This is a genomic window from Shewanella sp. SP2S2-4 (assembly GCF_031932025.1).
Taxonomy (GTDB): domain Bacteria; phylum Pseudomonadota; class Gammaproteobacteria; order Enterobacterales; family Shewanellaceae; genus Shewanella; species Shewanella baltica.
The window spans coordinates 1-57,671 of sequence record NZ_JAUOER010000005.1; the positions used below are offsets into that span (position 1 = coordinate 1).

General features: G+C 46.0%; 56 protein-coding genes and 1 other annotated feature. Of the genes, 16 read left to right on the top strand and 40 right to left on the bottom strand.

What is annotated here, in order from left to right:
- Nucleotides 1–417: hypothetical protein (locus Q4Q54_RS05690; RefSeq protein WP_311987950.1), on the bottom strand; the 417-nt coding region annotated here is incomplete at its 3' end.
- 63 nt (nt 418–480) lie between these two features.
- On the opposite strand from Q4Q54_RS05690, the gene Q4Q54_RS05695 reads away from it, so the two are divergent.
- The 5 genes from Q4Q54_RS05695 (at nt 481) to Q4Q54_RS05715 (ending at nt 3,860) form a co-directional block, all read left to right on the top strand.
- Nucleotides 481–1,986, top strand: a complete 1,506-nt coding sequence (locus Q4Q54_RS05695; protein WP_226059014.1) for a carboxypeptidase M32 — start codon at nt 481–483, stop codon at nt 1,984–1,986.
- 180 nt (nt 1,987–2,166) lie between these two features.
- Entirely contained in the window at nt 2,167–2,664 is a 498-nt protein-coding gene (locus Q4Q54_RS05700; RefSeq protein ID WP_006082591.1) for a GNAT family N-acetyltransferase, read from the top strand.
- A complete protein-coding gene (locus Q4Q54_RS05705; protein WP_006082592.1) occupies nt 2,661–3,011 on the top strand; it encodes a DMT family protein in 351 nt (116 codons plus the stop codon). Before Q4Q54_RS05700 ends, Q4Q54_RS05705 begins: the two co-directional genes overlap by 4 nt.
- A gap of 28 nt (nt 3,012–3,039) precedes the next feature.
- Nucleotides 3,040–3,297 (top strand): DUF2960 domain-containing protein, encoded by a 258-nt coding sequence (locus tag Q4Q54_RS05710; RefSeq protein ID WP_071938330.1) that lies wholly within the window; start codon nt 3,040–3,042, stop codon nt 3,295–3,297.
- 53 nt (nt 3,298–3,350) lie between these two features.
- On the top strand, nt 3,351–3,860 hold the full coding sequence (locus tag Q4Q54_RS05715; protein ID WP_311987951.1) for an RDD family protein: 510 nt from the start codon (nt 3,351–3,353) through the stop codon (nt 3,858–3,860).
- A gap of 126 nt (nt 3,861–3,986) precedes the next feature.
- On the opposite strand, the gene lptG is transcribed toward Q4Q54_RS05715, so the two are convergent.
- Both lptG and lptF read right to left on the bottom strand, forming a co-directional pair.
- Nucleotides 3,987–5,045, bottom strand: a complete 1,059-nt coding sequence (gene lptG / locus Q4Q54_RS05720) for an LPS export ABC transporter permease LptG (RefSeq protein ID WP_006085768.1) — start codon at nt 5,043–5,045, stop codon at nt 3,987–3,989.
- Complete coding sequence (gene lptF, locus Q4Q54_RS05725) at nt 5,042–6,154, bottom strand: LPS export ABC transporter permease LptF (protein ID WP_011847425.1); 1,113 nt, start codon at nt 6,152–6,154, stop codon at nt 5,042–5,044. Before lptF ends, lptG begins: the two co-directional genes overlap by 4 nt.
- A 243-nt stretch (nt 6,155–6,397) precedes the next feature.
- Between lptF and pepA the strand changes: the two genes are divergently transcribed.
- The 4 genes from pepA to Q4Q54_RS05745 all read left to right on the top strand — a co-directional run bounded on the left by pepA (nt 6,398) and on the right by Q4Q54_RS05745 (nt 12,437).
- On the top strand, nt 6,398–7,906 hold the full coding sequence (gene pepA, locus Q4Q54_RS05730; protein WP_106649869.1) for a leucyl aminopeptidase: 1,509 nt from the start codon (nt 6,398–6,400) through the stop codon (nt 7,904–7,906).
- Between the two features lie 342 nt (nt 7,907–8,248).
- Nucleotides 8,249–8,752: a DNA polymerase III subunit chi gene (locus tag Q4Q54_RS05735; protein WP_071938331.1), complete on the top strand. Its 504-nt coding sequence runs from the start codon at nt 8,249–8,251 to the stop codon at nt 8,750–8,752.
- Between the two features lie 20 nt (nt 8,753–8,772).
- The gene (locus Q4Q54_RS05740; RefSeq protein ID WP_012587112.1) at nt 8,773–11,649 is read left to right on the top strand and encodes a valine--tRNA ligase; all 2,877 of its coding nucleotides are present in this window, start codon (nt 8,773–8,775) and stop codon (nt 11,647–11,649) included.
- 338 nt (nt 11,650–11,987) lie between these two features.
- Nucleotides 11,988–12,437 carry a c-type cytochrome gene (locus Q4Q54_RS05745; protein WP_006080801.1) on the top strand — a complete coding sequence of 150 codons (450 nt, stop codon included), beginning with the start codon at nt 11,988–11,990 and terminating at the stop codon, nt 12,435–12,437.
- Between the two features lie 75 nt (nt 12,438–12,512).
- Here Q4Q54_RS05745 and Q4Q54_RS05750 read toward each other — a convergent pair whose 3' ends face one another.
- Nucleotides 12,513–13,205 (bottom strand): cytochrome b/b6 domain-containing protein, encoded by a 693-nt coding sequence (locus Q4Q54_RS05750; protein WP_012588256.1) that lies wholly within the window; start codon nt 13,203–13,205, stop codon nt 12,513–12,515.
- A 299-nt stretch (nt 13,206–13,504) separates the two neighbouring features.
- Between Q4Q54_RS05750 and hpf the strand changes: the two genes are divergently transcribed.
- Together hpf and Q4Q54_RS05760 are read left to right on the top strand one after the other, a co-directional pair.
- Nucleotides 13,505–13,861, top strand: coding sequence for a ribosome hibernation-promoting factor, HPF/YfiA family (hpf, locus tag Q4Q54_RS05755; RefSeq protein WP_006080799.1), 357 nt, complete (start codon nt 13,505–13,507; stop codon nt 13,859–13,861).
- 1,631 nt (nt 13,862–15,492) lie between these two features.
- Nucleotides 15,493–15,609: a sequence feature (Phe leader region), on the top strand.
- 41 nt (nt 15,610–15,650) lie between these two features.
- Nucleotides 15,651–17,645 (top strand): chorismate mutase, encoded by a 1,995-nt coding sequence (locus Q4Q54_RS05760; RefSeq protein WP_311987952.1) that lies wholly within the window; start codon nt 15,651–15,653, stop codon nt 17,643–17,645.
- Nucleotides 17,646–17,810: 165 nt separating this feature from the next.
- Here Q4Q54_RS05760 and Q4Q54_RS05765 read toward each other — a convergent pair whose 3' ends face one another.
- From Q4Q54_RS05765 to ffh, 11 genes are all read right to left on the bottom strand, one after another.
- A complete protein-coding gene (locus Q4Q54_RS05765) occupies nt 17,811–19,115 on the bottom strand; it encodes a sodium:proton antiporter (RefSeq protein ID WP_311987953.1) in 1,305 nt (434 codons plus the stop codon).
- Between the two features lie 43 nt (nt 19,116–19,158).
- Nucleotides 19,159–19,494 (bottom strand): hypothetical protein, encoded by a 336-nt coding sequence (locus Q4Q54_RS05770; RefSeq protein ID WP_311987954.1) that lies wholly within the window; start codon nt 19,492–19,494, stop codon nt 19,159–19,161.
- 166 nt (nt 19,495–19,660) lie between these two features.
- A complete protein-coding gene (locus Q4Q54_RS05775) occupies nt 19,661–20,839 on the bottom strand; it encodes a hybrid-cluster NAD(P)-dependent oxidoreductase (protein ID WP_311987955.1) in 1,179 nt (392 codons plus the stop codon).
- Nucleotides 20,840–20,969: 130 nt separating this feature from the next.
- Nucleotides 20,970–22,634 carry a hydroxylamine reductase gene (gene hcp, locus Q4Q54_RS05780; protein WP_311987956.1) on the bottom strand — a complete coding sequence of 555 codons (1,665 nt, stop codon included), beginning with the start codon at nt 22,632–22,634 and terminating at the stop codon, nt 20,970–20,972.
- A gap of 216 nt (nt 22,635–22,850) precedes the next feature.
- A complete protein-coding gene (gene tyrA / locus Q4Q54_RS05785) occupies nt 22,851–23,990 on the bottom strand; it encodes a bifunctional chorismate mutase/prephenate dehydrogenase (protein ID WP_012588257.1) in 1,140 nt (379 codons plus the stop codon).
- Between the two features lie 27 nt (nt 23,991–24,017).
- Nucleotides 24,018–25,109, bottom strand: a complete 1,092-nt coding sequence (locus Q4Q54_RS05790) for a 3-deoxy-7-phosphoheptulonate synthase (RefSeq protein ID WP_006085074.1) — start codon at nt 25,107–25,109, stop codon at nt 24,018–24,020.
- A gap of 260 nt (nt 25,110–25,369) precedes the next feature.
- The gene (gene rplS, locus Q4Q54_RS05795; RefSeq protein WP_006080791.1) at nt 25,370–25,723 is read right to left on the bottom strand and encodes a 50S ribosomal protein L19; all 354 of its coding nucleotides are present in this window, start codon (nt 25,721–25,723) and stop codon (nt 25,370–25,372) included.
- A gap of 34 nt (nt 25,724–25,757) precedes the next feature.
- The gene (trmD, locus tag Q4Q54_RS05800) at nt 25,758–26,504 is read right to left on the bottom strand and encodes a tRNA (guanosine(37)-N1)-methyltransferase TrmD (RefSeq protein ID WP_006080790.1); all 747 of its coding nucleotides are present in this window, start codon (nt 26,502–26,504) and stop codon (nt 25,758–25,760) included.
- A gap of 15 nt (nt 26,505–26,519) precedes the next feature.
- A complete protein-coding gene (rimM, locus tag Q4Q54_RS05805; protein ID WP_006080789.1) occupies nt 26,520–27,050 on the bottom strand; it encodes a ribosome maturation factor RimM in 531 nt (176 codons plus the stop codon).
- A 20-nt stretch (nt 27,051–27,070) separates the two neighbouring features.
- Nucleotides 27,071–27,322: a 30S ribosomal protein S16 gene (rpsP, locus tag Q4Q54_RS05810; RefSeq protein ID WP_006080788.1), complete on the bottom strand. Its 252-nt coding sequence runs from the start codon at nt 27,320–27,322 to the stop codon at nt 27,071–27,073.
- Nucleotides 27,323–27,540: 218 nt separating this feature from the next.
- Nucleotides 27,541–28,914 carry a signal recognition particle protein gene (ffh, locus tag Q4Q54_RS05815; protein ID WP_006080787.1) on the bottom strand — a complete coding sequence of 458 codons (1,374 nt, stop codon included), beginning with the start codon at nt 28,912–28,914 and terminating at the stop codon, nt 27,541–27,543.
- Nucleotides 28,915–29,203: 289 nt separating this feature from the next.
- Here ffh and Q4Q54_RS05820 point away from each other — a divergent pair, with 289 nt between their 5' ends.
- Together Q4Q54_RS05820 and Q4Q54_RS05825 are read left to right on the top strand one after the other, a co-directional pair.
- Nucleotides 29,204–29,992 (top strand): inner membrane protein YpjD, encoded by a 789-nt coding sequence (locus Q4Q54_RS05820; RefSeq protein WP_006080786.1) that lies wholly within the window; start codon nt 29,204–29,206, stop codon nt 29,990–29,992.
- A 99-nt stretch (nt 29,993–30,091) separates the two neighbouring features.
- Entirely contained in the window at nt 30,092–31,366 is a 1,275-nt protein-coding gene (locus Q4Q54_RS05825) for an HlyC/CorC family transporter (protein WP_006080785.1), read from the top strand.
- 100 nt (nt 31,367–31,466) lie between these two features.
- Here Q4Q54_RS05825 and Q4Q54_RS05830 read toward each other — a convergent pair whose 3' ends face one another.
- The 12 genes from Q4Q54_RS05830 to rpoE form a co-directional block, all read right to left on the bottom strand.
- Entirely contained in the window at nt 31,467–31,988 is a 522-nt protein-coding gene (locus Q4Q54_RS05830; RefSeq protein WP_311987958.1) for an Mpo1-like protein, read from the bottom strand.
- A 209-nt stretch (nt 31,989–32,197) separates the two neighbouring features.
- Nucleotides 32,198–32,581: a holo-ACP synthase gene (acpS, locus tag Q4Q54_RS05835; protein WP_071939194.1), complete on the bottom strand. Its 384-nt coding sequence runs from the start codon at nt 32,579–32,581 to the stop codon at nt 32,198–32,200.
- Nucleotides 32,581–33,318, bottom strand: coding sequence for a pyridoxine 5'-phosphate synthase (pdxJ, locus tag Q4Q54_RS05840; RefSeq protein ID WP_012588260.1), 738 nt, complete (start codon nt 33,316–33,318; stop codon nt 32,581–32,583). Before pdxJ ends, acpS begins: the two co-directional genes overlap by 1 nt.
- 70 nt (nt 33,319–33,388) lie before the next feature.
- Complete coding sequence (gene recO / locus Q4Q54_RS05845) at nt 33,389–34,099, bottom strand: DNA repair protein RecO (protein WP_311987959.1); 711 nt, start codon at nt 34,097–34,099, stop codon at nt 33,389–33,391.
- A gap of 28 nt (nt 34,100–34,127) precedes the next feature.
- Nucleotides 34,128–35,144 carry a GTPase Era gene (gene era / locus Q4Q54_RS05850; RefSeq protein ID WP_259527064.1) on the bottom strand — a complete coding sequence of 339 codons (1,017 nt, stop codon included), beginning with the start codon at nt 35,142–35,144 and terminating at the stop codon, nt 34,128–34,130.
- On the bottom strand, nt 35,141–35,821 hold the full coding sequence (gene rnc, locus Q4Q54_RS05855) for a ribonuclease III (RefSeq protein ID WP_300478021.1): 681 nt from the start codon (nt 35,819–35,821) through the stop codon (nt 35,141–35,143). The genes era and rnc overlap by 4 nt, the downstream gene beginning before the upstream one ends.
- A gap of 1 nt (nt 35,822) precedes the next feature.
- On the bottom strand, nt 35,823–36,740 hold the full coding sequence (gene lepB, locus Q4Q54_RS05860; RefSeq protein WP_220592335.1) for a signal peptidase I: 918 nt from the start codon (nt 36,738–36,740) through the stop codon (nt 35,823–35,825).
- Nucleotides 36,741–36,922: 182 nt separating this feature from the next.
- The gene (gene lepA, locus Q4Q54_RS05865) at nt 36,923–38,713 is read right to left on the bottom strand and encodes a translation elongation factor 4 (RefSeq protein WP_311889438.1); all 1,791 of its coding nucleotides are present in this window, start codon (nt 38,711–38,713) and stop codon (nt 36,923–36,925) included.
- 169 nt (nt 38,714–38,882) lie between these two features.
- Nucleotides 38,883–39,353 (bottom strand): SoxR reducing system RseC family protein, encoded by a 471-nt coding sequence (locus tag Q4Q54_RS05870; RefSeq protein WP_220776558.1) that lies wholly within the window; start codon nt 39,351–39,353, stop codon nt 38,883–38,885.
- A gap of 10 nt (nt 39,354–39,363) precedes the next feature.
- Nucleotides 39,364–40,296, bottom strand: coding sequence for a MucB/RseB C-terminal domain-containing protein (locus tag Q4Q54_RS05875; protein ID WP_107946834.1), 933 nt, complete (start codon nt 40,294–40,296; stop codon nt 39,364–39,366).
- Between the two features lie 12 nt (nt 40,297–40,308).
- On the bottom strand, nt 40,309–40,935 hold the full coding sequence (locus Q4Q54_RS05880) for a sigma-E factor negative regulatory protein (protein ID WP_006080774.1): 627 nt from the start codon (nt 40,933–40,935) through the stop codon (nt 40,309–40,311).
- A gap of 41 nt (nt 40,936–40,976) precedes the next feature.
- Nucleotides 40,977–41,555, bottom strand: coding sequence for an RNA polymerase sigma factor RpoE (gene rpoE, locus Q4Q54_RS05885; protein ID WP_006080773.1), 579 nt, complete (start codon nt 41,553–41,555; stop codon nt 40,977–40,979).
- A 189-nt stretch (nt 41,556–41,744) separates the two neighbouring features.
- On the opposite strand from rpoE, the gene nadB reads away from it, so the two are divergent.
- Entirely contained in the window at nt 41,745–43,358 is a 1,614-nt protein-coding gene (nadB, locus tag Q4Q54_RS05890; protein WP_006080772.1) for an L-aspartate oxidase, read from the top strand.
- A gap of 36 nt (nt 43,359–43,394) precedes the next feature.
- Here the strand turns inward: nadB and Q4Q54_RS05895 are convergent, their stop codons facing one another.
- The 10 genes from Q4Q54_RS05895 to rppH all read right to left on the bottom strand — a co-directional run bounded on the left by Q4Q54_RS05895 (nt 43,395) and on the right by rppH (nt 52,092).
- The gene (locus Q4Q54_RS05895; protein ID WP_311987960.1) at nt 43,395–43,835 is read right to left on the bottom strand and encodes a protein YgfX; all 441 of its coding nucleotides are present in this window, start codon (nt 43,833–43,835) and stop codon (nt 43,395–43,397) included.
- Entirely contained in the window at nt 43,816–44,064 is a 249-nt protein-coding gene (locus Q4Q54_RS05900; RefSeq protein WP_126492496.1) for a succinate dehydrogenase assembly factor 2, read from the bottom strand. Before Q4Q54_RS05900 ends, Q4Q54_RS05895 begins: the two co-directional genes overlap by 20 nt.
- Before the next feature lie 85 nt (nt 44,065–44,149).
- The gene (nhaR, locus tag Q4Q54_RS05905) at nt 44,150–45,058 is read right to left on the bottom strand and encodes a transcriptional activator NhaR (protein ID WP_006085064.1); all 909 of its coding nucleotides are present in this window, start codon (nt 45,056–45,058) and stop codon (nt 44,150–44,152) included.
- Between the two features lie 72 nt (nt 45,059–45,130).
- The gene (locus Q4Q54_RS05910; protein WP_220592329.1) at nt 45,131–45,517 is read right to left on the bottom strand and encodes a hypothetical protein; all 387 of its coding nucleotides are present in this window, start codon (nt 45,515–45,517) and stop codon (nt 45,131–45,133) included.
- Between the two features lie 2 nt (nt 45,518–45,519).
- Nucleotides 45,520–46,689 carry a Na+/H+ antiporter NhaA gene (nhaA, locus tag Q4Q54_RS05915; RefSeq protein WP_106649846.1) on the bottom strand — a complete coding sequence of 390 codons (1,170 nt, stop codon included), beginning with the start codon at nt 46,687–46,689 and terminating at the stop codon, nt 45,520–45,522.
- 117 nt (nt 46,690–46,806) lie between these two features.
- Nucleotides 46,807–47,601: a thymidylate synthase gene (thyA, locus tag Q4Q54_RS05920; RefSeq protein WP_006080766.1), complete on the bottom strand. Its 795-nt coding sequence runs from the start codon at nt 47,599–47,601 to the stop codon at nt 46,807–46,809.
- A complete protein-coding gene (lgt, locus tag Q4Q54_RS05925) occupies nt 47,598–48,407 on the bottom strand; it encodes a prolipoprotein diacylglyceryl transferase (protein WP_311987961.1) in 810 nt (269 codons plus the stop codon). Before lgt ends, thyA begins: the two co-directional genes overlap by 4 nt.
- A 42-nt stretch (nt 48,408–48,449) precedes the next feature.
- On the bottom strand, nt 48,450–49,250 hold the full coding sequence (locus Q4Q54_RS05930) for a sulfite exporter TauE/SafE family protein (protein WP_106649843.1): 801 nt from the start codon (nt 49,248–49,250) through the stop codon (nt 48,450–48,452).
- 59 nt (nt 49,251–49,309) lie between these two features.
- Complete coding sequence (ptsP, locus tag Q4Q54_RS05935; RefSeq protein WP_311987962.1) at nt 49,310–51,544, bottom strand: phosphoenolpyruvate--protein phosphotransferase; 2,235 nt, start codon at nt 51,542–51,544, stop codon at nt 49,310–49,312.
- Between the two features lie 23 nt (nt 51,545–51,567).
- Entirely contained in the window at nt 51,568–52,092 is a 525-nt protein-coding gene (gene rppH, locus Q4Q54_RS05940) for an RNA pyrophosphohydrolase (protein ID WP_311987963.1), read from the bottom strand.
- A gap of 690 nt (nt 52,093–52,782) precedes the next feature.
- Here rppH and mutH point away from each other — a divergent pair.
- Both mutH and Q4Q54_RS05950 read left to right on the top strand, forming a co-directional pair.
- On the top strand, nt 52,783–53,454 hold the full coding sequence (gene mutH, locus Q4Q54_RS05945; protein ID WP_006080761.1) for a DNA mismatch repair endonuclease MutH: 672 nt from the start codon (nt 52,783–52,785) through the stop codon (nt 53,452–53,454).
- Nucleotides 53,455–53,576: 122 nt separating this feature from the next.
- A complete protein-coding gene (locus tag Q4Q54_RS05950) occupies nt 53,577–54,644 on the top strand; it encodes an adenylate/guanylate cyclase domain-containing protein (RefSeq protein ID WP_006080760.1) in 1,068 nt (355 codons plus the stop codon).
- 72 nt (nt 54,645–54,716) lie between these two features.
- Here the strand turns inward: Q4Q54_RS05950 and oxyR are convergent, their stop codons facing one another.
- From oxyR to Q4Q54_RS05965, 3 genes are all read right to left on the bottom strand, one after another.
- Nucleotides 54,717–55,628, bottom strand: coding sequence for a hydrogen peroxide-inducible genes transcriptional activator OxyR (gene oxyR, locus Q4Q54_RS05955; RefSeq protein WP_086010628.1), 912 nt, complete (start codon nt 55,626–55,628; stop codon nt 54,717–54,719).
- Nucleotides 55,629–55,927: 299 nt separating this feature from the next.
- On the bottom strand, nt 55,928–56,293 hold the full coding sequence (locus Q4Q54_RS05960; protein ID WP_006080758.1) for an Hpt domain-containing protein: 366 nt from the start codon (nt 56,291–56,293) through the stop codon (nt 55,928–55,930).
- A 204-nt stretch (nt 56,294–56,497) separates the two neighbouring features.
- Complete coding sequence (locus Q4Q54_RS05965; protein WP_311889460.1) at nt 56,498–57,427, bottom strand: TIGR01212 family radical SAM protein; 930 nt, start codon at nt 57,425–57,427, stop codon at nt 56,498–56,500.
- Nucleotides 57,428–57,671 lie beyond the last annotated feature (244 nt).

The following is a 57,671-nucleotide window of genomic DNA, read 5'->3' on the forward strand; positions in this document are numbered from 1 at the left end:
ATCAACCAGAGCCTTAACCAAAGCGCGATTGGCGTTTACGGCACCTGAATGCTGCTTGGCATAAAAAACATCATCAGCTAAATCGCTGATGCCGCCACCGTGCACCACCATAGCCAGTTCGATATCCGTTTCTTTAACGCCTGCCGCCACATGCATATTGATAAAACGCGCTAAACTTTCGAGCTGACGATTCGTCTTGCCCACATCGGCCGCCTTACTCATATCAAAAGCCACTTTAAACTTCATGCCCTTAGGAATGGGCATCATGCTGTCGACTTTGGCAATCTGACCAAACTCAGGAATAGCAGGCCCTGCGACAAATTTATCGGCACCCGCCTGCGCCGTCGAAGCGATAGCAGCGAGGGTCAGGCACAGCGCGGCCTTTAGCATTTTAGTGCTATAAGATTTTGACTTCATTGTATTATCATCCTGTTATTGTTATTTATTCGCGCAGGTTTTATGCGCCAGAAGGGAAATCCCATGGGCACACCTAAGACTAAAGTACCAACGCCAAGTTACGACAAACTGACGGCACATTTCCAGAAAATTTCTCACTTTGAACATTTCAGCGCTTTGGGTGACTGGGATCAAGCGGCCATGATGCCGATGGGCGGTGGTCAAGATCGCGGCGATGCAATGGCAGAACTGGCGCTGCATATCCACGGTCTCAAAACCTCAGCCGCCTTAGCCGAGCACTTACACGGCGCGGCGGACGAATCTCTCTCAACAGAGCAAGAAGCCAATCTGCGGGAAATACTGTACCAGTATCAACAGGCCAACTTAGTGCCAGGCGACCTAGTACAAGCCAAAACCAAGATGGCTTATCAATGCGAGAATGCGTGGCGCGAGCAGCGTAAAAATAATGATTGGCTGGGCTTTAAGCCCAATCTAAAAGCGGTCATCGACCTTGCCAAGGAAGAAGCGCAGATCCGCGGCGAAGCGCAAAATATCACGCCCTATGACGCCCTGCTCAATAAATTTGAACCGGGAATGACCACGGCAAAGCTAGAACAAACCTTTGGCGGCCTGAAAGATTGGCTACCGACACTCATCCAAGAAGTGCTGGCTAAGCAGGCAAACGAACCAAAGCTTGTGCTCAATGGCCCCTTCGATATCAGCGCGCAGCAAGCGCTTGGCCGTGACGTCATGGCGTTTTTGGGGTTTGACTTTAATCACGGCAGGCTGGATATGAGTAGCCATCCATTTTGTGGCGGCGTGCCAAGCGATGTGCGGATAACAACCCGCTACAATGAGGCCGATTTCAGTAGTGCAATCATGGGCATAGTTCATGAAACAGGCCATGCCAGATACGAGCAAGGTTTACCTCAAGCGTGGCGCGGTCAACCCGCTGGGCTTGCACGTTCTATGGGCGTCCACGAAAGCCAAAGTCTATTTTGCGAAATGCAGCTTGGGGCAAATCCGGCATTTCTACGTCAGTTGCAGCCCAAAATCGCGCAGCATCTTAACTGTCATTTCAGTGCCCAAGAATTAGCGCAACATTATACCCGCGTAAATCCCGGACTTATCCGCGTCGATGCCGATGAAGTCACTTACCCCTGCCACATTTTACTGCGGTTTGAGGCAGAAAAAGCCTTTGTCGACGGCAGCTTAACCGTCGATGATTTACCTGATTTTTGGTCGACGCAGATGCAACAATTACTGGGGATCAATACTGATGGCAATTACCGCGACGGTTGCATGCAGGACATCCATTGGGCTGTCGGTGAGCTAGGGTATTTCCCAAGTTACACCTTAGGTGCCATGTATGCCGCTCAATGTCGTTTTGCGATGGAAAAAGCCTTAGGACCGATTGAAGCCCTAATCGATGCAGGCAAGTTGGACTCGGTATTCCAATGGCTGCGCGAGCACATTTGGTCTAAGGGATCCTTACTCACCACCGATGAACTGATCCGCCAAGCAACGGGCGAAACCCTAAATGGTCAATATCTTGAGCGTCACCTGCGCCAACGATATCTGGGCATTTAACCGCTGCGGATACTTAAAAGCGCTGAAAGCTCAGTTTATACGGGTTTTAAAGCGCTTTATATTGCCGCTGATGCCTGCATTTTAAAGCCGCTTGAGGTTATAATGCCGAGCTTATTTGAATCAGGACTCTTTCAACGGAGTTCCTTCAACAGGACTTTTGAAACAGGATAATTGTCGGCCATGTTACTGCGAGCAATCACCCCACAGGATTGGGATGCCATTTTAGCAATCCAAGATGAGTGTTACTCACAACTGGATCCTGAGCCCTTGCACGTGCTGCAAAGTAAATGGCAGGTATCACCACAGTCCTGTTTTGTGTTCGAAGTAAATGGCTCAGTTGTCGGTTATTGCTTGGCCCACCCTTGGACCACTAATATGCCGCCAGCGCTCTATCAGCCCATCACCCATTTACCTAAGGCTGATACTTTATACCTGCACGATATTGCTCTTTCAGCCAAAGCCCAAGGTTTAGGCGCAGGTGCTAAGGCACTCACCCGCTTAACACTACTGGCAGATCGATATAATCTCAATTCCTTGTCCCTCGTTGCCGTTCAAGGCGCCGACAGTTATTGGCTAAAAATGGGCTTTAAGCCTCAGGCCATAGACAAGTGCCTTGGCAGCTATACCGACGATGCCATGTATATGATTTATAAATTTAATCATAGAGATGAAAGATGAATCCAACCCTAACGACTATTGGTTTACTCTGCTTGAGCAATATCTTTATGACCTTTGCTTGGTATGGGCATTTGAAAACCTTAGGCTCAAAGCCTTGGATTATCGCCGCCTTAGTGAGTTGGGGCATCGCCCTATTTGAATACTTGCTGCAAGTACCCGCTAACCGAATCGGTTACACGGTTATGAACGTCGGCCAGTTAAAGATTTTACAAGAAGTCATCACCTTAAGTCTGTTCGTCCCCTTTGCCTATTTCTATATGAAAGAACCATTGAAGCTCGATTATCTGTGGGCAGGATTGTGCATATTAGGTGCTGTGTATTTTATTTTTAGAAGTGAATTTAATTAATTTCAGACTTATTTCAGGAGAGCTCCCCATGGCCCGTCAAGTCACTTACACCTTCAAAGGTACGACTAAAACCATCGCCTTTAGCTACGACAAACACCATGATTTATATGAAGCAGTGGCCGAAGCCGAAGGTATCGATCTGACCAAATTTTTAGCCATGGAGCAACAAGTCGCCATGACGTCGCGCAAGGGGGCTAAGGCTGAAAAAGAATTCAGAAAAGTAGAATTTGCCCGCTTTGGCTTTAGCAATATCCATTTTGTTAGAGACGAAGAACCAGAAGCCTAGGCAGGTATCCATATTTGTATTCGCTTTAAGCACTTTAAAAACAGGACACTGTGATGCTCAATACCGAACATGCTAACTTTCCCCGTGCGGGATTCTTTCGCCGCTTAGGTGCTGCCGTTTACGATTCGATGTTAGCCGTGGCCGTGTATATGGTTGCTGGCGCTGTGGGCTTTGGCATTTTCTACGGCCTTACCGCTTCAGGATTGGCTGGCATGAATGGCTTTGAGCATGTCTCTGACGCGCTCAATGGCACGCCGATTTACCATGGTATTTATCAACTCTGGCTCGTCTTGTGTGTTGGCACTTTCTACGCCTTGTTCTGGAGTAAGGGCGGTCAAACCTTAGGGATGCGCGCTTGGCGGCTTAAGATCCAACATCCAAACGGCCAAAACTTAAGCATGATCACGGCCTACGCTCGCATCGTTTGGTCACTGCTCGGCATTGGTAATCTGTGGATCCTCATCAATGGCAATAAGCTTGCCCTACAAGATAGTATGACCCGCTCAGAAGTGGTTGTATTGTCTAAAGAAGCCAATCAAATGCGTAACTGGCACGGGGCATAAGTTTATTCTTAAGTAAATCCGAAATACAAAAAACGACGCAAAAGCGTCGTTTTTTATGGGCTATTTTTTAGGAACTGTTCTTATAAACTATTCTTATAAACTAAACGGGGAGTAATAAGATGAGTATCATCGCCGGATAAAGTAGAAGGCAACGCCGGTAAACAGCAAGCTTGGTGCCACAGCCCCCACATAGGCAGGTAACTCATACACTATGCTCATAGGACCAAAAATCTCATTACTGATATAAAAGCTGAAACCCGCCACAACCCCTAGCAATACCCGCGCGCCCATAGTCACAGTTCGCAGCGGCCCAAATACAAACGACAGTGCCACTAACATCATCACAGCAACCGTCACCGGCTGCATCACCTTGCGCCACAGTGCCAATTCATAGCGGCTAGGATCTTGGCTGTTGGTTTTTAGGTAATCGAGATAACCGACCAGACCGCGGATAGATAACGCTTCAGGTTTAATCGAAACCACACTGAGCTTATCCGGCGTTAAACTCGACTGCCATTGGTCTTCTTCCAGATACTCAAGCACAACTTTCTCATAGCTTAAATCGGTACGTTTGACGTCGAATAAACGCCAACGGTCTTGGGAAAACACCGCGCGGTCCGCATGTACAACGTTGGTGAGCTTGAGTTCGCTATTGAACTTATAAAGCGTAATGTTGTTGAGTTTATTGATGTTTTCAACTTCACCAATGTTCACGAACAAATCACCGTCTTTTGCCCAAATACCGCGGTGGGACTTAATTAAACTCCCGCCTGAGAGTTTAATAGCTTGCAACTCATTAGCCTTTTGCTCGGCAATCGGTGCGCCCCATTCCCCTAACACCATCACCAGCAACATCAAGGGCACAGCGGTTTTCATCGCAGACATAGTGATCTGCAAACGTGACATGCCAGAAGCTTGCATTACTACAAGTTCAGAGTTCGATGCCAGCATTCCCATGCCAATCAACGCGCCCAGCAGCACGGCCATAGGGAAAAACATTTCGATATCCCGTGGCACTAAAAACAACACATAGATGCCCGCATCCATCATGCTATAGGTGCCACGACCGACTAAGCGCAGCTGGTCAACCCATTTAATGATGCCCGACAAGCCAGTCAACACCAGCAAACACAGCGCTGAAGTGCTTAACAATACTCTGGCGATATAAAGGTCTAATATCTTCATGCCGCCACCTTCTTATGGGCAAACAGGGTCGAGATACGACTAAATATAGGCCTATCTTTGCCGAGCAAGAACAGCCCCATCAAGAGCGCTGAAATATGGATCCACCACATGCCTAAATACAATGGAATAATCCCATCTTGCAATGCCTTACGTCCGGCGACCATGAGGCCAAAATAGCCAAGGTACAAGAGTACTGCAGGGAACATTTTAGCGAACTTACCTTGACGCACATTCACCCGCGCCAGTGGCACCGCAATCAAGGTCATGATCGGAATCGCCAGCGGAATGGCAAGACGCCAATGGAATTCGGCAACGGCTTCCGCCCCTTCGATTTTGACGAGTTCATCGACAGGCAGCGCAGATAACTTACGCCGACGCTCGTCGACTTGCTGCTCTTTAATTTGCATTTTATAACCACCAAATTCGATCATTTGGTAGTCCTTCGCCTTCGGGCTGCCTTGATAACGCACGCCATCATTCAGGTTCAATTGCTGGGCGCCTGAACTATCTTCCTGCACTCGACCACCCTTGGCCACCACCACATTGGTGACACCGGTTTCGTCATCTGGGTCTGGCAACTGGGCCACAAACACTTTATCTAACTCGTTATCTTTACCGATACGTTCTACAAATAATACCGCGCGACCATTAGGGCTCGCCTGAAAACGCCCTTGTACTAAGGCCGCAAGCCCGGCTTCGGACTGGGCTTTTTCGAGCACTTGGTTTTGCTGCTCTTCTGCCCAAGGGGCGACATAAAGGGATAAATAGCCGGTAAACAACATATTGATCACGGCAAGAATCAGCGTCACGCGGGTGACATACCACTCACTGACCCCAACACCATGGAGAACGACCATTTCATTTTCGGAATACATACGGCCGTGGGCCAGTAAAATCCCCAAGAACAAACTTAACGGCAGGACTAAGATCACTAGATATGGCAAGTTAAGCCCAATCAGAGTCATGATTAAAGAGGCGGGAAAATCGCCGTCGGAGGCATCGGCCAGTATACGCACGAAATGCTGGCTAATAAAAATAGTTAACAGCACTAAAAGTACCGCAATTTGTGCCTTTAAAACTTCTCGAATAAGGTATTTAAATACAATCACAGGCAGGATCCGGTCTCTAAACTTATCTTTTTGCTGGTAACAGACTAACTTTCATGTAAACTGTTTACTTTTGATAGTTTTCTGACCAGCTTCAGGGGTTCTAGGTAAACTTAACGTCACGAAATGCGTGACTCAAGCGCCGAGAATAAATCACCTTTGGAGTAATAACTTAGGCCCTTTTCGGGACAAGCAGACATTATCCAATAAATATAAAAATTTGTCTTTAAGAATCTAGGAGTGCTCATGGAGTTTAGCGTAAAGAGCGGTAGCCCCGAAAAACAACGCTCAGCCTGTATCGTGGTCGGTGTTTATGAACCCCGTCGTCTGTCTGGTATCGCGGAGCAATTAGATAAAATTAGCGAAGGTTATATCAGTAACCTACTGCGTCGCGGCGATCTGGAAGGTAAACCTGGCCAGATGTTGTTGCTGCACCATGTTCCTAACGTATTGAGTGAACGTGTTTTATTAGTGGGTTGTGGCAAAGAACGAGAACTAGACGAACGCCAATACAAACAAATCATCACTAAGACAATCAACACCCTTAACGAAACAGGTTCAATGGAAGCAGTTTGCTTCTTGACTGAACTGCACGTGAAAGGACGCGATACGTATTGGAAAGTGCGCCAAGCGGTTGAAACCACCAATAGCAGTCTTTATAGCTTTGATGCCCTAAAGACCCGCAAAGGTGAAACCCGCCGTCCACTGCGTAAATTAGTGTTCAATGTACCCACTCGCCGTGAATTAACCTTAGGTGAGCGCGCCATCGAGCATGGTATGGCAGTGTCTGCCGGCATGCACTTATGTCGCGATGTGGCCAACATGCCACCTAATATCTGTAATCCAGCCTATTTGGCCTCGCAAGCGCGCCAAATGGCTGAAATGCACGACACCCTGCATGTCACCACTATCGGTGAAGAGCAAATGGCCAAACTGGGCATGAACTCATACCTTGCAGTCGGTCGCGCCAGTGCTAACGAATCCATCATGACAGTGATGGAATACAAGGGCGCTGTCGATAGCACAGAAAAACCCATCGTATTAGTCGGTAAAGGGTTAACCTTCGACTCGGGTGGTATTTCATTGAAACCTGGCGAAGCCATGGACGAAATGAAATATGACATGGGCGGCGCAGCGGGTGTTATCGGCACCATGAAAGCCATCTGTGATATGAAGTTACCTATCAACGTTGTGGGTATTCTGGCTGGCTGTGAAAACATGCCATCGGGTAATGCTTACCGTCCAGGTGACATTCTGACCACTATGTCAGGCCAAACCGTTGAAGTGTTAAATACCGATGCTGAAGGCCGTCTAGTCCTGTGTGACGTATTGACCTATGTTGAGCGTTTCGATCCTGAATTGGTTATCGATACAGCGACTCTGACTGGCGCATGCGTGATTGCCCTTGGTAAACACGCATCGGGTCTGTTCTCATCGCATAACCCACTGGCACACGAGCTATTAAGTGCCGGTGAGCAAAGTGGTGACCGCGCATGGCGCATGCCATTGTGGGATGAGTATCAAGATATGCTCGACAGTCCATTTGCTGACATGACCAACTTAGGTGGTCGTCCAGCAGGTGCTATCACAGCAGCATGTTTCCTCTCGCGCTTTGCTAAAAAGTACAACTGGGCTCACTTAGACGTTGCGGGTACAGCTTGGAATAGCGGTGCTAACAAAGGTTCTACGGGTCGTCCTGTGCCACTATTGACTCAGTTCCTGATCAATCGTGCAGGCGTTGAACTCGGCGAATAACCGACTATCAGATCTTAGCTTTTTTAAGATCAGATAAATCAAAGGCGAAGATGAAAATCTTCGCCTTTTTTATTCGCTATTTTATTCTGAAAATCAATTTCCTGGATAAGGGCTTGAGTTAGAAACCTAGAAGACAGAAGGTATTAAAATAATATTTTCAACAGATAACAATAAAACCTAAGTCATCAAAAGCGGCTTGAAAGCATTCCATTAAGCTCCGCTAGACAGCGATAGATAAAAGCTCAGCGCAAGGTTTGCCCCAAGCATTAACCCATACTGACTTTTAGTGTAAACTGCTCCTTTCGTTCGCCACTAAAACAAGTGAAGCAAGGCATTGAAATCATGACTCAAGTGCTGTTTTATCTCATGCCGCCAGTGGCATCACCTGCCAAGGCCAAGGTTGATTCACCTGTTGCAACCGCGAATGCAAACCCTGCACTTTGCGAGATGCATCTTCTGGCATGCCAACTGGCGCAGCAGGCTTTTGTGAAGCAACAATGGGTCTATATCCATTGCCAAGATAAGCAGCAAGCCCATGCGATTGATGAACTTTTATGGCAGTTTGAGCCAAGTGCCTTTGTACCTCATAACCTTAAAGGTGAAGGCCCGATGACGGGATCGCCGGTAGAAATTGGTTTTGATCGCCTCGGCGCCAACAAAAGTCGCCAAGTTCTGATTAATCTTGCAGACCAAGCGCCCCCATTTGCGGTAAACTTTGGCCACATTATCGATTTTGTTGCCAATGACGATCAGCATAAAGCGGTCGCTCGCGAACGTTATCGACAGTATCGCGGCTTAGGGGTCAATTTACAGACCCAAGACTTAGCAACACATCCACTTAATTAGTTTGAGACAGACACGTTCCCATGGAAAAAACATACGATCCGCAGTCCATCGAGCAAACTCTTTACCAAAACTGGGAAGAGCAAGGTTACTTCAAGCCACACGGCGATGAATCCCAAGGCAATTATTGCATCATGATCCCGCCACCAAACGTGACGGGCAGCTTGCACATGGGCCACGCCTTCCAAGACACCATTATGGATACCTTAACCCGTTACCAACGGATGAAAGGCAAAAATACCCTATGGCAAGTCGGTACTGACCATGCGGGTATCGCCACCCAAATGTTGGTTGAGCGTAAGCTTGAAGCCGAAGAAGGCAAAAATCGCCATGACCTAGGTCGCGATGCCTTTATGGATAAAGTGTGGGAATGGAAAGCGCAATCGGGCGGCACTATCACTAAGCAGCTACGTCGTATGGGCGCTTCTGTTGATTGGGACCGCGAGCGTTTCACTATGGACGAAGGCTTATCTAAGGCAGTGCAAGAAGTGTTTGTACGTCTGTACGAAGACGAGTTGATTTATCGCGGTAAGCGTTTGGTCAACTGGGATCCAAAGCTGCACACGGCTATCTCTGATTTAGAAGTGGAAAGCAAAGAAAAACAGGGCCACATGTGGCATCTGCGTTATCCACTGGCCGACGGTGAACTGACGGCCGATGGTAAAGACTATTTAGAAGTCGCTACCACGCGTCCAGAAACCATGCTCGGCGATAGTGCAGTTGCAGTGCATCCCGATGATGAACGCTATCAAGCGCTAGTCGGTAAGTTTATTCTATTGCCGATTGTTAACCGCCGCATTCCTATCGTGGCCGACGATTACGTCGACATGGCCTTTGGTACAGGGTGTGTGAAGATCACCCCTGCCCATGACTTTAACGACTATGAAGTCGGTAAACGTCACAACCTGCCAATGTTCAACGTACTGACCTTAGATGCCGCCATTCGTGCAAGTGCCGAAGTGGTGAACTCTGACGGTACTTTCAACAAAACGCTCGATGGCAGCCTGCCTGAACGTTTTGCCGGACTTGACCGTTTTAAAGCGCGCGATGCTATCGTCGCTGAATTTGACACTTTAGGTCTGCTCGAAAAAATCGCACCTCATGCCTTGAAAGTGCCTTACGGCGATCGCTCAGGTGTGGTTATCGAGCCAATGCTAACCGACCAATGGTATGTGGCTGTTGCGCCAATGGCGAAAACCGCTATCGAAGCCGTTGAAAATGGCAGCATTAAATTTGTGCCGCAACAATACGAGAACATGTACTTCTCGTGGATGCGTGACATTCAAGACTGGTGTATTTCGCGCCAATTGTGGTGGGGTCACCGCATCCCTGCATGGTACGACGAAAACGGTAAAGTCTATGTCGGCCGCAACGAAGCCGACGTCCGTGCTAAGCACAATATCGCCGACTCAATGACACTACGCCAAGACGAAGACGTACTGGACACTTGGTTCAGCTCAGCCCTGTGGACGTTCTCAACCTTAGGTTGGCCTGACAATTTAGAAGATTTAAAAACCTTCCACCCAACCGACGTGTTGGTGACAGGTTTTGACATCATCTTCTTCTGGGTTGCCCGTATGATCATGATGACCATGCACTTCATCAAAGATGAAGACGGCAAGCCACAAGTCCCGTTCAAAACTGTCTATGTAACCGGCCTTATCCGCGATGAAGCGGGTAACAAGATGTCAAAATCTAAGGGTAACGTACTCGATCCATTAGATATGATCGACGGTATCGGACTTGAAGATTTAGTTGAAAAACGTACCGGCAACATGATGCAGCCACAACTGGCAGCCAAGATTGAAAAGAGCACTCGCAAAGAATTTGCCGACGGTATCGAAGCCCACGGCACAGATGCACTGCGTTTTACGCTTGCGGCAATGGCATCAACGGGTCGTGACATCAACTGGGACATGAAGCGCTTGGACGGTTACCGTAGCTTCTGTAACAAGTTATGGAACGCCTCACGCTACGTGCTGATGAACACAGAAGATCAAGATTGCGGCCCAGGCTCACCAGAGCACAAAGGCGGCGAAATGGAACTGTCGTTGGCCGATCGCTGGATTATTGGCTTGTTCAATCAAACCGTTAAGACCTTTGACGATCACATGACAGCCTATCGTTTCGACTTAGCAGCCAATACCCTGTATGAGTTCACTTGGAACCAGTTCTGTGACTGGTACTTAGAATTGACTAAACCGGTATTACAAAACGGCAGCGAAGCGCAAATGCGCGGCACCCGTCACACCTTAGTGACAGTGCTCGAAGCGATGCAACGCCTGATGCACCCTATGATGCCGTATATCACTGAAACCATCTGGCAGCGCGTTAAACCGTTAGCGGGTGTCGCTGGTGATACCATCATGCTGGCACCGTTCCCAACATTTGATGCCGCTAAAGTCGATAGCGCAGCAATGGCCGATTTAGAATGGGTTAAGCAAGTGATTGTCGCCGTGCGTAACATTCGCGCCGAACTGAACATTGCCCCATCTAAGCCGCTAAATGCCCTACTTCGTGGTGTTAGCGCACAAGATAAAGCCCGTGTTGAAGCCAACCAAACCTTCTTCACCACACTTGCCCGCTTAGAAAGCATGACCATTTTAGCCGATGGCGAAACTGCGCCTATGTCGACCACAGGTTTGATTGGCGAAATGGAGCTGCTGATCCCTATGGCAGGCTTGATCGATGTCGCCGCCGAAATGGCCCGTATCGATAAACAGCTTGAAAAGCTCGGCCAAGAGATCGCTCGCATCGAAGGCAAATTGTCGAACCAAGGTTTCGTTGCAAAAGCTCCAGCCGAGGTTATCGACAAAGAGCGCGCTAAGATGACCGATCTCAAGCGTGACATGGACAAGCTCAACGAACAAAAATCAGAGTTCGCTAAGTTAGAAGCTTAAGCTTCTCATTTACTCTGATTCACTTGTTATGATTGGTTCTAACTGAATGAAGGGCAGCCACTAGGCTGCCCTTCTTGTATCTATGTTAAATACAAAAATTAGTCGCTTACAGTTAAATTCATATAAGCCAGATCTTTCTTAGGCAATGACTGGCTTAACACTAAAACCATCTAGAGTAGCGTTGTTGTTAAACCGACATCAATTTTCATACAAATAACTTGTTACGTTTAGTCATCTTATCCAGACAAAAACTGACAAAAATGCTTCTAGTACATCAAGTTAATTTGTGTACAATAGAAGCGCAATGTCACACTTCGACGCTAATTTGTGAGAATACGATGAAAAAATTACTACTTACTCTCGTTGCCAGTACTCTATTGGCTTCAGCTGCACAGGCACACAATTTCGAAGATTCTAAAGATGCGATTGAATACCGCCAATCTGCATTTGGTCTTATTGCTTATAACTTCGGCGATATGGCTGCCATGATGAAAGGCAAAAAACCTTTCGAAGCGGAAACCTTCGCAATGCGCGCAACGAATGTTGCTGCATTATCAAAAATTCCTTTCGAAGGTTTTATTGATGGCTCAGACAAAGGCGACACTGAAGCTTTAGCCAAAGTTTGGCAAGACAGAGCTGATTTCGATGCAAAAATGAAAACTTTCCAAGAGAATGCCGCCATTCTTGCTACTGTTGCTCAAAAAGGTGATCAAGCTGAAATCAAGCAAGCCTTTATGAATACAGGAAAAAGCTGTAAAGGTTGTCACGACGTTTATAAGAAAGACTAGTTCTATTTAGTTTTTCGTCCATCAAAAAGCCTGCTAATTAGCAGGCTTTTTGTTACTCAAACACTCTGCGTAAAACTATAGCACTTGCACTATCGGCCACATTAAATACACAAAGACCACAGCCGCTAATACAGCCAGCAGCACTAAGGCAAGCCACTCTGACTTGAATGTAAGATCACGATTCACGCTTGATGACAGTGCCACCTTAGAGACCTTCTTGTAGCCACTGAGCATAGCACCAACTAACTTATCGCCCTTGATGGCATGGATAACCACTGCCAGTACATGAATGGCACTCAGCGCTAGGATAAGGTTAAAGTTCATCTTATGTAGCCAAGTCAAAAATCCACTGGTATCTGAACTGACATAGCTATAGAGCGGACCTTCGGTAAAAATATCATCGGTCGCAAAAAGGCCTGTGACTAATTGCAGGCTAATGATCCCAATCAGTGCGACAACCATGTAGCCACCAATAGGATTGTGCCCCAGCACAACGGACATTCCCTTGGTTTTGATTGCTTTCAAGTAGTCGAGCACAACCTTAGGGTGATGAACAAAGTGGCTAAACCTTGCCGTATCGCTACCAATGATCCCCCAGAAGATCCTAAATCCAATGAGGATCAGCAAACTATAAGCAAAAATTTGATGCCACTGCATTTCGCCAGCGTCAGCACTCCACCATAGAAGCGCCAACAGACACACCATGCCCCAATGGAAAATTCGCGTGGGTAAATCCCAGACCTTAATCTTAACGTGTTCAGTATTCATAAAATGGGCAAACTCAAAGTGAACGAATGAAATAAGTTGAGGTATTTTATCGGGATTTGGGATGAAACTTAAAGTAAATATAAGTAAATAAGGGCAAAGACTGCGGAGTTATCCCATCGAATATGACCCGATTTAGCAGGCAATACAAGGCTTTTTGGCCAGGAATTATTGATATTTGTCTAAGTGATCAAATATCCAACGAACAGTAACTAACTGGCACAAAAATGCGATCTAGATCTCGTTTTATAGTACAGACCTTGGTAATCTGAAATCCAAGGAAACAACAGAAGGTTCGAAATATGCTAAAGATTACTAGCAAGCAACTTGAAGTCACATCTCCTATTCGCGAACGTATTGAAAGCCGTTTCGAAAAACTTTCAAGGCATGATGTGCAAATGATAAATCCCCATGTAATCATTACGGAGGAGAAACCTGGTTTCAAAATTGAAGCATCGGTTGGCATCCCAAATGGAGAACTCTTCGCTCAAGCAAAACATGAAAATTTATATACTGCGATTAACGCTATGGGCCAAAAATTAGAGAAGCAGCTCAATCGCATAACACACAAACCGGAAGCACAACGTTCCACATCATTAACACCGACTAATAATATTGTTGAAGTTGACGACGAGTACGAGGAGGAAGATGCGGCATAATTTAAGTTTAGTGAGTGCGAGAAACGCATCACTTTGAGAGCAATAAAGTAGAAATATTTAATCAGATCACAGTTTTTACAAAAGCTTAGTGCAATCATTTTAATGATGAAAAAAAACAGTTCGTTTGACTAAATACCTACTACACTTTACAAAGTGACAGCAAGAATCGAAGTGGTGCGAATTTAAATCGTTTCAAATTTTGATTTACATATATTGATTAACAGATATTAAGTTATAAATAACGTTACTGGATATAACTAAGGAGAACGACCAATCTAAGCTATATAGTTTTAAGCACTAAGGGTTTTAAGTTCTAAGATTTACTGTTAATGATTAATTTTACTTATAATTTCCACGTTCAAAAGCTCAACGTTATACTTTCAACTAGGTTCCACTTTCAATAGTAAGTTTGGAAAGGAGGCAACACAAAAGCTAACAATTTGATAATATTGATATTGTTGATATTAGGTACAATCAAGTATGTTGGCATTCACTAAAGTAGTGCCCAATTTTGACCGAATAACAGGATGACCACCAGAAACAGGCGGCATGGCTGAATACCAGAATAAACATAAGGAGCCGAGTACAGCGCAACGAGTACATTAGCGAAACCTTTAACTATCGAATTTTTTATACCCACAATGGAGGCACAAGTAAACATAAACAAAAGCCACATGATAAAAAGCTAAATTACCAAAAGTGCTTATTGTAAAACGGGTCGGCACCAATTCGTGCTAAACACTGAGATAAATGAGGTATAAACTGTCACATTTAGTTAGAAGTAGATTAGTGATTTGAAGTGAGTCATATTTACACTGATATACAAGTTAGCGTTTTTAGCATGAGATTTAATGTAAGTGTTTAATGTAAGTGCAATACGTTGGTTTTATTGAAAGTTATTAGTTTACTTAGTGTTATTTGTATAGTAAAAACTGTAAATCGTATAAATATTTATTTATGTAATGCGTTAACTTTTACCGTTAGTTGAGTTTTGATACTTTATAGACACCTTAAATAACGTTTAATTATCAACTAAAAAGGAGGGCATCTAGACTTGACGAAAAATGTAATAACAGTAAATGAGAATTTGTTATACGCTCCATGTATTAACACGTTAGGTTTTAAAGTGAAAAGTAACAATGTAAGTAGCAAGACCTAAACGCATGACAAGGCTAAGCTGTTTTTACAGCAATATGTACCTAGTACAACTAATGAGCCGTAAATCGTTTATTTTAAATGTTCGTTTTGTTAGTTTTAGTTTTTAATGTTATAGATCCATGTAAGTGTTAATTGTTAAAATATAAGTGCAAGACATGTCAACGTAAGTTCGCTGGTACTGCAAAACTGCATAGTTTCAATGTTATACGCTATGCCGCATAAAGTACTTGTTAATGTTCATTGTAAATGCAAGTCGTTATCTAGTGAGTTGTTAACGTTTTACTGTTACACGTAAATGTAAGATAAACGAGTGTTTTACCTTGTCCCACACTGACCATAAGGAGGATAAACTCGCTTGACCATATATTCATACTCAAACCAGCGCACCCTCGGGTGCGCTTTCTTTTTAGGCCGTCTGTGAGAAAGTTTTGATTGACAGCTAAGCCCTAGCCCTTTAGTTTTAAGACCATGAAAATGATAACAGCAGCTTTTTTTACTTTCTTTTTTACACCCCCACTCTAGGAGGCGGATTTACTGTGTAAAAACGAAAGTAAAAATCCAAAGCCTCCCAACTGGGAGGCTTTTTTGTCTTAAACGATTGATAAAATACATGGCGGCAATTGAGGTCAGAATGCATACACCACAGCCTTTAAATCAAACCCGAGAGCAGATCACCAATCTGGATAATGAACTGCTGGCATTACTCGCAGAGCGCCGTCGCTTAAGTCTAGAAGTGGCCCGTAGTAAAGAAGTGGATGTCAGACCCATCAGAGATACTCAAAGGGAGAAAGAACTGCTCGCTAGACTGGTGAAAGAAGGCAGAGAAAAGGGATTAGATGCCCACTATGTTATCTCCCTTTATCAAAGCATCATTGAAGATTCAGTATTGAATCAACAAGCTTACCTTCACGGCCGTGCCAACCCAGAAACACAAAAACAGCAGTATTGTATCGCCTACCTCGGTGCACGAGGCTCTTACTCTTATCTCGCAGCAACCCGCTATTGCCAACGCCGCCAAGTTGAAATGCTGGACTTAGGTTGCCAAAGTTTCGATGAAATAGTGCAAGCCGTTGAGTCTGGGCATGCTGATTATGGTTTCCTGCCGATTGAGAACACTTCCTCGGGTTCAATCAACGAAGTCTACGATGTACTGCAGCACACCAGTCTATCGATCGTGGGTGAAACGACGATTGAAGTCAGCCATTGCCTACTAGGAAAAGCTGGCAGTAAATTAGCTGACATCAAAACTGTCTATGCCCACCCTCAGCCTATTAGCCAATGCAGCAGATATTTAAGTCAGCACAAAGACTTGAGACTGGAGTACTGCTCAAGCAGCGCAGAAGCAATGGACAAGGTAAACCAAAGTCCAGATAACAGTGCAGCAGCCATTGGTAGCGCCGAAGGTGGTGCACTCTATCAACTAGAGTCGATAGAAGCGGGCTTAGCGAATCAGAAGATCAATCAAAGCCGCTTTATCGTTGTTGCCCGCAAAGCGGTTGCCGTGCCAGAGCAGTTACCCGCTAAGACCACGTTGATCATGGCGACGGGCCAAAAAGCTGGGGCTTTAGTGGAAGCTCTGCTGGTTCTGAAGGCGCATCAGTTAAACATGAGCAAATTAGAGTCACGCCCGATCCCAGGAACACCTTGGGAAGAGATGTTCTATTTAGATATCGACGCGAATATCTCCAGTGAATCTATGCAGGCGGGTTTAAAGCAACTCGAGCGGCTCACCCGTTTCATCAAAGTATTAGGCTGTTATCCTTGTGAAACAGTCAAGCCCACGCAGCTAAGCAACAGCCAGTTACTGATTGAACCTAGCACCTCTAAGGACCAAGTCATCAGCGAGAATGGAGTAAATACCAGCCCTGTTCGATATAGCAAAGCCTATAAAGAGCAAGCTAGTGAGATCAACTGCGGTGCAATGACAATCGGTGCAGGGCATGTCGGTGCCATAGCGCAAATCACGCTGAATAATGACATTTCACACTTAGCGTTATCGGCTTTCGAGCAGCAAGTGAAACAGCTTAAAGAAGCGGGATTCCAAGCGGTTCTACTTAATGCTGTTAATCAAATGGCTATGGCGGAATTGACCCTCGCTAAACTGCGCCAAATCCTGCATCAATATGGTCTAGTGTGCATTATTGCCATAGAGCAAGAAGCCGATATGCCATTAGCCGTTCAGCACGCCGATATGCTGTTTCTAGCGGGTAAGCAGATGTTTAATCAAACCTTACTCACTCAAGCGGGTACGTTGCCAATACCTTTGATACTTGAACGTAACGATATGGCAAGTTTTGAAGAATTACTCACGGCAACAGAAGTGATCTTAAGCCAAGGTAATCAGCAACTGATCCTGTGTGACTCTGGCATTAGAACCTTAAATAACGCCAATCTACCTTCACTCGATTTAACGAGCCTGATCCAGATTAAAGCCACGAGTCATTTGCCCATTTTGATCAACCCTAGCTATGCCGTATCAGACGATGCCCTACTGGTTCAAACCCAAGGTATTAAGCAGCTTAAAGTGGATGGATTGATACTCAATTGCCCACTCGACAGCAATAATGACTCTGAGTCGCTTAACTTAATTAGCGCTGTAGTGCGGGAATTATATCGGGCGGTTTAAAACTTTGATCTTGAGTGATTTAATTTAAAGTGAAATGGTGTTAGTTCGAAGTGTATTCAGGGATAAAAGGCACTTATTTTATCCCTGATTGACTGAATTAAGCCTGCAAGTCAGCGTGATGACTAGCAGGCTTAATATTGTTTACTATCGCTGCCCAATCATCCTTTATGCATTTTCAGAAGAGCCAACAGCCCTCGATGGTTCGGTAACCGCATTACTCCTGCGGATAAGCCCTGTCATAGTAGAGCCCTGCACTAGAATCGAAAATACGACGACGGCATAGGTCATCACTAACAATAATTCCCTCAACTCCACACCACCAATAGCATCGATGACAATCCCCTCAGGTAAACTCATCGCCATCGCGAGTGCTAATCCTCCCCTTAAACCACCCCAAATCAGAATCGTCTCTGCATAGGGGTTGTAAGACTTAAACAACCTAAAGCCCAAATAAGGTAATAACACACTCACGGCACGCGCCAATAATACCAATGGAATCGCCACAAACATAAACCACCACAACGGCGCTTTAAAAGTGACTAACAAAAGCAGTAAGCCGAGCAGTAGGAAGAGTAATGCATTGAAGAAAGATTCAATCAGCGACCAAAATGTCAGTAGTTTCACTCGCTCGTGGCGGGCAAAAAACTTAGGCACACTGAAATTACCTATGATGATACCTGCACTCACCATAGCTAAAGGCCCAGAAACCCCAAACACTTCAGCCATCACATATCCCGCGGTTGGGATCAGCAAAGTGACCAACATCAATTGCGTTTCTTCCTCGCAATAGCGGAAAAAATGATGCAGCAGAAAACCAAGAACGCCACCATAAATAACCCCGCCTAACGCCTCACGAATAAATAACTCAGAGATATGGATAAACGTCAGCGGTTCAGTAGAGAAGGCTAGTTGCGATATCGCCACAAAAATCACTAACCCTATGCCATCGTTAAATAAAGATTCACCTTCAACTTGGATAGCAATATCTTCCGGCGCGCCCATTTTCTTTAAAATAGCCAAAACGGCGATGGGGTCGGTTGGCGAAATCAAGGCGCCAAACAGCAAGCAGTGGCTGAGTTGTAGCGGTAGACCCAACATAGGCGCGACCCAAAATAACAGTCCTCCTATGATAAAGGTCGATAATAAAGTGCTGACAAAGGCGAGGATTAAAATCTCCCACTTCTGATGCCTCAGTATTTTTAAACGGATCTGCAATGCGCCGGCAAAGAGTAAAAAACCTAACATGCCATTGAGCAGCAAGGCTTGAAAATCGAGCTTCTCTAAGCCTGAGACAAAATACAGATAAACATGCCCGCCTAAGGCCTTTCCCCCTAGGAGTAATAACAAACTCATGCCTAGGGCGATAGCCGTAATGGCCACAGTTTCCTGCAGTTTATGGACGCGTGAAGAGATAACTGAAATGACTAGCGCCAAGGCGCAGAGGATACACAGAATTTGGTAACTGGACATAAGAGCCTCTAAAAATCATCAATTTAGAGACTCTAGCACAAGTTTAGATTTCTAAACCATCCAATAGACTTAACCACCCTTTAATGATCCTGTGGCAAAACCAAATGATCCCAAAGAGATAAATCGAAAGACTGAGCCAAGTTAACGGCACGCAATAGCCCAGCACTAACAAGCCAAGAAAGGCGACATTAGAATGCCGTTGCCAACGCAAATGCGACGCTAATAATGGATTACCATGGGATTGACGTTGGGAAACATTAATCAACAAACTTAGCAGCACGGGGAGTAATAATAAGGGAAAGCCCGACATCAAGGCGTACAACAAATGCCCAAGAGAACGGTCTTCAATTTTTGCGGCATAAGTGGTTGTCATTGTCATTGAGAGACTCCAGCCAGACTAATAGACTGGGCGCAAACATCATACGCCCTTGTCATTAACCTTACGTTCTCACTGAGATAAGCGCAACTAAGGATTAGAAATATTTCCATCCATTTAAGAATAAGCCTGATAAGCCCTGTGTAACTGTCACTAATTAATCAGCGCGCTAGAGTTTAAGTGTCACATCGGATGTTAGCGTTGTAGAGCACGCCAGTACAAAACCCGCGTCAATTTCCGCGGCGTTGAGCGTCATCACACTCGTCGATACGGTTTCTCCCTCCAATACTTGGCATTTACAGGCGCCGCACACGCCCGAACGACAGGCAGCAATAATCGGTAATCCTTCAGACTCTATTCCCTCAAGTAAACTCTGCCCTTGTGTTAGCCTTGTGCTGCGATCGCCAATGGTTAAGTTAAAAGTAGGCAAAGTAAAAGCCCCTGCTTGCGAATTTTCATCTGCTTCTGTAGGCGACTTTGCTTGCATGAGCTTATTACGTGCGGCTTTCTCGGCCGTGGCAAAACTCTCATGGTGCAACCGATTCATATCAAAGTTGAATTCGGCCAATAACGCTTTTACCGCCTGCATATAAGGCTCGGGCCCGCAGAGATAAACCGTTCGCTCAGCAACATCAGGCACTAAGGTTTGCAGCATCTGCGCAGTTAATCGCCCTATATCAAAACTTATCTTTGGAGAGAATAAAAGTGATGCTGCCGCCGACTCCAGCGCATAACTGAGCTTAAACGCATTAAAGCGGTTCGCCATCGTCTCCAATGACGATTTAAAAATAATATCAGCGTCTGAACGCGCACTGTGCACAAAGGCAATATCGGCATCAATTTGAGTGTCAGTTAAATAACGCGACATCGAATACATGGGCGTAATGCCGCAACCGGCACTCAAAAACAAGTATTTCGTCGCGGGGATATCAACTAAGTTAAATTGACCCATAGGTGGCAGCACTCGCACACGCTGGCCTGGCTGCAAGTGGTCAATAAGATAATTAGACACCAGTCCACCCGCAACACGCTTAATCGTCACCATCAAGGAATAGGGTCTCGATGGCGATGAGGACAAGGTATAACTGCGGCACACTTGCTCGCCGCTAATCTCGAGCACAAAGGTCATAAACTGGCCGGGTTTATAGTCAAACTTCATCGGCTCTCCCGCTTGAAAACGAAAACTCACTACATCGACGGTTTCATTCCAGCGCTCAATGCACACCAGTTCGCTAAGCACTGGTCCGTTTCGCGCTGGCTCGGCGTGCACCAATGGACTAACACTCTCATGTTTATGGGGCAAAGCTGATATTGCCTCTGTCATCACACTCAAATTTATCGCATTCATAGCATTCTTACCTGCAACACACTGCGGTTTAACCCTCGGCAAAACCGAAAAAAAACCGCAGTTAAACAACGACTCATTGCTGATTTAAGCCACGATGTCCAGCGGACTTCAGCAATGAGCACCGACTAATTTACGCCACGTTCAACATGGTCTTTAAATCGGCCTCAACTGTGGTGGTATTGCGTAAGCCAAACTTTTCTTCCAAAATTTTAGCGAGATTAGCGGTTAAGAATGCAGGCGGCGTCGGGCCTGTGCGAATATTTTTCACGCCGAGTGATAACAGTGTCAGTAACACCACAATGGCTTTTTGTTCGAACCAAGAGAGCACTAAACTCAATGGTAATTCATTGATATCACATTCGAATACTTCAGCTAATGCAATCGCTAACTGAATTGCAGAATAGGCATCGTTACACTGGCCCACATCGAGTAAACGTGGAATACCGTTAATGTCACCAAATTCGAGTTTATTGAATTTGTACTTGCCGCAGCCTAAGGTCAGGATTAATGAATCCTTCGGCGTCGATTTAGCAAGTTCAGTAAAGTAGCTTCTGTCGGCCTTGTCACCATCGCAGCCGCCAACGAGGAAGAAGTGTTTAATCGCGCCACTTTTTACATTTTCAACCACTGCTGGCGCCGCCGCCATCAAGGCATTATGGGCAAAACCAATGGTGATAGTGTGGGGGATTTCATCATAGATAAAACCTTCTAGTGCTAACGCCTTATCAATCACAGCAGAGAAATCATCGCCTTCGATATGCACCACACCAGGCCAACCAACAATGCTACGGGTAAAAATACGATCGCTATAACTGCCCACATTGGGGTCGATAATGCAGTTGGACGTCATCACCACAGCACCGGGGAAATTGGCAAACTCTTGCTGCTGATTCTGCCAAGCACTGCCGTAATTTCCGACAAGGTGCGGGTATTTTTTAAAGGCAGGATACGCCAGTGCGGGCAACATTTCGCCGTGGGTAAACACATTAATACCCTTACCGACGGTCTGCTCAAGGATAAGCTCTAAATCCTTCATATCATGACCAGAGACCAGGATTGCCTTGCCCTTAACTGACTTAGTATTGACCACTGTAGGTTCAGGGTGACCAAAGGCCTGAGTTTCACCCGCATCAAGCATCGCCATAATGCGGTAGTTCAACTGACCAATATCCATCGCCGTGGTAAATAGTTTATCGCCATCGACACTCGGCTCACCTAAGAAAGACATGATTTCATGGAAGCGCCCTGCTACATCGGCATCAGTCTGCCCCAACACGCGGGCATGCTCCATATACGCAGCAGCACCTTTAAGGCCATATAAACACAATAGTCTTAACCCCATGATGTCCTCATGAACGTCATGCTTATCTTTATTCAGCAGCGCAATCGGTGCCTGCGCTAGCATTTCAACCTTACTGGTCCCCAGCACTAACTGAGCGACTTGCGGCACTTGCTCAGCAACAATGCCTGTTTGTTCACAAGCCGCTTCGTAGGATGCCTTTAGCTGAGTTCGATACTTAGCCGCCCGCTGCGCATAGGCCATAATGCGCTCGTCATCAAAGTTGACGTTGGTAAGGGTAGAGAAAAAGGCTTTAGGCACGAAGCTGTCAATTTCAGCATCGATAATGCCTTGCTCGCGGGCTTTAACGGCATAAACAGACACGCCTTGCAGCATATAGATCAGCAAGTCTTGTAGATCTGACGTTGCCGCCAACTTGCCACACATACCTTGGGAATAACTACAACCATTGCCAGCGGGTGTACGAATGGTTTGCTCACATTGAATACAGAACATGGATAGACTCCTAATTTAAATTCATGCTTTATTTTTGCATGTTTAAAATTAGTCTACCTAAACACGCCATAAGCGACAGTCATTTTTAAAATGGGATGCTAAATATTAGAGAACGATCACCTTAAGTAATCACTAATAAAGGCAATAAAACCTGCCAAAAATCCATAAAAAAACGCCCGTCAATGATGAGCGTTTTTAAGAGTAACTTACTCTTTATTAATTGGTTTTCATATCATTGACCGATTGCAGCATAATACGGCTTTCGCGCTGGAATTGAGGGGCAAAATCCCCAAACCATTTAGCGACGCTTTGGAACTGCTTAATAAACTCGTTCCTGTCACCGCGTTTTAGCAGTTCTAACGCTTCACGGTAGTTATCTAAATAATCACCGATTGCATGTTGGCTATCTTGCTGGGCAAAAATAATATCGGCGTAAAGCTCTGGGCTTTGGGCGAATAAGCGCCCTACCATAGCCAATTCTAAGCGATAAATTGGCGAGCTAAATTGCAGTAAAGTATCAATATCTGCTTCTTCCTTGCACAGATTCAAACCATACACAAAGGTCGAGAAGTGGCGCATCGCTTGCACTAACTGCATTGCACTGTCGTGACGTTCAGGCTCTGCTTCGACAATCCGCGCGCCCCAAATGGCAATCTGCTCGAGTAGCCATTGGTATTTTTCCGGCGAGCGACCGTGGCACACCACCACAACTTGTTTCGCCAGACTGCCCACATCGGGACCAAACATAGGATGGAAACCGACGACAGGACCAGAATGCGCCTCAAGCATGGCTTTAACCGGCTCTGTCTTGATGGAGGTCAAATCCGCCAGAATGCAGTCGGCTGGTAATTGGGTCAGCTTTTCGCGAATAAGCTCGCAAGTAATCGCTATCGGCACTGTCACTAACACCATGCCCGCATCGGCAAATAGGCTATCTGCTTGCTGCCAATCATCTTTATCGAGCAGATTCACTTGGTAGCCAGATAAGGTCAGCATTTGTGAAAACAGTCCACCGAGTTGCCCTTTACCGCCGACAATCACCACTGAGCCGAGATCTTTTTTAACTTGCTTAAAGCCTACATCTTTTTCATTGAGATAAGACTCGCGCATCAAGCGGCGTAAAATATCCTCAATTAATTGCGGCGCAATCCCCATGTTTTTCGCTTCTTCGCGGCGTTTAGCGAGCATGGCGGCTTCACGCTGCGGTGCATAGATCGGTAAACCGGCGCCGTGTTTCACTGTGCCCACTTGCGCCACGAGATCCAAGCGCTTACGCAGTAAATGCAGTAATTGCTGATCGACACCATCAATCAGGCCACGAAGATGCTCTAATTCGGCCGTTGTTTTTTCATTCATACCTGAGTCCATTAAGCTATAGCCAATTTAAGCGTTAGCTACTTTAAGCATATCGAAGCGTGCCGGGAGTATTGAAGATAACTTCACCGCGCCGTCACGTAAAATGGTTTCTGTTTTTTCCCAGTTAATACAGGAATCTGTCACAGATACACCGTAAGCTAACTCGCTTAATGGCTTATCACAGCTTTGATTGCCTTCATTTAAATGGCTTTCAAGCATAACGCCGATGATCGATTTATTGCCGTTATAAATCTGCTCAAACACATCTTCACACACAGGCTTTTGGCGGCTGTAGTCTTTGGATGAATTGCCGTGGCTGCAATCGATGATCAAACGTGCATTGAGTTTGGCTTTATGAAGCTGCGCCTCACATTCAGCCACGCTTGCGGCATCGTAGTTGGGTGTTGCACCGCCACGTAAAATCACATGACCATCGGGATTGCCCGCAGTTTGTAATAAGGCGACTTGGCCCTGTTGGTTAATGCCCATAAATCTGTGACTGCTGGCCGCCGACTTTAGCGCATTAATCGCGACATCGAGCTTACCATCGGTGCCATTTTTAAAGCCAACTGGCATAGAAAGACCCGATGCCATTTCCCTATGGGTTTGCGATTCAGTGGTGCGGGCACCGATGGCCGACCAAGTCACTAGCTCAGAAATGTACTGAGGGCTGATAGGATCAAGCGCTTCAGTGGCGACTGGTAGCCCTAATTCGGCCAACCAAATCATCAGCTCACGGGCCATTTTCAGGCCTTTTTCGACATCGAAGGATTCATCCATATCAGGATCGTTGATCATGCCTTTCCAACCTACCGTGGTACGCGGCTTTTCAAAGTACACTCGCATTAAGATGTAAAACTCATCACTGAGTTCATCGTGCAAGGTTTTAAGCCTTAAAGCGTATTCCTTAGCGGCGGCGATATCATGGATGGAGCAAGGACCAGTGACGATCAATACTCGATTGTCACGTTTATGGACGATATCAGCCACGGTTTTGCGGGCATTGAGGATATAACGATAAGCATGCTCAGAAAGTGGCAAGGCATTTTTAAGCTCTTGCGGCGTGATTAAAACTTTCTCTGAACTAATGTGTACGTTGTTAATCGTATCTTGTTGCATGCTTACCACCTAAGACTTAGTGTTTAACCCAGTTATCGAAGCAGGACTTCAAGTCAGCTTGGGCATTCATTTCGGAAGAAAAATAGCGTAAATCCATCGCAATGTACTTTTGTAATGCTACACCATTACAATTAGGCGACCACTATGCCTGTTCATTCTCTTTAGATCAAGTATAAATACTCAAAAAACAGCAACAAAAAACCGCCACTAGGGCGGTTTTCTGTGCGAACACTACGTCTTGTTTTCTGTAGCGGTAACTATTACTTAGTTGCCAGCTTCTCACGGATACGTGCAGATTTACCTGAACGATCACGCAGATAGTACAGTTTGGCGCGACGAACGCGACCACGACGCTTAACTTCAATGCTAGCGATCAGTGGGCTGTGCGTTTGGAAAGCACGCTCAACACCTTCGCCATTAGAGATTTTACGTACTGTGAATGCAGAGTGCAGACCACGGTTACGCTTAGCAATTACAACGCCTTCAAAAGCCTGTAAACGCTCTTTATCGCCTTCTTTAACACGAACCTGAACTACTACTGTATCACCAGCACCAAACGCAGGTACGTCTTGTTTCATTTGCTCATCGTTGAGCATTTTAATGATGTTGTTCATAACTTACTCCGTTCTAGAATTAACTGAGCTACGACTAAGCATGCTTGTTCATTGCTTCAACGAACTGCGCTAATAGAGTCGTTTGTTCGTCAGTCAGAGCTAGATTTTGCAATAATTCTGGCCGTCTCAGTAAAGTCCTACCAAGGCTTTGCTGTAAACGCCAGAGTCTAATTTGTTCGTGGTTGCCACTTAGCAGCACTGCCGGTACGTCAACACCATCAAGGCTTTCAGGGCGAGTGTAATGTGGACAATCCAGTAAACCGTCGGAGAAAGAATCTTGCTCCGCCGAAGCTTGTTTTCCTAGCACGCCAGGAACCAATCTCGATACTGAATCTATCAGAGTCATCGCCGGTAATTCGCCGCCCGAAAGCACGTAATCCCCTATCGACCACTCTTCATCCACTTCCGTTTGAATGATGCGTTCATCAATACCTTCGTATCGACCACAGACCAAAATCAAACGTGATGATTGAGCCAACTCAGTGACGCCTTGCTGATCCAGCTTGCGTCCTTGAGGTGACAAGTAAATCACCTTCGCACCTTCACCCGCTGCAGCTTTCGCTGCATGGATGGCATCGCGCAAGGGTTGCACCATCATCAACATTCCGGGACCACCGCCGTAAGGCCTGTCATCTACCGTATTATGTCTATCATGGGTGAAATCACGGGGATTCCACGTGTGCAACTCGAGCAGGCCGTTTTTCACGGCTCGACCCGTAACTCCAAAGTCTGTCACGGCACGGAACATCTCTGGGAACAGGGTTATTACCCCTAACCACATCTGTTGTACCTCGACTTAGAAGTCAGGATCCCAATCCACTAAAATCTGTTTACCTTGCAGGTCCACCGTTTTGATGAACTGCTCAGGGACAAAGGGGATCATACGTTCCACTTTGCCGAAACTATCTTTAGCGTTGGCTTTAACGAGTAATACGTCGTTCGATCCTGTTTCCACGATCTGATCGACAATTCCCATGTTATAGCCAGTTGTATTGACCACTTCGCAACCGATGAGATCACGCCAGTAGAATTCATCTGCTGGCAAATCGTTCATCTGTTCCGGCAAAATCGCAATCTCACAATTTGTGAGCATTTGCGCTTGCTCCCGTGTTTCTACGCCATCAAGTAAGGCAACAACGGCCTTGCCTTGATAACGCCACTGGGTGACCTTTATTTCGCGCCACTCACCATTTTCTTTAATAAGCCAAGGCGAATAGTCAAAGATACCTTCAACAGAATCGGTATAGGCGGTGATTTTCAGCCAACCTTTAATGCCATGACAGGAGCCTAATTTCCCCAGTACGACTGGCTGTTGGTTACTGCTCATCAATCTATACCTTAACGCTATTAAGCAGTTGCTTTACGAGCGTCTTTGATCAATTTTGCTACGCGTTCTGTAGCAGCTGCACCGTTAGAAACCCAGTGCTCAACGCGAGCTAGGTCTAAACGTAATGTTTCTTCTTGGCCACGGGCCAATGGGTTGAAGAAACCTACACGCTCAATGAAACGACCGTCACGAGCGTTACGGCTATCAGCAACAACGATGTTGTAAAATGGACGCTTTTTTGCGCCGCCACGAGCTAAACGAATGGTAACCATGCGTTTTCAATCCTCTAATGATTTGCTTTGAAGCAAAAATAAAAACTGGAACCCCGTGTTCGCGAAGAGTCCCAGATAGAAAGCCGGAAGATTTTACCTGAGTTTCCAACTAATGCAACCAAAGATGGCGATTATTACGCCTGCGTCCTTCGTTAGCGGTTCATTGTTACCAGAGTCAACCGACTGATAAAGTGCTAGGTTTAACTAAAAATGTCCGATTAACGGCCTGGAAATTTCATTCCAGGCGGCATCATGCCACGCATTCCGCGCATCATTTTTTGCATGCCGCCCTTAGCAGACATTTTTTTCATCATCTTTTGCATTTGCGTAAACTGTTTCAATAAACGGTTTACGTCTTGGATTTGCGTGCCAGAACCCGCAGCAATACGACGCTTGCGTGAGCCCTTGATTAAATCAGGGTTCTTACGCTCTTTGGACGTCATCGAATTAATGATGGCTTCCATTTGGCCTGTCATCTTGCCGTCTTGGATTTGCGCTAAGGCTTCTGGGGGCAATTGACCTACACCGGGCAGTTTTTCCAGCATGTTCATCATGCCGCCCATGTTTTTCATTTGCTGTAACTGCTCACGGAAATCTTCTAAATCAAAACTGCCACCCTGCTTCACTTTCGAAGCCAGTTTCATGGCCTTTTCTTTATCGACGCCGCGCTCAACTTCTTCGATAAGCGATAACACATCGCCCATACCTAAAATACGCGAGGCAATACGATCGGGATGGAACGGTTCTAACGCGTCGGTCTTTTCACCGACACCGAGGAATTTAATCGGCTTGCCGGTAATATGGCGAATCGATAACGCTGCACCACCACGTGCATCACCATCGACTTTGGTTAAGATAACCCCTGTCAGTGGCAAAGCTTCGTTAAACGCCTTAGCCGTATTCGCCGCATCTTGACCTGTCATAGCATCCACAACGAACAAGGTCTCAATAGGCTTGACCGCAGCGTGTAAGCCTTTGATCTCGTCCATCATGGCTTCGTCGACGTGCAGACGACCCGCGGTATCGAGGATCACCACATCGATGAACTTTAATTTAGCGTGGGCAATCGCCGCTTTCGCAATGTCGATTGGCTTTTGGCTGACGTCCGATGGGAAAAACTCCACCGCCACTTCTTGCGCTAACGTCTCAAGCTGTTTAATCGCCGCTGGGCGGTAAACGTCGGCACTGACCACCAATACCGATTTTTTATGGCGTTCGCGTAAAAATTTACCCAGTTTGGCCACACTGGTGGTTTTACCCGCACCTTGCAGACCCGCCATCATGATCACGGCTGGCGGCTGAGTGGCTAAATCTAAGGCTTCATTCGCCTCGCCCATGGATTTTTCAAGTTCACTTTGAACTATCTTAATGAAGGCTTGACCAGGGCTTAAGCTTTTAGAGACTTCTTGGCCAACGGCACGTTCTTTTACATTATTAACGAATTCGCGCACCACAGGCAGGGCAACATCGGCCTCCAGCAGTGCCATACGCACTTCGCGCAGGGTTTCCTTAACATTTTCTTCAGTTAAGCGACCACGGCCACTGATATTTTTCAGTGTGCGTGACAGTCTGTCGGTTAGGTTCTCAAACATCGTCCTGTTCTATACCTTTAAGAATCTCGATTGATGGGCTGTATTATAACGATGCATGCGCATTATGCTACTGCTGCACCCATCTTGATTGTGGTTAAGTGTTTTACTTGCGCTGAGTCATGTTTTATTGTCGTTAACACACTATTTAACCCTAACAATAAGAATCTGCTAAATTTTGCAACTCATGTCACTGCCCATTTGCCGACAGCTCATGTTATTCTAGGGAAAATATTGATCTGTATGCCCCGTTTATAAGGCACCTTTAACTACACAAATAGGTTAATTACCCATGGTCATCTTTTCTGCCTCAGCCATGTTTTTTTATTGCATTGCATTGGTACTAGTGACGAGTCGATTGTTCCACCCCGACGGTCCGAATCGCCGCGCCGTCGCAGGCATAGCGGCCATTGCGGTCATTCTGCATGCTGCTGCATTATCCCAAGTGATTTTCACCACTGATGGGCAAAACTTTAGCCTGACGAACGTGATTTCCTTAGTGAACTGGATTATCGCCTTTACTTTTACAGTGTTGATGTTCAGGCTGAAGGTGATCGTCGTAGTGCCCGTGGTTTACGCCTGCTCTGTGCTCTCGGTCGCCCTACTCTGGTTATTACCGCCTAAGTTCATCACGCATTTTGAGCTTTATCCTGAAGTATTAGCCCACGTAGTATTGTCACTCATGGCCTACAGTGCCCTGATGATTGCCGCCCTTTATGCGATACAACTGGCGATGATCCAAAATAAGCTGAAGAAAAAACAATTTATGCTGAGCCCAGGCATTCCGCCACTGATGACAGTTGAGAAACAACTTTATCATTTAGTGATTATCGGCGTTATCTTGCTCAGTTTGTCACTCGCAACCGGCTTTATCTTCCTTGAAGACATGTTTGCAGATGGCAAAGGTCATAAGGCAATCCTGTCGATAATGGCTTGGTTTGTATACATAACTATGTTGTGGCAACAGTATTGGGTCGGCTGTAAAATTCGTACCGCAGTCATTTACACTTTGACTGGCGCCACCTTACTTTCGCTCGCTTATTTTGGCGCGCGCATTGTCAAAGAGTTAATCCTCAACTAAACATTTAAGTCGGCAAAGGCAGTTAATGCCGCTGCCGACTTGACACTTTTTTTAAATGTCGGTATTTACTTAAGTTTACTGGCCATATTGGAGCCTTTTTTGGACGCTATATCGACAAGCGCACTCCTGATCGTTTTACTAGTGCTTATCCTATTCTCTGCCTATTTCTCAGGCTCAGAAACCGCCATGATGACACTCAACCGTTACCGTCTACGCCACTTAGCCAGCAATGGCCATAAAGGGGCGATTAGAGCTTTGAAGTTGCTTGAGCGTCCTGACCGTTTGATTGGTTTGATCTTAATCGGCAATAACTTAGTCAATATTTTAGCATCGGCTATCGCCACTATTATTGGTATGCGCCTCTGGGGGGACTTAGGTGTCGCCATCGCTACCGGTGTGCTGACACTCGTTGTATTGGTATTTGCTGAAGTCACCCCCAAAACCATCGCCGCACTAAATCCCGAACGTATTGCCTTCCCCTCCAGCATACTGCTGCGCTGGTTGTTGATCCTATTAGCGCCCTTCGTGAAAGGCGTTAACCTCATCACGTCAGGCTTTTTACGTTTGATGGGAATTAAAACCGTCAATAGTAGCGATGCGTTAAGCCAAGAAGAGTTGCGCACTGTCGTACATGAAGCTGGGGCACTTATCCCCCAACGCCACCAAGAAATGCTGTTATCTATCCTAGATTTAGAGAAAGTCACCGTTGAAGATATTATGGTGCCGCGCTCGGATATCTACGGAATTAACGTCAATGACGAATTTAAAGTCATCAATCGTCAGGTCATCCAAAGTCCACACACCCGAGTATTAGTGTATCGCGACACAGTTGACGATGCGGTGGGCTTTATTCATTTGCGTGATGCGCTACGATTACAATCGAAAGAGCAATTTAGTAAGTCATCTCTGCTGCGCGCGGTGAAAGAGCTCTATTTTGTGCCTGAAGGTACGCCACTCAATGTGCAACTGGCTAACTTTCAACAGAACAAAGAGCGCATTGGCTTAGTGGTTGATGAATATGGCGATATTCAAGGTCTGGTGACGCTCGAAGATATTCTCGAAGAGATTGTCGGCGACTTTACTACTTCAATGTTAACCACGCCGAGTGAAGATATCAAAGTGCAGCAAGATGGCAGTTACTTAGTCGATGCCAGCATTACCATTCGCGATTTGAATAAAGAAATGAAGTGGAACTTCCCGACCGACGGCCCTAAAACCCTCAACGGTCTGATCCTAGAATACCTAGAGGAAATCCCCTCTGCCAACACCAGTTTACGTTTAGCCGGTTATCCTTTAGAGATCATAGATGTGGCAGAAAATATGATTAAAACTGTGCGTATCATACCGCTGCATTATCACCCGCCCAGAGCTTAGCTTTCGATTTGCCCCATAAAAAATCGGCCGAACCACATACTAATATGTAGTCCGGCCGACTGCTCCCCCGAGCAATACTTTTCCCAAGTGATGTAACGAGTTAAATCTTTTTCGCCTCAAGTGCGCGGCGCTTTTCAATCGCCATCGGCGTTATCTGTGCATTGAGCGCCTTTTCTAGGCCAAACATAAAATACACTTCCGCCATTAAGAAAAATGGCCCAATTAGTAACTGATTCAAATCATCCACAAAAGCAGGTTTGGCTTTTTCATATTGATGGCCGATTAGCTGAAACACCCAGCCCACCACAAATACCCCTAGGGCAAGCCAAGTGGCACCGGCGATATGTGCCGCCCATTCAGTCGTGAGCAGCACAGGAACCATAAATAAGATCAGCCCCATTGAAAGCCTTAAGTGCAAACGGACATAGTAGGCCGACACTAACACGCCGACAATCACGGCTAAACTGGTCTCACCCAGACTGCCCAGCGGAATACGTACAGTGGCCAGCAACAAGAAAGCAGACCAAATAATCAGTGGGATACCAATAAAATGGGTCTGAATATTACGGTGATTTAAATGCACACTTTTGTAGGTCGATAACTGCTCTGCGGCGGATTTCATGTCGGGTTCCTCTTCATTTGCCCCTGCTTTTAACTGCGCCAAATTGAGCGACGCGCAAGCCATAAACTAGCGCAAAACAATTAAGCTGAACAGTAAAAGTAAACGAATTGTTGCACTTTATTGTTTGGTACTTATTTTGATACCCATCCAGAAATGAAAAAAGGAACCCTAAGGTTCCTTTTTGATAGACGACAAACACCAACTCGGGTTTATTGAGACTCTATGATTACCGTCGCAATCGCATAGGATTTTTCATCGGCAATAGAGATATGCCCAACCGTCGCTTTAAGCTGCTGTAAGCGCGCTAAAGCACCCTCGGTAAAGTGAATCGTCGGCGCACCATCCGCATTGTTGCCAATGTGAATATGCTGAAACGACACGCCGCGGCCAATGCCCGTACCGAGCGCTTTGGCTGCAGCTTCTTTGGCGGCAAAACGCTTGGCAAGATAACGGCTTGGCTGACTATGGGAAGTATATATGGCCAACTCAGCCTCGGTCAGCACACGTTTCGCCAGCTTGTCGCCTGCGCGCGCCACATGCGCCTGAATACGCTCAATCTCGACGATATCTGTGCCTAGGCCGACAATCGCCATTATTCGCCTCGACGACCTTCAAGCATTAACACTTTCATGTCTTTCACTGCTGTCGCTAAACCGTCAATGGCGGCACGGGCGACAATCGCATGGCCGATATTGAGTTCATATAACTCAGGAATCGCCGCAATCGGTTTCACGTTGTGATAATGCAAACCATGACCCGCGTTAACCACTAAACCTTTGCCATGGGCGTATTTGGCCATTTCGCTAATACGCGCTAACTCAGTGGCTTCTTCTGCTTCCGTTTTCGCATCGGCATAACAGCCAGTATGGATTTCGATAAGCGGTGCGCCAGCGGCAACAGCGGCATCGATTTGGGTTTTATCGGCATCAATAAATAAGGAAACTTGAATGCCCTCAGCGGCTAAACGAGTAACCGCAGCAGTGATTTTATCTAACTGCCCCGCCACATCTAAACCGCCTTCAGTAGTGACTTCTTGACGTTTTTCTGGCACTAAACAGACATAGGTCGGCTTAATTTCACAGGCGATGTTAAGCATTTCTTCAGTCACCGCACATTCGAAATTCATGCGGGTTTTCAAGGTTTTCGCCAGCAGATACACATCGCGGTCTATAATGTGGCGTCTGTCTTCACGTAAATGGATAGTGATGCCATCGGCGCCCGCATGTTCAGCAACGGCGGCAGCATGCACAGGATCAGGATAACTAGTGCCACGCGCCTGACGCAGAGTAGCAATATGGTCGATATTCACGCCCAATAAGATACGGCTCATCGGGAACTCCTTAATGTTGAACGCTGATATTGCGGCTTATTGTACTTAGGCTTACACAAAAAAACAGGAGCTAGGGCGAATTATTCCCATCAATCTTGGTTAGCGTGGCAGCGCTGACGAACAATTGTCGGCTCAGTAAAGGTTTAGTCCCGAGTAATGGCTTTAATAGGGAGCGCATCAACAACTTAGCGCTCAAAAAATGCACGTCGGTGAGTTGATTATCGTTAAGCGCCGTCAACATAGCACCTTGATAGGCATTGCGAGCACGGGAGTTGAGCACAAATTGAAAACCTAACTCAGGCACGAGCTGGTAATAATCTTCAGCAACGAGTGGTTCGCCCTGAGTATCGCGGCTAAGCGAAGGCATAAAACCTAATTCCCGCAGCAAGGCGAGCTCAATATAACGCAGTTGGGATTGGCAAAACTTCGCTGCAAGGCCGACTAAGGCTTGATGATAAATGAGGAACAACTCTTCGGCGTTGTGCTGCACAGACAAAGTGCGAACCAATAACTCATTGATATACATGCCAGCAAACAAACTTTGGCCAGAAAGAGGCACAGCAGGTGCAGCGGCTTCGACTTGGGTTAAGGTTTTTAATTCAGACTTACCGCTAAATTCGAAGATCAGCGGTTGAAAGGGCTGGAGAATACTCTTGATAGAGCGCTTACCGCTGCCGGTTCTGGCAACCACATCGACCCGTCCAATGCCGTCAACTAAGAGGTTAACTAAGACACTGGACTCTCGATATGGACGATGATGCAGAACATAGCCACGTTTCATCGGTAAGCGCGCTCGCTGGAATTAATGCTTAATCGTCGCCGTAACCTAAGCTACGCAGGGCGCGTTCATCATCGGCCCAACCAGATTTCACTTTCACCCACACTTCGAGGAAGACTTTATTATCAAACAAGGTTTCCATGTCTAAGCGGGCTTGAGTCGCAATAGTGCGAATACGTTCGCCCTTGCTACCGATCACCATACGTTTTTGACCTTCACGCTCAACGAGGATCAGGGCATTAATTTGATAAACGCCATTTTCCATCATCTTAAACTGTTCGATCTCAACCGTCGCATCATAGGGTAATTCATCACCTAAGAAGCGCATCAGTTTTTCACGCACAATTTCCGACGCCATAAAACGTTGCGAACGGTCGGTAACATAGTCTTCAGGGAAGAAGAAAGGTCCTTCAGGAATCGACGCCGCCGCTAGCTCTAAAATGCGCTGGACGTTAGTGCCCTTGCTGGCTGAAATCGGCAAAATTTCATCGAAAGGATATTTTTTGGCGACTTCTTCCAAATATGGGAACAGTGATTCTTTGTCTTTGATATTATCGACTTTGTTGATCGCCAGAATCGTCTGACGCTCTTCGCCGCCACGGCGTAACTTGCTGAGCACCATCTCATCATCTGCGGTCCAAGTCATGCCATCGACCACAAAAATCACCATAGACACATCAGCAAGTGAACTGGCCGCAGCGCGGTTCATCAATCGGTTAATCGCCCGCTGCTCTTCAATGTGCAAACCCGGTGTATCGATAAACACGATTTGCTTAGGACCATCGGTATGAATACCCATGATACGGTGGCGCGTCGTTTGCGGCTTTTTAGAAGTAATACTCACCTTCTGGCCAAGCAAACGGTTGATTAACGTCGATTTACCGACGTTAGGGCGACCAATGATCGCCACCATGCCGCAATAAGTGACATCGTATTGGGCCGACGGCGTTGGCGCGGCCGCATTCATCCTTGCCAGTAATTCATCTAAACTCGGCTCAGTTGCCGCTTTTGCTGCATCGATACCTGACAAGTCTGTTTTTTTGGTCATTTCTTTAGTAACTCCAATACTTGAGCGGCCGCGATTTGCTCGGCTTTACGGCGTGAACTCGCCACACCAATGACGCTTTGGCTCAAGTCTTCAATACGACATTCAACGGTAAATGTCTGATCGTGGGCATCGCCTTCTATGTTGATTACTTGGTAATCAGGCAGCGGCTTTTTAAACCCTTGTAAATGCTCTTGCAGTAAGGTTTTCGCGTCTTTTTGGCTGATCCCAGGTTGGATTTCTGCCAAACGTTCGGCATACCATTTCAGCAGTAATACACGGCAAACTTCGAGATCGGAATCAAGGTAAACGGCGCCAATAATGGCTTCAACCGCATCGGCAAGAATCGACTCGCGTCTAAATCCGCCACTTTTTAATTCACCAGGACCGAGATACAAATAATCGCCGAGCTTAAATTCTTGGGCGATGATAGTTAAGGTATCACCGCGCACTAAGGTGGCGCGCATCCGGCTTAAATCGCCTTCGGTCGCCTTCGGAAACTGATGATATAAGGCATCAGAAATCACAATAGATAAAATTGAATCACCTAAAAACTCTAAGCGTTCATTGTGTTTATTTGCCGCACTTCTGTGGGTCAGCGCTTGAGTCAACAGCTCAATATTCTCGAACTCATAACCTAAAGTACGACACAAACGTGGCAAATTTTTAATCGGTTCCATGCTATTTAATTCCACCTACACGCTCAAAACGCACACCGCTTGGCACCCAAGTTGGGAGGAAGTCGGCTTTTGAACGGTCAAATTCAAAACTAATCCAAATCGCTACCGCTTTACCGACCAGGTTTTCTTCTGGCACAAAGCCCCAGAAACGACTGTCGGTACTGTTATCGCGGTTATCACCCATGGCAAAATAATGGCCTTCAGGTACTAAAAACTCACCCGCAGGTAAATTACCTTCGCGCTTAAAATATCCCAGCATGTCGGGACGACTTGGGTTGATCAAAATATCGTGGGCAACCTCGCCCAGTTGCTCCGTGTAACGCAGTAATGGCACGCCATCTTGGCTATAATCACCACGGCTGATTTCAGTACGGGCGATAACTTGTGGTTCTGGGCAAGCTGTTTGCTCAACGCCACAGGCCTTCTGGATCATCAACTGCTTGTTACGGTAAATAATTCTATCACCCGGTAAACCGACAACACGTTTGATGTAGTCAATTTGCGGATTTTCAGGGTATTTAAACACGATCACATCACCGCGTTTTGGCTCGCCAGTTTCAACCAGTTTAGTGCGCCATACGGGATCTTTAAGCCCATAACTGAATTTCTCCACCAGAATGAAGTCGCCCACTAAGAGGGTAGGCATCATAGAACCCGATGGGATTTGAAATGGTTCATAAATGAATGAACGCAGGATCAACACAAAGGCAATCACAGGGAAAATAGAATGCGCGGTTTCGACTATGGTCGACTCACGGATGATTTGGTACTCAGCTTCTTCGGTTAACGTCGCTTGCGAGGCCTTGGCTAACGCTAAATTCTCACGACGCTTAGGGGCGAATGCGAGTACATCGACTAACCAAATAAGTCCCGAGATCAGGGTGATTAGCACTAGAATAATGGAAAAATACGCTGCCATTGCTTATTGAACTCCTGCTTTAAAATCATTTAAAGGTGCCTAACTCAGCGAATATCATACTTTAGTTAACTTACCGTATTCGACCTTGGTAAACCAAAGTGATAAACCAATACGATAACCTAACTAAAGCGCCGCAAACAGCGGCGCAATAGTCAACTAAATGGTCATTTCTATGCTAACGATTACTCGTTTAGCTTAAGTACCGCTAAGAATGCCTCCTGTGGCACCTCAACGTTACCCACTTGCTTCATCCGTTTCTTACCCTCTTTTTGTTTATTTAAGAGTTTTTTCTTACGAGAAACGTCGCCGCCATAACATTTAGCCGTTACATCTTTACGCAGGGCTTTCACGGTTGAACGGGCAATAATTTGACTGCCCACAGCCGCTTGAATCGCGATATCAAACATCTGACGCGGGATAAGCTCTTTCATCTTATCGACTAAGGCTAAACCACGGTGACGAATGTTGGATCTATGGATAACCATAGCCAAGGCATCGACTCTGTCGCCATTGATGAGAATATCTAAACGCACCATGTCAGCGGGATCGAAACGAATAAAGTTATATTCGAGTGACGCATAGCCACGGCTAGTGGATTTCAAACGGTCGAAGAAGTCCATGACCACCTCCGCCATTGGCAGATGATAAGTCACAGCCACTTGGTTACCGTGGTAAACCATGTTCACTTGCGTGCCACGTTTTTCAATACATAGGGTAATCACGTTACCTAAGTATTCTTTTGGCACTAAAATGTTGGCCTCAACAATCGGCTCACGCATTTCTTCGATGTTGTTAATCGCTGGCAAATCAGACGGGTTATCAACGTAAATCGTTTCACCGCTGGTCATCACCACTTCGTACACTACGGTTGGCGCAGTAGTGATCAACTCTAGGTTGTATTCACGCTCTAAACGCTCTTGGACGATTTCCATGTGCAGCAGGCCTAAATAGCCAATGCGGAAACCAAAACCGAGTGCCGATGAACTTTCAGGTTCAAAGAATAATGACGCATCGTTCAGGCTGAGTTTGTTCAGCGCATCACGGAAGTTTTCATATTCGTCGGTAGAAATCGGGAATACGCCAGCGTATACCTGTGGCTTCACTTTCTTAAAACCAGGTAACGGCTTTTCAGCACCATTTTTGGCTAAAGTTAACGTATCGCCCACGGGCGCGCCGTGAATTTCCTTCAAACCCGCAATCACAAAGCCGACTTCACCGGTTTTAAGTTCGGTTTTGTCAGTTTGTTTTGGAGTGAAAATACCGACGCGATCCGCAGTGTGGTTTTGCCCTGTAGACATGACCTTAAACTTGTCACCTTTTTTCAGGCTACCGTGTTTAATTCGCACTAACGACACTACGCCTAAGTAGTTATCAAACCAAGAATCGATGATCAAGGCTTGCAATGGTGCGTCAGGATCGCCTTCTGGCGGTGGAATTTTGGCAACAATGACTTCTAAAACCTCGTCGACACCGACACCAGTTTTAGCCGAACAACGCACAGCATCCATCGCATCGATACCAACGATATCTTCAATCTCGGCAGCAACACGTTCTGGATCGGCTTGTGGTAAGTCAATCTTGTTTAAAATGGGGACCACATCTAGATTCATATCCAGCGCGGTATAACAGTTTGCCAATGTCTGAGCTTCAACGCCCTGACCCGCATCAACCACCAGCAAAGCGCCTTCACAGGCTGCTAATGAGCGCGAGACCTCGTAGGAGAAGTCAACGTGACCTGGGGTATCAATAAAGTTGAGTTGATAGACTAGGCCATCTTTGGCTTTGTAATCCAAAGTGACACTTTGTGCCTTAATCGTAATACCACGCTCACGTTCTAGATCCATCGAATCTAAAACTTGAGCATCCATTTCACGGTCGGTTAAACCGCCACAAACCTGAATAAGACGATCTGATAGCGTCGATTTACCATGGTCGATATGGGCAATAATTGAGAAGTTTCTAATTTGTTTCATTATGCTGCAATGACTAATACTGAAAATGGATACGGTTCAAAGGAGCGAAATTGTACCTGATTGCGGTTTCAATACCAATCACATTCACTCCGACTTAAGACAGACAGATAAAACAACGCCCAAAACCGCAGTTAGCTGTTTTTTAATTAAAAATAAGGCACTGAAATTATTAAGTTAATTCTTGCAAATTGATGCTCATACCCAAATAGGCCAAAATCACAGGTTGAGCATCGACTTCTAAGCGTTTGGCCTGTTGCTTACCAAAAGACCATGCAAGCAAGGCACCAACGGCCGCAAAGCCCATGGCACCTAGGTTAGGATTAAACTCAAGTAACTGGCCTAAAAATTGTCCTAATGCTGCGCCAACAAACAAACCAAACAGCGGCATTAAATAGATTAATGCCGCCGCTTTGAGGATCACGCTCTCGGGAAGTCCTAATTTTAGTAACTCACCCGCCTCGCAGCGGCGGTCACTCTGGATCGAAAATTGCTGAGTTTTCGAGGAAAAAGCCTGAGCCACAGCAGAGGTCCCGCAAGACTCGCTATTACTGCAGCTCTTGCAGGTACTCTTAAGTTCGACTTCAACCGTCAACCAGCCTTGGCTATCACTGGCGACGACTCGGGCAATTTCTTCCATCATAATCGGCGTCCTATTCTAGCGTCAGACTTTTAGCAATGCGTGTTAGGGTTTGTGTCGGCACTTTACCCACTGCAACCACTTCGGCATTACCGACTTTTTCTGAAACTAGCGACAAGCCGTTACGAGTAATTAATTCTTCGGGCAATGGACTCGCCCCAGCTCGCGCAACATAAACTGAAATATTTGCCAGTCCATCGGTCAGTGCTATGTATTCCACCGCCTCATGGCTACCAATCAATCTATGGTGATCACGCACGACCACAGTAAACCCTGCGGGTAACCAAGCAAATTGCCAGTTTTGACCGTCTTGGCGCTCGGCTTGATCGATAACTGCCGGCCATTCTTGCTTATAGGCTTCTTGCAAGATAGCTGGCGGCTCGCTGAATTCGATGAGTTCAATCACCATGATCTGCTCAAGCAATTGCTTATCTTGAGTCAGCATGTCGTATCGCAGCGGCAGATAAGTTTCCATATCGAGCCAAATTTGAAAGCCATAACGGAATTCATCATTGGGCAACAGGCGGATCATTTGCCCAGGGCGCCCAGCAATACGGGTGCGACCACCAAGCACAAATTGATACCCCACTTCTAAATCCGCCATATTGGCAGAAAAAGCGGCAGGCCAAACACCTTGGATATGATTAGAAACAATACTGTATGCAGGCTCGTCGTGCTCAATAAAGGTGACACGATTGCCGACACGCACAGCATTTTTAGGTGGACCGTTAAGGTATTCTAGAAAGGCAACTTCTTGATTATTCACCTTACCGTGCAGGTAAACCAAAGGCCGAATATGATCGGCCTGAAGTTGAATAATCGATGCTTTAAACTCTTTCTCTCGTAAGGCCTGACTCATTTTCTCGAGCCAGACTTTGGCAGGCATATCTTCCTGCGCCATCGCAGGAAAGACCAAGGCTAATAAAGCCAACAGGATTAGACGCAAGCTAACTCCTCGTTATTGATTGACCGGAACGGGTACGACCTCGGTATTGTCCTCTACAACCGCACCGGTATTCAATCGTTGTTGCAACATATGATCTTGAATATAAGTATTAATTCGGCGACGCTGCTCGTTCACCTGATCATTGGTATAACCTTGATTCTGTTGAACTGGACCCGTTTGTAGGCTCACAGGTGATGCGCTACCAATTAGCGGTCTGGTAATCAATACGGGCGATGGTGACGCGGCATCATCGGCGCTCTGATTGTAATTCTGCACACCAACAATCGCAAACATAGCAACCGTCGCAGCAATGGCATATTGGCCAAATTGCTTAAACAAAGGTACGACGCGGTTTTGCTGCGCATTGGCGGCAATTTGCGGGGTTACAGGTGCAGCAACCTTAGACGCATGATGCTTAGGCGCAACTATCGCTGGCTCAAGCTCAATGGCGGCGGCAATGCTAGCAGAGAGATCTAACACAATATTCTGCGGCAACTCGCCACGCATGGCATCGCCTATCATATGATAGTTATGCCATTTATCATGTGAATGTGTATCAGCAGATAACTCTGCCATGGTCTGCGCATCAGTCTCTCCATCGACTGCGGCAGATACCCATTCTTGACCTAATTTATCCATTTTTCACCTGTCTAAATATAAGGGTTTCTTAAAATAAGAATTTAGGCTTCCAGCAACGGCTGGAGCTTTTTATCGATTGCCTCTCGAGCTCGGAAGATACGCGATCTAACTGTCCCTACGGGGCAATCCATGACTATGGCAATATCTTCGTAACTCATCCCATCAAGTTCACGCAACGAGATGGCCATTCGTAATTCTTCTGGCAGCGTTTCTAAGGTATCGAAAATCACTTTTTTGATTTCTTCCGATAACAATAGCCGTTCTGGGGAGGCGAACTCCTTCAGCGCGTCACTACCTTCATAATATTCGGCATCTTCTGCATCAACATCATTAGCGGGCGTTCTGCGCCCCTGTGATACGAGATAATTCTTCGCAGTGTTTACTGCGATGCGGTACAACCAAGTATAAAATGCACTTTCACCGCGAAAGTTTGGCAAAGCTCGATAAGCTTTGATAAACGCTTCCTGTGCGACATCGGCAACGTCCGCTTGGTTCCGTACATAACGGGATATCAAGCTAATGACTTTACTTTGATATTTAAGCACTAACAGGTTAAAAGCGTTTTTATCACCTTGTTGTACGCGCTCAACTAATTGTTGATCACTTAATTGTCCACTCATCCGAGCCGACTTCTCCTAAATCTAAAATGCTGATTTCTCAGTCGCTCGAATCATATTCACTTATGTAGACTCGCGTACTTTGAAAAAGTTCTAAAAAATATACAAAAAAGTAAGGTTAAAAGGAAAGTACCCATAATCCGTGAGTTGGTTTACCATAGTTGGCACTCTTCAGTCACATCATGATACCCGATGAAACAAGTAGTTGAACACCAATCTGACATATTAGTCATAGGTAGCGGTGCCGCAGGTCTGACACTAGCTTTGCATCTTGCTGAAAAAGCAAAAGTAATTCTGCTTTCAAAAGGCCCACTCTCGGAAGGGTCGACTTACTACGCCCAGGGCGGTATCGCCTCCGTCTTCGACGAAAGTGACACTATCGAATCCCATGTTGCAGACACATTAATCGCAGGTGCGGGTTTATGCGACAAAGACGTCGTCACTTTTACCGCTGAAAATGCTAAGAGTGCGATGCAATGGCTTATCGAATGTGGCGTTGCCTTCGATAAAGAAGAAACCACTGACGGTAATGCAAAAGACGCACCTTACCATTTAACCCGTGAAGGCGGCCATAGCCACAGACGTATTCTGCACGCTGCCGATGCAACAGGCAAAGAAGTGCAAACGACACTGCAAGAACGCGCACTCGCCCACCCCAATATTCAAGTTTTAGAACGCTATAACGCCATCGACCTCATCACCACCCGTAAGTTAAATCGCCCAGGTAATCGTGTGTTAGGCGCTTATGTGTGGAATCGCAACGAAGAACACGTCGAAACCGTTAAGGCCAAGTTTGTTGCGTTAGCGACCGGCGGTAGCTCTAAGGTTTATCAATACACCTCAAACCCCGATGTTGCTAGCGGCGATGGTATCGCCATGGCATGGCGTGCAGGTTGCCGCGTGGCGAATATGGAGTTCAACCAATTCCATCCGACGTGTTTGTACCATGCCGATGCGCGCAACTTCTTACTCACTGAAGCCCTGCGTGGTGAAGGTGCGTACCTGCGTCGTCCAGACGGCAGCCGTTTTATGCCGGACTTTGATGAACGCGCTGAACTCGCCCCCCGTGACATCGTTGCCCGCGCCATCGACTATGAGATGAAACGACTCGGTGCCGATTGCGTGTATCTGGATATCAGCCATAAAGATGCTGACTTTGTGATGAAGCATTTCCCAACCATCTATAGCCGTTGCTTAGAGCTGGGAATTGATATCACTAAAGATGCGATCCCTGTCGTGCCTGCCGCGCACTATACCTGCGGTGGTGTAATGACAGATATGCACGGTCAAACCGATCTCAATGGCCTCTATGCCATTGGTGAAGTGGCCTATACCGGCTTACATGGCGCGAATCGTCTGGCGAGTAACTCGCTACTCGAATGTTTAGTGTTTGCCCGTGCGGCGTCACATGATATAGAGAGCCAGCTGTATAAAATTCAAATGCCGGGACAAATTCCAGCATGGGATGAAAGCAAAGTCTCTAACTCGGACGAAGAAGTGGTCATCGCCCATAACTGGCACGAACTGCGGTTATTCATGTGGGACTACGTCGGGATCGTGCGCTCGGATAAACGTCTGGAACGCGCTCTGCGTCGCTGCCTGATGTTACAGCAAGAAATTCAGGAGTATTACAGTAACTTCAGAGTCAGCAATAACTTGCTCGAATTACGTAACTTAGTGCAAGTGGCCGAGTTGATTATTCGCTGTGCCATGGAGCGTAAAGAAAGCCGTGGTCTGCATTTTAATATTGACCATCCAGAGAAATTAGACGCGCCGCGCCCGACTATATTACTACCAGAAAAGTAACCGCTTAAGTTCTTATGTGACTTAATGATAAACAGACTAAATCTCAGTATGAGGTTTAGTCTGTTGTATTTTAGCCCGCAGCAACAGCCGACATAAATGCCGATAGTCAGTATCGTCTAACATATCCACCCAAACCATCAAGAGCCGCAACTGAGTATCCACTTCGATATACATCAAGCAAACAAAGGGTGTCACCCAAGTTCGCTTTAATACCTGAAAGTGCTCACCCGTTGACAAACGTCCCTCGCCTTTATCACTAAGCACAAAATCTAAACGCCAATGCTGCAGTCGCCACAACTGCGACAGCAAGAAAATACAAACTAGCAGGATAAACATATATTTAAGCAGGGATAAAGTGAGATTGTCGCTTTGAGGCCAGAGCAGAAATGAGCTAGAGCAGACACAAATAAAAACGACCAACGAGAGTCGTTGGTCGAAGGAGGCTTTTACACTGAAACTATGGTGCCGGTCTTCCACGGACTTTCACTACCATGCGCGCAAGCTCAGCATCAGGGCACACTTCATGACCCATAAACCATGCAAACAATTCGGGATCTTCACATTCCAACAAACGGATAAACACGGTTTTATCTTGATCGGACATTTCTTGATAGAAATTTTCAACAAAAGGTTGAAACAAAACGTCTAATTCCAGCATCCCGCGGCGACATGCCCAGCGAACCCTTGCGATGTTCATTAATTCCAAGGTATTTCTCCCAACACAGATTTGGCATTAGTCTATCAGTTCAGTGACTAAAGTGTCGATTAACCCTTCACATTGGCTCACAAAATTAGCATTGTTGGACTTGCATATCGCGTCCCGCAAAGAGATCGCTGAAATCTGTATCTAACAAGCGCTTTACAGCAGGATGTTGGATCATACGTTCGGCAAACATCACATGGTATTCCTCTTTCACATCCGTGGTTTCACCGAGCAAATTCATCCCATGGGAAATCACTTCTTGGCGATAAATCGACGGCGTGACAAAAATCCCCCGTTTAAGGTAACCAAAGGCCTTCATCATGGCCGCATCATCGAACTCACCCAAGATACTGACTTTAAGATTTTGTTCGTCAAACCAGCGATATAACTGCTGTCCAAGTGAGGTTCTGCGGCCGGGGATTAATAGCTGGCCTTGCTCTAAACAGGCGGGGAAATCAGCACTATAAGTATCAGCGGAGAAAAAACTCACACCACACTCGCCCAACTTTTTAGATAATATTTCGGGATACTTCAGTGATTCACCGGCACAATCGGAGAGGATCATATCCAGTTTATGCTCGCGTAAACGTGCCATTAAGCTTTCGTGAGTCGCCTCATAGCAAGCTAAATGCATAGAGCTGTCATTGGGGACGACGGATAATAAGACACGGCTGACTAAGGCTTTAGACAAGGCATCGGCGATCCCTACTTCAAAAAGCATGGCATCATCTTTTTGATAGTTAAGTAAATCGAGCATTTCATAGCTAAGACTAAACATCTTATCTGCGTAGCGAAATACCAACTCACCTAACTCAGTGGCTTCCAGTGTCCGCCCTACTCGCTTGAATAAACTGCCATTCAACCTGTCTTCTAAGGCACGAATTTGCCCTGTTATCGTTTGCGGCGTTAAACAGAGGGCTTCGGCCGCCTTAGCAACCGAACCCTTTTTCTTAATCATCCAAAAATAATACAGGTGGTTGTAATTCAAATGCAGCATGCTCATCCAGTGTGAATCGTCCCTCATACGCCCAAGGCGCTGAGGGATAAAAACCTATTGTTATAAATCAGTTTATTGCAAACGCTGGCAATCAAGCAAGTTAGTGACTATGCCTTGTAATTGCTCCAAATCAGTCGCATTACCCAGACTTACCGCTTCAGTGACACCTGAGACTAAAACATGACGTTCAGGAATACGTTCAGCGCAATAGGTCCGATTTGCCTCTTGGAAACGTTTACCACCACGGTATTTAAGCGCCCTCGATTCATAACCATTGGTTTCTAATCTCGCCCCTAAGGAATCAGATTTAAACATCAGTGCGCCATCCACTATCCCTTCAAGATAGCTTTGGCAAGTCTGAGAGTTCGCATCCTGATTACAGGCCGCTATTTGTGATGCCGTTGCGGTTGTCGATAGACATAAGAGTGTTGCCATTCCCATTAATTTCAACTTTATCATAGTTATACTCCTTTATTAGGTAACACTTTTGATAACCAGAAATACCCAACTAACGCCGCCATAATCGAACCGATTAAGGTTCCGAGGCGCGCTAAGTCACCGTACATAGGATCTGCATGTTCAAAGGCTAACGACGCAATAAACATGGACATAGTAAAACCAATACCACACATGGCCGCGACAGGGGCAATTTGCTTCCAACTTACGCCATCGGGTAACTGAGCCAGTTTGAGTTTCACCGCAATATAGCTAAACACCATCACACCAATGGGTTTGCCTAACATCAGGCCCAGTGCAATACCAACGGGGACAGGAGAAATTAACGTCTCCAAATTCATATTACCGACATAAACCCCCGCATTGGCAAAAGCGAACACAGGCAGAATGAAGAAGGTGCTCCAAGGGTGCAAACTGTGCTCTAAGCCTTCCGAAGGTGAGCTGCCATCCTTCGCCCGTAATGGAATACAGAAAGCGATGATGACGCCAGCCAGAGTCGCATGCACTCCAGACTTCAGTACGGCGACCCAAAGGATTAATCCTAAAATGCCATAAGGTAAAAGTGAGGTGACCCCTTTACGGTTTAACCCAACCAAGCCCGCAATCGCTAAACTGGCAATCACTAAACTGATGGTTGACAGGTCGGTGCTGTAGAACAGCGCGATAATCACAATGACACCTAAGTCATCGATAATCGCTAAAGCAAGTAAGAAGACTTTCAGCGAAACGGGAACGCGGCTCCCAAGCAGCGCCATAATACCTAAAGCAAACGCAATATCCGTCGCGGCAGGAATCGCCCAGCCCGCTTGTGTGACCGGATCGCCATAGTTAAACAGTAAGTACACCCCAGCAGGGACTAACATGCCGCCAATGGCTGCAAAGGTAGGCAGAGAGGCTTGAGCAACACTCGATAAGGCACCTTCGAGTAACTCACGTTTAACCTCTAAACCAATAAGCAAAAAGAATACAGCCATCAGGCCATCGTTGATCCACAGAATTAGCGGCTTATGAATATCGAGCTCGCCAATTTTAACTTGTACGTCAGTGCCTAAAAAGCCTTGGTAAAGTCCAGATAAAGGAGAATTGGCCATCAGCATAGCTAAGGCAACAGCAACCAATAATAGGATACCGCCAGCCGATTCTTGGCTCAGAAAATTTCTAATTGCTTTTTCCATCGTGCACTCCTAAAAATCATAATGAATTGAGTGTAGACGAATTGTAACAACAAATATAATCGTAAGTTTCGACCTAACACCTCGGCTATTCCGAGGTATTAGTCGAAAAAATGCACGTTATACGGCGACAGGTGCTTTGATATGGGGATGTGGAGCGTAGTTTGTCAGCTCGAAATCGTCGAATTGATAATCAAAAATTGATTCAGGTTTACGTAAAATCGTCATGGTTGGCAACGGCATTGGCTCACGGCTTAACTGCAGTGCCGTCTGTTCCATATGGTTTGAATATAAATGGGTATCACCACCGGTCCACACAAAATCACCTAAGGCCAAGTCACATTGCTGGGCCACCATCATAGTTAACAAAGCATAACTGGCGATGTTAAATGGCAAGCCAAGGAACACATCACAGCTGCGCTGATACAGCTGACAAGATAATTTGCCATCAGCCACGTAGAACTGGAAAAACGCATGACACGGCGCCAAGGCCATTTTATCCAGCTCGCCCACGTTCCAGGCAGAAACGATAAGGCGGCGAGAATCTGGCTGAGATTTTATCTGAGCAATTACTTGTGAAATCTGATCGATAGCATCGCCGCTCTGGGTTGGCCAGCTGCGCCACTGGGCACCATAAACCGGCCCTAAATCGCCATTATCATCGGCCCATTCATCCCAAATGCTGACCTTGTTTTCGCGTAAATAGGCAACGTTAGTTTCACCCTTCAGGAACCACAGCAATTCGTGGATGATAGAGCGCATGTGGCATTTTTTGGTGCTTACCAAAGGAAAACCTTTGCTCAAATCGAAGCGCATTTGATAGCCAAATACTGAGCGAGTCCCCGTACCTGTGCGATCCGATTTATCAACACCTTCGGCTAAGATGTGCTTCATTAAGTCTAAATACTGTTTCATTGCTGCTTACCTTGCTTACGAAAAATCAAGTACAAACCGATTAACACCATAGGAATAGACAGTATCTGCCCCATGGTCATCAATCCCCAGTAGAGTCCCAACTGTGCATCGGGTTGTCTCACCGTTTCTACCATAATACGGAAAATACCGTAACCGACTAAGAACATACCAGAGACGGCACCAACTTTATCGGTACGTTTACTAAACCAGTAAAGTAAAAGAAATAATGCCACACCTTCAAGTGCAAATTGGTACAACTGAGAAGGATGGCGCGGTTCGGGGCCTCCAGTTGGAAACACCATGCCCCATGGCACGTCTGTGGTTCGGCCCCAGAGTTCACCATTAATAAAGTTACCAATACGCCCTGCGCCTAAACCGATAGGCACCACAGGTGCCACCATATCGGCGACCGCAAAGAAGGTGCGCTTTTGTTTCCAGGCGATATAAATCATCGCCACTATCACGCCCATCAAACCGCCGTGGAAGGACATGCCGCCTTCGGAGATTTTAAATAAATACATAGGGCTGGCGAGGAAATAATCGAAATGATAAAAAAGCACATAACCGATACGCCCGCCCAATATCACCCCAAGAAAACCATAAAAGAGTAAATCTGACACTTGCTCCCGCGACCACACGCCACAGGAGCGGTCAGCTTGTCGATTGAGCAACCACATAGCCGCAACAAATCCGACTAAATAGGTAAAACCATACCAACGCAGTGCAGGTTCAAAGGTTTGTCCAAACAGATTAAAGGGTCCAAATGATACGATCACGGGATCGATATTGGGGAAACTCAACGCCATAACACATCCATTAGCAGCCTCAAATAGAGGTAAACATAAAAACTAGGTCAGAATTAATTTAAGGCCGACACACAGCAATAACAGTGCAAATATCTTTTTAAGTACCGATGTTGGCCAAGTGCTTGCCGCTTTCACGCCAACGGGCGCCATCAGGACAGAAGTGATCACTAAACCAAACAAAGCAGGTAAAAAGATAAAACCTAAGGTGCCATAAGGTAACTCGGGCGCATTAAGGCCTGCGATGATATAGCCGAAACTGCCCGACAGGGAGATCAACAAACCCGTCGCCGCCGAAAACCCAACCGCGTAACGCATCTGCAGACCAAAGAAGGTTAAAAACGGCACTAACAATACTCCGCCACCAATTCCCATTAATCCTGCAATTACAGCGACGATTACAGCAACCACAAACAGAATAATTGAACTAGGTAATTCTCGGTTCGATTCAGTTTTAAGGGGATACGCCATCTGAATCGCCATTAAAATCACAAAAGCCGCAAAGCCTTGTTTAAGGGTTGCTGCAGGGATCTGTTCGGCAATGAAACCTGACATCAACGCACCGAGCACAATCCCAGGGAACATAGTACGAAACAATCCCCAGGGCACGTTCCCCCGCTTATGATGCGCTCGCATCGATGAGATAGAAGTGAGAATAATGGCCGCCAGCGAAGTGGCAATCGCAATATGGGGTAATTGGGCAGAAGTAATCCCAACGGAAGGCAGAATATAAAGCAGCGCAGGCACTACAATCAAGCCGCCACCGATACCTAATAATCCCGCCATAAAGCCGACAAATGCACCTAAAGCTAAGCAAATAAAAAACACCGACAACAAACTATCCACACGAGTACCTACAGCGTGATAAATTGAGGGCCTTAGCTTAAAGCAAAAGACAAGATTAGTTAATTAAGAATTGTCGAGAGACCTTGCTGGTTTAAATATTCTTTAACCAGCTCCCGCACTTGAAAGCCGTTTGATAGGCTCAAGGCTTGAGCGAGCAATTGATCTAAATCGGTCCTTGCAACACGGCGCAATAGATAATTAATTCGCGCTAAACTGCCCTGATTCATACTCAATTGATCGTATCCCATGGCCACCAACAAAATGGCGCCCATAGGCTCGCCCGCGAGCTCTCCACAAATACTGATATCAAGTTTATGATATCGACAATCTAAGTGAGCCTGATGCAAAGCCCGCAGTATCCCCGGATGATAACTGTCAAATAACGAGCTCACCCGTGGATTGTTACGGTCAACCGCAAGCAAATACTGGGTTAAGTCATTACTGCCAACGGAAACAAAATCTACCCGTTTTGCCACATCATCCAATTGATACAACATCGCCGGCACTTCGAGCATAATGCCGATGCGTGGCATCACTATGTTGCTATTTACATCGTTTTTGAGTTCGACATAGGCTTGCTGCAGATATTCTAAGGATTGATCAATTTCATCTAAATTACTGACCATAGGCAGTAAAATACTTAATTGCTTACCGTCTCCACCAGCCTGTAACATGGCCCGTAACTGCACCAAAAATAATTCTGGATGATCTAGCGACAAACGGATCCCACGCCAGCCAAGGAAAGGATTGTCTTCTTTAATTGGGAAATACGGCAAAGGTTTATCGCCGCCAACATCTAAAGTGCGCATCACCACAGGTCGACCAGACGCCGCCGATAAGACCTGTTGATACACTTTCACTTGCTCAGATTCACTCGGGAAACGTTGTTGCAGCATAAAAGGAATTTCGGTGCGATACAGTCCAATCCCGTCGGCACCTTCGGCAATTTCAGAGGCCACGCCACTGAGTAAGCCCGCATTGAGATACAAGCGAATACGTGAGCCATCGAGGGTTACGGAAGGCAGTGCTAATTCTTGAGCATACTGGCGTTGCAGCGCTTTTTGCGCCGAAATTAAGCTGCGATACTCGCCGACAATAGCAGGGGATGGCGATACCAATAGCTGGCCACGACTTGCGTTTACCACTAAGAGCTTTTGGTCAATATTGGCGGATAACAGTTGTTCTACACCAGTAATGGCCGGCACACCTAAGGCGCGGGCTAAAATAGCGGCATGGGAGTTTACCCCGCCAAGCTCAGTGACAATCCCCGCGAGTTTCTGTCTTGGAAACTCAGCCAACATAGTCGCATCGGCTTCGCGGGTAATTAAAATAACAGGTTTATCGGGTTCAAGCTCTAAACGCTCTGGCTCAATCAGCTGGCGTAATACTTTTTGGCCTAAGTCGCGGATATCGCTTGCTCGCTCCTTAAGATAAGGATCTTCCATCGCCAAAAATTGCTGAATGTAACGCAAGGACACTCGGCTCACCGCCGTTTCAGCAGCCCAACCTAATTGCACCTCACGGGCGTATTCCCCCCCTAAACTGGCGTCATCAAGTAATAGCTGTAATGCATTGAAAATAGAGACTACTTCGTCATCTTGCTCACGATCAAACCGCTGAGATAAAGCGCCAATCGCTTCTTTACAACGCACCATAGCCGTCGTTAAGCGGCTGGACTCATAGGCAATATCGTCAGAGTGCACATCGGGCTGCTCAAGGGGGATCTCTCCACCGAGCACAAAAGCATAGGCAATGGCGATACCGTTTGACGCCGACGTACCTTGAAATAGAATTTGTTGATGATGGGAACTGACTTGGGCTTTTTGTTTTAAGCCGCGCACCGCCATTGCTAACTGGGCGGCGAGCGTCATCAGGAAGGCTTCTTCACCTTCACTGAATTGGCGAGCACTCGCCTGCTGTACCACTATCACCCCGACCACGGCTTTCTGGTAGATGATAGGTACAGCTAAAAAGGCACGGTATTCTTCTTCGGCAACTTCAGGGAAAAGTTTAAATCTGGGGTGAAGCCGTGCATCAGCTAGGTTAACGGCCTCTTCTCGCTGAGCAGCGAGTCCGACTAAACCTTCAGTCAGTGGCATACGTACCCGACCAACGGCGCTTTTTTCAAGACCGTCGGTTGCAGATAACACCAGTTCTTGCTCTTCTAGGATATAGATGGAGCAACATTGGGTTTCCATCGCCGCTTTAGTCGATGAGACTAAGACTTCTAATGCGGTTTCCAAACTGTGGGCAGATGCCACAGCCTGAGTAATATCCCTAAGCGTATTTAACACTGTTTTCAATCCTCTTTTGAAAATCAGTCCGTTGTTTTTTGTCTTCCCCGTTTCCTAGGTATTTCTAGGGTTTGGAATGACAATGCCGTTACCGCAAACTCTTTCATCACCTTACGATAAACATCACGCTTAAATGACACGACTTGCCGCACAGGATACCAATAACTTACCCAGCGCCAATCGTCAAATTCAGGATGCCCAGAGGAACTCAAATTAATCGCACTATCTTGGCTTTTCAGTTGTAACAGAAACCACTTTTGTTTTTGCCCAATACACACAGGTTTACTGTCTTGTCTGACTAAACGCTTTGGCAAACGATAGCGTAACCAAGAACGGGTCGAGGTTAGGATATGCACGTGTTCGGGTCTTAGGCCTACTTCTTCATATAACTCACGGTACATTGCCTCTTCTGCTGTCTCGCCATCATCGACGCCACCTTGAGGAAATTGCCATGAGTGTTGACCGAAGCGTCTGGCCCACATGACTTGGCCATATCTGTTACAAATTATAATGCCCACATTTGCGCGAAAGCCGTCGCTATCAATCACATGGACTCCAAATCACATTAAATTTTAATAAACTGATTGTTTCATAAAGCTAGTCTCTCAGCAAACCTCTATTTCACCCTAGGCCTTGGATAAAATTACACTTAAAAGACATTTATCAACAAAGCTAGGGGATGAAATGCGGGGATATCCACATTTTCTGTGGATATCTCTGTTTGAAACTCAGGTAAACTTGTTATAACGCTCAAAAAACATCTATTTAGCGCCATTTGATTAATTTAGAGTTAAAACTTTATCTAAAATAAATTCAATAACTTGAATGAAAATTCTAATTTATTAATGGCAAAAAAAGCAATAAAGCTCATTATTTAACCAGCTAGAGCTATTTCTATGGTTCTCACGATATTACTCAACTTTATACACAAATAGTGTCCACAACTGTCCACAAAAGCCGGAATAAATGCCCTTTATTCGCATTGACTTGGGGTTTTTATTAGGTTAAGGGACGCATTTTACTGAGTTATCCATAATATCTGTGGATAAGTATGTGGGGAACGCAAGGGAAAGCAGAGAGTAACTTTGAACACTTTTTTGCAAAACGGGGGGTAACTCGGATATGAAATTTAAAATCAGATACTTAGAATAAAAACATTCGGTACAAGTTTACTCAAATTGCGGAGTTCATTTTTTGACCGCCATTGCTAAGCGGTTATTTTTAAGTAAAATCCAGCCATGAATCGAATTATTCCCCCCGAAAATCTCCCAGAGCTACTCGAACGCGCCCATATGATGGCTGGCGTGAGTTTGGCGCAAATTGCCGCCCAAAGAGGCCTAAGTGTCCCCAAGGATCTTAAGCGGGATAAAGGCTGGGTCGGCCAGTTAATCGAAATGGAACTGGGCGCGACAGCCGGTTCTAAACCTGAGCAAGATTTTCTGCATCTAGGTGTCGAACTTAAAACTATCCCCATCGATTCACAGGGACGTCCATTGGAGACCACTTATGTTTGCGTGGCGCCGCTGTCGAATATCCAAGGGTTAACCTGGCAAAACAGCTTAGTCAGCCATAAGTTACAGCGCGTCCTTTGGGTACCCGTTGAAGGTGAGAGACATATTCCTGTGGGTGAGCGCCGTATTGGCACCCCGATATTGTGGGAGCCTGATCCACAGGAGTTGCAATTGCTGCAACAGGATTGGGAAGAGATCATGGAGCTTATCGCCCTCGGCAAAGTCGAAAAACTCACCGCACGCCACGGCGAAGTACTGCAATTACGTCCCAAAGCCGCCAACAGTAAAGCATTAACGCAAAGCATTGCCGAAGATGGCAGCCTCAAAATGACCAACCCTAGGGGTTTTTATTTAAAGACCAGTTTCACCGCCATGATACTTAATAAGGTTTTTGGTTAATATTTAGTGACGATATAGACTTAGATTGATCCAGATCACAAATTTCACTGGCACTAAGGTGACTCTTTTCTATAAACTACGGCATTCTGAAATCACCGCCGTATTCGGATACCCATCACGCAGTGAGAGCACGTAGACAAGCGAAAAAACTCCTTTTTGCGATTTTAGCTTGGGCGATTGCCATGGCTGCATTCGTGTTTTTTCGATATGCCCAATCACCAGAACTGCCCCAATGGGCGGTAGGTTCGGCCGATCTCGCGACACTTGCTATCTATATGGGGATAATTTTTGGCAGCCTGCATTGGATGTCGAACGTTATTGCTGATTTCAGTGCCATCAATCGCCTCCCCTATGTGTTTTCTGTCATCTTTAAAGGCTTGTTTTTATTACTGGGTGCGACAACATTAGCTTACATGACCCAATTTTTGAATATGTGGGCCATCGAAAATCACATGTCGACCCTAAGACAAATGCTGACGGCGCACATTCTCTACAGTCCTTCATTCCAAGCATTGATTGTCTATTTGGTGGTCGTGCGGGTCAGTTTAGCCTTCGTCGAGCAAATGGCGCTGTTAGTTGGCCCACGTATTCTGCTCAACATTGGCCTAGGTAAATACCATAAGCCAAGGTACGAACAACGATTATTCCTTTACTTAGACATGGTCGCCTCGACCACACACGCCGAATCACTTGGGGATTACCGTTTTAGTCGCTTGATCCAAGATAGCTTTAGTTTGCTGTCGGACACTGTGACCAACAACGAAGCCGAGATTTATCGCTATATGGGCGATGCCGTGTTGATCCACTGGCCTTTAGAAGAAGGGATAGTCCACGACCGCTGCATGAATATCTATTTTGAATTTAGTCAGCAGCTTAATTGGCAAAGACGTTACTTTGAAGAACACTATGGCTTTGTGCCTAAGTTTAAAGCGGCGGCCCATTGTGGCCAAGTCGTAGCAGCGGTTGTTGGCGTGCAAAAACAAGAGATTAGTTTCTTTAGTGATGTGCTCAATACCCTAGCGAGACTGCAAGATCAGTGTAATCCCTTGGGGCAACGCATGTTGATCTCGGGCGCACTCGCGGGACGTTTAGATAATCCCAACACGCAATATCACCTATCGAATCTAGGCCCAGTCAAACTCAAAGGGAAACAACACTCCATCGAAGTGTTTGGCGTTTCCCCACTCTAATTTCTCATCATATTTAAGCGTTGAGTTGTAGTAACACTTTTTGCTGTGACACTTTGTGCTGTTGCAGCGAGCTTATTGTGCTTCTTTGGTTAATAACTTTTGGATCATTAAACCTAAGGTACGGAAGGTTAAGATCCGGCTGGTCGTTTGACGCCAGACAAGGCCGATATCACGGTAAGGCGCTTCACCCGGCGGCGTCATCACCACCAAATCAGTGTCATTCAAAATACCCGCATCGATTGCCATTTGCGGCAGGAATGTGGTGCCCAGCTTACTGTTCACCATCTGCACTAAGGTATGCAAACTGGTGGCGGCAAACGGATTCACTTTCGCGCTATCCCCAAGCTGACAGGCAGTGATGGCATGCCCCGTAATGCAATGCTCGCTTTGCAGCAGGAAAATACTCTCGTCTGGCAAGGCTTGGTAATCGATCGGCTGATGGATTTCTCCGGCTAAATCCTTATGGATCACCATTTTGAATGGATCTTTACCCACTTTCATACTGTGATAACCGCTGGTATCCACAGGCAAAGCAAGGATCAATAAATCCAGCTCACCCTTACCTAAGGCATCCAACAAACGCTCAGTGGTATCTTCTTTCAGTAATAAACTCATCGCTGGATAAGACTGCTGGCATTGGCGAATAACACGGCTCAATAGGAAAGGCGCAATCGTTGGGATACACCCTAAACGTATATCGCCTGTCATCGGCTCGCCTTGGTTTTTCACCAATTCAACCAAATCATCCACATCGGTGAGAATTTTACGGGCGCGCTGCACCACTTCTTCACCAATAGCGGTAAACATAAACGACTTATGGTCTCGCTCAATCAACTGATGCCCTAACTGCTCTTCTAAGTTTTGGATCCCACTCGAAAGCGTCGATTGGCTGACAAAACACACCTTAGCCGCGCGGTTAAAATTCTGCTCTTGATGGAGATTCACCAAATAGAATAAGTTTTTTAAGCTAGGTAAACTTTTCATTTTCTCGATTGCCATTAAGGTTATGAATTAAGAAATTAAATCTACTCTAGCATAACTGAAAGCCAATAACGCGGCATTAGATTTCAAGAATGTGAGCCGAATCGACATTCAACCGATTAGCTGTAAACCTTAAGTGGGAGTAACAAACAAAGAGGAGAAAAGCACTCGCGGGGAAACGTAAAAAGCAACAAACTCAGCCGTCAAACTAACGCAATAACGAACGCAACAATCTAACGCAATCATTCACTCAATTGGGCGCAACAACAGATGTTATTGCTGCGCCTTAGCGTATCAATATCTTATGCTTTAGCTTGGAGGAATAACTTTAACTGTTGTAGATCCGCACTCGCATGTTCGACGATCTCAGCAACCCAAGCGCCGTGTTCAGCATCCCATCTAGGCTCTTCACCATGTTGTAATAACTGGGCGATTTGCTGAATGCGTTTTAAACCTACCGAACCTGCGGCACCTTTAAATTTATGCGCTTCTGAACATAAGGTATCTCTATCTGCAGCGTCGTTAGCCTTCACTAGATTTCCTACATATTCAGGCATTAACTGCTCAAATAACACCACACTCTTTAGTAAAGTACCGGCACCAATGGCGCTACAGTACTGTTCGAGAGTATTGAGATCTAGGATTACTTCTAATTCAACTGTGGCCATGAGGCCTCCCTTAAGTGGTCCAATGCTTAAAACGAATTTATCACATGATACCCACTAAAATTGTCTGTGCAACTTATAGCGATATCCATGGTCAAATTCAGATTAAAATTAACAAAAAACAAACTAATAGTCGTAAGTAAACACTTACAAAATAATAGCGACGACATAGCATTTAAGGAGGAAATGTATCCCACTAACTTACCTCTATCGTTGCGCTAATACGTGCCCTTGTCCACCATAAAGCTGTAAATTATCCACAATTGCCACCAATCCATCCCATCGATAGGCACACCAATCTGGTGCTAATAGCATAGGTTTTTTCGCATAAGCGGTGACGCGGTGGAAAATCACTTCCGCGGGTGTATGGCGGATCATCTCACCGACACTGCGAGCATAATCTTCAAGACTCAGTAAAGGTAAGCGCCCACTTCGCCACGCCTTGGCCATAGTGCTACCTTCGACGATATGCAAAGGATGCAACTTCAAGCCATCAACGCCCTGCTGCAATACCGCCGCTAAGGTCGCCATATAATCGCTATGGGTTTCATCGGGCAAGCCAAGAATAAGATGAGTGCACACCTTAAGTCCGCGAGCTCTCGCCCTCGACACTGTGTCACAATAACAACCGAAATCATGGCCGCGATTGATCTTGCGCAGCGTTTCATTTTTAGCGGTTTGCAACCCCAGTTCTAACCACACATCAATGCCGTTTGCCTGATAACTTGCCAGTAAATCCAGTACATTATCTGGCACACAATCGGGGCGAGTTCCTACACACAAACCCACTATCTCGCCATCTTTAACGGCTTCATCGTACTTAGCCATTAACACCTGATACTCATCATAAGTGCTAGTGTAAGCCTGAAAATATGCTATAAATTTATCGGCTTGCGCCTGAGGTTTCGCCTCACGATAACGACTCTTACCCTGTTCGAGCTGCTCGGTAATACTCAGCACATCAGCAGTTTGGTGGCTAAATGAGGCCACATTGCAGAAAGTACAACCTCCACGCCCCAAGGTGCCATCACGGTTGGGGCAAGTAAACTTGGCATCTATGGTGAGTTTTCGTAGTCGCGTACCATATCGCGCCTTGCAAACGGCACCAAAGGTGTTCACATATGCATCAAGCCCCATCAGAGCACCCACCAAATTTCATATCGCTTCATTAAGAATAACCAAGATAAAATCACAAATAGAAAAGAAAATACGTGAACAAATAGAAGAAAAAGCTTAGTGTAAACGAGGTAGCGAGAGGTTTCTTGGCGCTACATCAAATTCCCGCCTGACCCATACCCTTATTGTCAGAAATGTGCGCATCCTCAAATTAACGCGCTTACCATTGAGATATTGCTCACATCAAAATGAATAATAATTCAAC

What these genes read in the sequence shown, in the direction of transcription:
- Q4Q54_RS05695 (WP_226059014.1), top strand. Translation starts at nt 481, where the DNA reads ATGGGCACACCTAAGACTAAAGTACCAACGCCAAGTTACGACAAACTG.
- Q4Q54_RS05700 (WP_006082591.1), top strand. Translation starts at nt 2,167, where the DNA reads ATGTTACTGCGAGCAATCACCCCACAGGATTGGGATGCCATTTTAGCA.
- Q4Q54_RS05705 (WP_006082592.1), top strand. Translation starts at nt 2,661, where the DNA reads ATGAATCCAACCCTAACGACTATTGGTTTACTCTGCTTGAGCAATATC.
- Q4Q54_RS05710 (WP_071938330.1), top strand. Translation starts at nt 3,040, where the DNA reads ATGGCCCGTCAAGTCACTTACACCTTCAAAGGTACGACTAAAACCATC.
- Q4Q54_RS05715 (WP_311987951.1), top strand. Translation starts at nt 3,351, where the DNA reads ATGCTCAATACCGAACATGCTAACTTTCCCCGTGCGGGATTCTTTCGC.
- lptG (WP_006085768.1), bottom strand. Translation starts at nt 5,045, where the DNA reads ATGAAGATATTAGACCTTTATATCGCCAGAGTATTGTTAAGCACTTCA.
- pepA (WP_106649869.1), top strand. Translation starts at nt 6,398, where the DNA reads ATGGAGTTTAGCGTAAAGAGCGGTAGCCCCGAAAAACAACGCTCAGCC.
- Q4Q54_RS05735 (WP_071938331.1), top strand. Translation starts at nt 8,249, where the DNA reads ATGACTCAAGTGCTGTTTTATCTCATGCCGCCAGTGGCATCACCTGCC.
- Q4Q54_RS05740 (WP_012587112.1), top strand. Translation starts at nt 8,773, where the DNA reads ATGGAAAAAACATACGATCCGCAGTCCATCGAGCAAACTCTTTACCAA.
- Q4Q54_RS05745 (WP_006080801.1), top strand. Translation starts at nt 11,988, where the DNA reads ATGAAAAAATTACTACTTACTCTCGTTGCCAGTACTCTATTGGCTTCA.
- Q4Q54_RS05750 (WP_012588256.1), bottom strand. Translation starts at nt 13,205, where the DNA reads ATGAATACTGAACACGTTAAGATTAAGGTCTGGGATTTACCCACGCGA.
- hpf (WP_006080799.1), top strand. Translation starts at nt 13,505, where the DNA reads ATGCTAAAGATTACTAGCAAGCAACTTGAAGTCACATCTCCTATTCGC.
- Q4Q54_RS05760 (WP_311987952.1), top strand. Translation starts at nt 15,651, where the DNA reads ATGCATACACCACAGCCTTTAAATCAAACCCGAGAGCAGATCACCAAT.
- Q4Q54_RS05765 (WP_311987953.1), bottom strand. Translation starts at nt 19,115, where the DNA reads ATGTCCAGTTACCAAATTCTGTGTATCCTCTGCGCCTTGGCGCTAGTC.
- Q4Q54_RS05770 (WP_311987954.1), bottom strand. Translation starts at nt 19,494, where the DNA reads ATGACAATGACAACCACTTATGCCGCAAAAATTGAAGACCGTTCTCTT.
- Q4Q54_RS05775 (WP_311987955.1), bottom strand. Translation starts at nt 20,839, where the DNA reads ATGAATGCGATAAATTTGAGTGTGATGACAGAGGCAATATCAGCTTTG.
- hcp (WP_311987956.1), bottom strand. Translation starts at nt 22,634, where the DNA reads ATGTTCTGTATTCAATGTGAGCAAACCATTCGTACACCCGCTGGCAAT.
- tyrA (WP_012588257.1), bottom strand. Translation starts at nt 23,990, where the DNA reads ATGAATGAAAAAACAACGGCCGAATTAGAGCATCTTCGTGGCCTGATT.
- Q4Q54_RS05790 (WP_006085074.1), bottom strand. Translation starts at nt 25,109, where the DNA reads ATGCAACAAGATACGATTAACAACGTACACATTAGTTCAGAGAAAGTT.
- rplS (WP_006080791.1), bottom strand. Translation starts at nt 25,723, where the DNA reads ATGAACAACATCATTAAAATGCTCAACGATGAGCAAATGAAACAAGAC.
- trmD (WP_006080790.1), bottom strand. Translation starts at nt 26,504, where the DNA reads ATGTGGTTAGGGGTAATAACCCTGTTCCCAGAGATGTTCCGTGCCGTG.
- rimM (WP_006080789.1), bottom strand. Translation starts at nt 27,050, where the DNA reads ATGAGCAGTAACCAACAGCCAGTCGTACTGGGGAAATTAGGCTCCTGT.
- rpsP (WP_006080788.1), bottom strand. Translation starts at nt 27,322, where the DNA reads ATGGTTACCATTCGTTTAGCTCGTGGCGGCGCAAAAAAGCGTCCATTT.
- ffh (WP_006080787.1), bottom strand. Translation starts at nt 28,914, where the DNA reads ATGTTTGAGAACCTAACCGACAGACTGTCACGCACACTGAAAAATATC.
- Q4Q54_RS05820 (WP_006080786.1), top strand. Translation starts at nt 29,204, where the DNA reads ATGGTCATCTTTTCTGCCTCAGCCATGTTTTTTTATTGCATTGCATTG.
- Q4Q54_RS05830 (WP_311987958.1), bottom strand. Translation starts at nt 31,988, where the DNA reads ATGAAATCCGCCGCAGAGCAGTTATCGACCTACAAAAGTGTGCATTTA.
- acpS (WP_071939194.1), bottom strand. Translation starts at nt 32,581, where the DNA reads ATGGCGATTGTCGGCCTAGGCACAGATATCGTCGAGATTGAGCGTATT.
- pdxJ (WP_012588260.1), bottom strand. Translation starts at nt 33,318, where the DNA reads ATGAGCCGTATCTTATTGGGCGTGAATATCGACCATATTGCTACTCTG.
- recO (WP_311987959.1), bottom strand. Translation starts at nt 34,099, where the DNA reads ATGAAACGTGGCTATGTTCTGCATCATCGTCCATATCGAGAGTCCAGT.
- era (WP_259527064.1), bottom strand. Translation starts at nt 35,144, where the DNA reads ATGACCAAAAAAACAGACTTGTCAGGTATCGATGCAGCAAAAGCGGCA.
- rnc (WP_300478021.1), bottom strand. Translation starts at nt 35,821, where the DNA reads ATGGAACCGATTAAAAATTTGCCACGTTTGTGTCGTACTTTAGGTTAT.
- lepB (WP_220592335.1), bottom strand. Translation starts at nt 36,740, where the DNA reads ATGGCAGCGTATTTTTCCATTATTCTAGTGCTAATCACCCTGATCTCG.
- lepA (WP_311889438.1), bottom strand. Translation starts at nt 38,713, where the DNA reads ATGAAACAAATTAGAAACTTCTCAATTATTGCCCATATCGACCATGGT.
- Q4Q54_RS05870 (WP_220776558.1), bottom strand. Translation starts at nt 39,353, where the DNA reads ATGATGGAAGAAATTGCCCGAGTCGTCGCCAGTGATAGCCAAGGCTGG.
- Q4Q54_RS05880 (WP_006080774.1), bottom strand. Translation starts at nt 40,935, where the DNA reads ATGGATAAATTAGGTCAAGAATGGGTATCTGCCGCAGTCGATGGAGAG.
- rpoE (WP_006080773.1), bottom strand. Translation starts at nt 41,555, where the DNA reads ATGAGTGGACAATTAAGTGATCAACAATTAGTTGAGCGCGTACAACAA.
- nadB (WP_006080772.1), top strand. Translation starts at nt 41,745, where the DNA reads ATGAAACAAGTAGTTGAACACCAATCTGACATATTAGTCATAGGTAGC.
- nhaR (WP_006085064.1), bottom strand. Translation starts at nt 45,058, where the DNA reads ATGCTGCATTTGAATTACAACCACCTGTATTATTTTTGGATGATTAAG.
- Q4Q54_RS05910 (WP_220592329.1), bottom strand. Translation starts at nt 45,517, where the DNA reads ATGATAAAGTTGAAATTAATGGGAATGGCAACACTCTTATGTCTATCG.
- nhaA (WP_106649846.1), bottom strand. Translation starts at nt 46,689, where the DNA reads ATGGAAAAAGCAATTAGAAATTTTCTGAGCCAAGAATCGGCTGGCGGT.
- thyA (WP_006080766.1), bottom strand. Translation starts at nt 47,601, where the DNA reads ATGAAACAGTATTTAGACTTAATGAAGCACATCTTAGCCGAAGGTGTT.
- lgt (WP_311987961.1), bottom strand. Translation starts at nt 48,407, where the DNA reads ATGGCGTTGAGTTTCCCCAATATCGATCCCGTGATCGTATCATTTGGA.
- mutH (WP_006080761.1), top strand. Translation starts at nt 52,783, where the DNA reads ATGAATCGAATTATTCCCCCCGAAAATCTCCCAGAGCTACTCGAACGC.
- oxyR (WP_086010628.1), bottom strand. Translation starts at nt 55,628, where the DNA reads ATGAAAAGTTTACCTAGCTTAAAAAACTTATTCTATTTGGTGAATCTC.
- Q4Q54_RS05960 (WP_006080758.1), bottom strand. Translation starts at nt 56,293, where the DNA reads ATGGCCACAGTTGAATTAGAAGTAATCCTAGATCTCAATACTCTCGAA.
- Q4Q54_RS05965 (WP_311889460.1), bottom strand. Translation starts at nt 57,427, where the DNA reads ATGGGGCTTGATGCATATGTGAACACCTTTGGTGCCGTTTGCAAGGCG.